Source organism: Rummeliibacillus pycnus (genome assembly GCF_050459865.1).
GTDB classification, from domain to species: Bacteria; Bacillota; Bacilli; order Bacillales_A; family Planococcaceae; genus Rummeliibacillus; species Rummeliibacillus pycnus_B.
Map to the genome: position 1 here is coordinate 1 of NZ_JBCMNM010000013.1, position 50009 is coordinate 50009.

The following is a 50009-nucleotide window of genomic DNA, read 5'->3' on the forward strand; positions in this document are numbered from 1 at the left end:
CCCACTTTGTTCACCTACTTTTCTTGTCTTTAAAGAGAATCTATTCAACAAATATAATATACCTTATTTTACTGAAGTAAACCTCTATTACACCCATTACGATTTAAAAACAATTGATTTCAATAAGACTGATCAATCAAAGAGGGGGAATTCTATCTATGTTTTTAACCACATTAAAGGCTTATCTATAGATTTTTCAAAATAATCTTCTATTCCTTTATTTCTATTTCGTTCTTTATCGTTCTTTTTCTTATTGCATATACGACTACCAACAAAAGAGGGAGAAAAAGTCCGATTGATAATGATAAGGAATTACCAGTTGTCTCGTCAAAATGTTTTTGGTAGCTGACATTAGGATAAATCACGAGAGAAAGGACAACGGCAATCATGCCTAAAGGTAATGTTAAAGGGCGGTAATCTTTCAAATTAAGAGTTTGTGCCATCCCTAAAACGGAAGCGTAAAAATAAAGGGTCGTCTTAAAATAGAGGGTGATAACCCAAAGTGAAGCCATTAATCCCTCAATACGCTGTATAAAATTCCCGATATTTATCCTTTTGGTCAATTCATAGCTTGGATAAATCTCTCCTGTAGTTTTCTCAGTACCTAATACCGTAATACTCAAAAATGTAATAACGACGATGACGATGCCGCCTATTAAGTTTCCAATTAAAAAAGATTTTTTAGCTTGTTTCATTTTATTAACAAAAGAAGGAAAAATCATTAAGAGAACAATGGCATTTACTGAAGATACAATAACATAAAAAATGGATGATTGAACGATCTTTTTAGTCCCCATCTCATATATAGGCTGTATGTTTTCAAACTTCATGTCAGGTGAAATAGACACCACTAAAATAAAAAAAATGACGAAGAACACGACAATTAGGATTTCTGCAGTACGAGCGAAGGTTTCCAATCCAAGACGGACTCCCATCACCACAATCCCCGCCATAAGAATATTAAGAGCTACCATTGGAGTATTTGGCATCATATGGATGTTTAAGAATAGCCCAAAATAATATAAAAGTTCTGAAGAATAAAGAAGAGAAATGAGTACAAACAAAATAGAAAAGGCTTTACCTACCCATTTTCCAAAAAGTTTTTCAAGGATTTGGACATAGGTGAGGTGAGGGAACCAAAGAGCTATAGTGATGAATAACCATATGATCAAAAACCCGATTCCCGTACCAATTATAGCGGCAATCCATGCGTCTTGCTTCGCACCGGTTGCGAGTGCTGATGGTACAGTTAGGATACTCGTACCAATCGTAAATAAAATAACTAAAACTAGAAATTGGTACGAATTTATTTTAACGTCTTTCATCATTTCATATCATACCTTCCCCTCTACACTGCTCTTTTATTTCAACAAAAGAGAAATAACGTCATCAAGCGGTTTAAAGATAAAAGTGAGTAAATCTAGTGGATTTGGAATAGGTTTTTCTAATGCAAGTGTAATACTTAGACCTAACCCGATTACAAGAAGAATTGAAAACACAAGTAACTCTTTTTTATATTTTTTTTCCAAGAGAGGTGGAACTTCAATCCACAGAATGGCTACTGCAATCAGGAGTATTCCTATACTTTTTATCATGATTATTTAACCTCTTTTAAGAAGGAATTACCTTCTGTTTCTGTATGCTCAAGTTTTACGTCCACTTTAACATTCGCCAGCATCTCAGGGAATACCTCATCCCACGACTCTTTAAGCTTTTTCCATTCTTTCGGATTAGATCGATGAATGGCTTCGCCAAATCCAAATATGTCTGAATTATATTGTTTTTGTGCCGTTTTAATGGCCAGATTAATGGTCTCTTTCATCTTTTTTTCAGTTTTCTTCTCTAGCTCAACAATTGTTTCTTGGTCATTAAGATTAATTTGACACTCTACTTCTCCAACATTTCCTTTTACTTTAATATTGATATCCACTTTAGGCTTACCTTTGTTTATTTTGCCTTTCATTTTAGAATGCAATTGTATAATCTCTATAGTGGCTTTCCCCTCTTTAGGACAAGATATAGCAATTACAGAATTTTTCACTTTGTTGACGATGCCATTATACCCTCTGCTTTCTCGTTCAGTTAACCAGCCCACTAGTTTATCTTTTTTAAACACCGCTAATTCATCATATTTAATTCGCGCAGGAGGAGAAATCGATTCCACATTCTGTTTGCTTGATCCCATTTCTTGTTCCCCTATTACTAGAATCCCTGTTAATACGGCTTCCTTTCCATCACTTGTAAGATCGGTTATCAATTCATCTAATGTAAAGCCTTGCGTTGCAGCCCAGTTAGCTTCTGACATTTTAAGCGTACTAAACATTTTATTGGCGGGTATATTTTCAATCGTTGTTGTGACATTCAGTACTTCTCCTGCGGTCATATCCTTAGCAATAACAACAAAGAAATCAGATCGAAGTTCCCAATCTCTTGACAGTAAATCTAAGGATTTGGCTATACCTTCTTTAGCTAAATCCTCACCAAGGACAAGCATTCGAAGATGTCCAGGATAAATTTTTCGAGGCGAGATTTTTGTAATTTTTCGAAAGGCTTCATATACCGTCTCTCCTTTCTCCTGAAACAGGGTGACTGGTGAACGCCCAGTACTTGTTTTCGTGGATATTTCCGAGGGTACAACCACTTGAGCAGTTATTTGGTATTCATCTTCTACTTTATCGATTCCTATTGCCAACGTAATGCCAAGTTCATTTAATTCCCTCCGGTCCCAACACCCCGTAAGAAAGAGGCTGAGAATCAGGAGAACAAACATGCACTTTTTCATCGTTTAAACCCCTTCATTCTCCTTATTTTTTGATGGTTTTGGTTTTGCAGAGGCTGAATCTTGTTGACTAACGGTATTTTGTTGATTGATTAAACGAGGTCGAGTAAACATTTTCCATATAGGCAAGCGAATAAACGTATCTTTTTGGTCGGAAAGATTAAAAGGAGCTAGTGAAGACATATAAGGCACGCCAAAAGAACGCAAGCTGCATAAATGCAGAATTAGAGCAATTAATCCAATCATTATTCCTATTAAACCAAAAGAAGCAGCTATTGCCATAAATCCAAAGCGTAGTATCCTGGCAGAGATAGCAAAGTCATAAGTAGGAGAAACGAAACTAGAAATAGCGGTTAGTGAAACCACGATAACCATCGCAGCTGAGATTATGCCTGCTTCAACCGCTGCTGTTCCAATTACAAATGCCCCTACAATAGACATGGCTGAACCGATGCTTCGTGGCATTCTTAATCCTGCTTCACGCAAGATTTCAAAAGTGACTTCCATTATTATTGCTTCAACAAATGCTGGGAATGGAACACCTTCTCGTTGGGCTGCTAGACTAATAAGAAGTGCAGGAGGTAGCATTACTTGATTAAAAGTTGTGATCGCAATAAATAATGCAGGTGCAAGCAATGCAATTGCGAATGCAAAAAATCGAAGGAAACGAATAAGACTCGCAATATCTGCACGTTGATAGTAGTCTTCTGACGTTTGAAAAAATTGAACGAATAAAGCTGGAACAATAAGGACAAAGGGTGTTCCATCTACAAAAATGGCTATGCGTCCTTCCAATAATGCTGCAGCTACTACATCCGAACGTTCCGTATTAAATATGGTTGGAAAAGGTGAATATCGTGCATCCTGAATCAATTCCTCTATATTTCCACTTTCAAGAATTCCATCAATATCTATTCTATCCAAACGCAAACGGACTTCTTTCACTATTTTGTCATTTGCAATTCCGTTGATATACATTATGGCAACATTCGTTTTCGTGCGTTTTCCAATAACTTTTGATTCCATCCAAAGATTTGTGTCTTTCAGTCTTCTACGAACTAAGGCGGTATTTACACGCAAATTTTCGGAGAATCCTTCGCGGGGTCCTCTTACTACCACCTGGGAGGTTGCTTCCGTTACTCCACGTTCAACCAAATGCCTATTGGAAATGATTAAACCTTGGGCATATCCATCGATCAAAATAATCGTATCCCCCGATAAAAGTCCAGTAAAAAGTACTTCAAAATTAGTTAGTTCTTCAATTTCTCCTACTGTCATGGCAGAATCTTTTAATACGCTAATAAGATTTTGATCAGTAGCAAGCTTTTTCTGTATTTCGGTCCCTTTGATATCTAGCATGAGCGTTTCCAAAATGAAATTTTGTAATGAGGTTGTATCGGTTAATCCATCTGTATAGATAATACCGGCTTTGATAGTTTCTTCTTTTCCAATTCGAATTTCTCGAATAATAATATCTGAGCTTTTTCCAAGGGAATCTTTTATTATTTGTATATTTTCTTGAAGATTTGTTTTTAATTCGTCTGTTGAACTTGTCTTCATCATTTGGCTAGTTGAAATAGAATTGGTATGTAATTTAGAATTACTTTTCTTTTTGAAAAAGCCCATAGGCTACCTCACTTACTGTTCGTTTTTTTGCGTACTTACATATAATTTTGTTTATTACTTTGCCAATTAGGAAAATATCGCTTGATTCGGTAACTTTTCTATTAAGTATGAGAATGAGATATAGATTCTCTTTTTCTTTAGCCTGAGGAAACTCCTTTTAATGATAAAATCTGAAATTACATATAATTTGTTCTAATTTAATTATTTATTAAATAGCAAAATGTTTTCGATATTACTTCTATCAAAGGGACAAAAAAAGTAAATGGGAAAATGTACTTCCCAAATCTACCAATGAATAAAAATACTACAGTAATTAATAAAGCTTTCGTCGACACTGTACACTTAAGTACAACACTTTGCACTCAATGAATAGTGTCAATAGTTTTGACCAAACTTTGGAAATTAATTCAAGACAATAAAACTTATTTAGTGTCAACGTGACTTTGAAACTAAATAGTCTACCTAATATCAATTATCAACCTACAAACTTCGTTGCTGGATATTTATCAAAAATGAAAAAACTCCATTTTGAAAAAGGATTGATCAAAATGGAGTTAATCTTTCTAACTATGTATGAGATTTTTATATTTTATTCAATTAAATGAGACGTTAGTTAAGTGAAAGCCCTCACAATTTCTACTTTCTTACCCAATTTCTTTAAACGTGTTTTTCCACAATCTGTCCCTAAAATAGAAATAGCTATTTCTTATTCAATGATAGTGTTCCCTGAGATGTTTTCTAAATCCGCTAAATAGCTCTCTAATGAAAATAAGCGCCGTTCCTTGTTACAGAAAAGCGCCCGATTGTTGAATATTATTGCTTAATCTTAATCAAGAAAAGCCCTCGATAGCTTTATAATATTCAACACTTCAATATCACTCGTAAATAAACCCCTTTTCTTGCCTTTATAGAAGCCTTTGAATTTTGCAGCTGAAGTTTCTTGCAAATCGTTGTGGCCTTAATCAATTGACCGTCTAACCATATGGATGGATCAATCAAACGTTCTTTTTGCTTCATATGATAATCAAAATCTTGTTCATCTTCAATTAACGTAACTTTTTCTTGTAATTGATTCAATAAGTGTATAACTTCGTTATCGTTTGAGCGATATAATTGATTTATGATCTCTTCATCTGTACCCAAGAAATGAGTCGGTTCTAATATATTTTTATTTAATGCCATTTTTAATGTTTTAGATAGAATGGTGTAACCATAAATATTTAATGGGTCTAAGAAATAATCAATGACCTCTTTATAATATGTATCTACAAACCATTCTGTCCACTCTATACTGTCTATGTAAATTTTTTCGTCTATAATCACAAGATGAGATAAAAAAGTTTGTACTTCCTCAATCGAAATTATTCCATTATGAAACATATCTCTCAATGTATAGTCAATTCGATCCGCACATAGTTCTGGTAAAGGCTGTTCAAGTATTTTCCATTGTGATAAGTCGTCCATGATTTTTTTATAGTCCAAATTATAATTGGCTAAAATCGTTGGGATATCTGAACCTTCAATGACTTGACTAAAAATTTTCTCGTGATAATCTTCATCTTTTGCATCAAATACATAATCAATCACGTGAGAAAACGCTGTATGGGAAACATCGTGTAACAGCCCTGCTATTTGCTCTTCAATCGTACCACCTAGTTTTTTAACTAAAAGCATCACACCGACAGAATGCTCATATCTTGTTCCATTCCATTGTTTATTTACCAAATAGCTCGCTCCACCTTGATGAACTTTTTTTAATCGTTGTATAGCTTGACAATTAATCAGTTTCTCCAAAACAGGTTCAATACTAAATTCCCCATAAATTTCATCTATTACTTTCAATAATTTTCCTCCTTAATTCTTCACATTCTTCCCTACGATTTAAAGTTTCCTTTATAAACTCTATAATTACCAGACAGGTCTTAATCTGGATGATAGTTTCCCCTCATTTTCTTCAAAAATAAATTTTGATAAATCTTCTTTGAGCATTTGCAGGCGTTCAGCACCTATGTTTTCAATCCAACGTTGCTCAATCTCAGTTAGTATCTTCTCTTTTGCTTTCACTACTAACCAACCTCGTTCGGTCAAAACAATAATTTTCCCTCTCTTATCAGTGGGATGAGCTTTGCGCATTACATAGCCACTTTTCTCAAGATAATCCACCATTTTACTCACAGCTTGCTTTGTAATTCCTAAATATTCGGCCAGTTCTATACCTGTTGCTCCATTGGGAGTGATGCATTTAAACATAAAACCATGTGCAGGTCTAATATCTCCAAATCCCAATTCACTCAATCTGTCATGTAATTCATTGATTGATGTACTTAAGGATAATGATAAAAGCGATGTAAGATCCAACCCATTAAATAATTCATGATTCATATATAAAACCTCCTCAAATATAGTCAATTAGGTTGACTTTATTCGAAACACATTGTACTATACCCAATGTAGTCAATCAAGTTGACTATAATTCAATTATAAAAGAAATATGGTTCAGCAAAATAAAATTAAAAATCATAGAGGTGTTTCTCATGGCTAATATCGTTAAAATTAGAGCAAGTGTATTCATTCCAATGTCTTGGACTGCAATAGGTTGGACTGAACCCAAGAAAGATAATCAAACGGGTAACATAATTGAATTTGAAGGGGACTCACGTGAATTTACTCCTTATGCCGTCAACGCCATGCGTTCTAGAATTGAACAAGAAGTAGTTGTAGATTTTTACAAAAAAGAAATTTTCACATATGCGAATACGGGAATAACAACAGAAAAAATCACGACTCCAGATGGTTCTGTTAACAAGCGAACAGGAAAAGCTAGTACAGATCGTATTGTATGTACTGATATTGAATGGGGGTCTGGGGAAGTCAAGTTTCAAATGAGTGCTAGTGCTAGCAACCCATTAAATATAAATGCACCTACTGTTGACTATCTTTTAAATGTGCATGTCAAAAAAGATGGTACTGTTGGTATTGAAGGTACACATGACGGATTCCCTTGCTATGAATTTTATAAACAAACAGATTTTGGTCCGTTTGAACAAATTCATACACATGATTTCAGAGAAACTGGTGATACAGCTGAAGCTCTAGGTGGAGACATGGAATATAGTTTTAAAAAAATATTGTAAAGACAATAGGATTCCCTTTTTAGTGAATTAATAACAACATTAGAGTTGGTAACAGGAGAAATAAAAAATGACAACAGTTTTATTTGTAAAAGCAAACAATCGCCCCGCAAACCAAGCGGTGAGTGTGAAAATATATGAGGCTTTTTTAGCAAGCTTTAAAGAATCACATCCAAATGATACAGTGGTAGAACTTGATTTATACAAGGAAGAATTGCCATATGTAGGTGTAGATATGATTAACGGTACATTTAAGGCTAGTAGAGGACTTGATTTAACAGCAGAAGAAGCAAAAGCAGTGGCTGTTGCTGATAAATATTTAGAACAATTCCTTGCAGCAGATAAAGTTGTGTTTGGTTTCCCATTATGGAACTTAACAATTCCGGCAGTTCTACACACATATATTGATTATTTAAACCGCGCTGGCAAAACATTTAAATATACGCCAGAAGGTCCAACAGGTCTGATTGGAGATAAGAAAATTGCATTATTAAACGCAAGTGGCGGAGTATATTCTGAAGGTCCAACAGCTGAATTAGAAATGGCTGTTAAATATGTAGCAAGTATGATGAGCTTCTTCGGTGTAAAAAATATAGAGAAAATAGTGATTGAAGGTCACAATCAATTCCCAGATAAAGCAGAAGAAATTATTGCCTCAGGGCTTGAAGAAGCTGTTAAAGTAGCAAGTACGTTCTAATTAACAAAATACTTTTTACTCTATATAGCAGTACCAACACTTTTATAGTGGTGGTACTGCTTTTATTATTCACTAATCTCGCTACTTTTGAGGGAATTAGAACCAAATTGATGTAATATTTTTATTTTATTAAACGCTAGAAAGAAGATTACATTACAATGGAATGTTGATGAACAAATTATATAAACTTGATTTCCTTCTTCAACTGGACTTCAATCCTTTACGATTAACGATACCGTTCTTTTAAGGTATATTTAATGAGAAATGGGCATTAAATTAACCATCTGTTAAAATGAACTATAAAATATTATCCCATTTTGTTGAGGTGAAAGAATGGAGAAAATCCAGTTTTCCAACACAGGTTATAAAGTAACATATCGTTCCGAAGAAATAATTTTTTTACCGAGGGAATATCAATTATTTAAATTTTTATATCAAAATCCTTCACAAATTTTTTCAAGGGAGGAACTCTTGGATGCTGTTTGGCCAATGGAAGATCCAGTCGATAGAACTGTAGATGACCATATTTATAGAGTTAGAAAAAAAATTGATCCCCTTTCATCCGTGATTAAAATTGAAACAATCAGAGGCCAAGGATACCTTCTGTCAACGAAAGAAGTACATGAAAGTCCATTATTAAAGGACGACGAAGTATCCACCCAAGTTAAAAGCCTTTTTCACAAATATCATCTCTACGGACAGGGAGATGCTTTAAAGCTTTTAGAAGAAAATCAGAATGTGTTCGGCTTCCAAATCGATTTGCCTAACCTTCTTTATCTCCATTTCATGAAAGGAGATTTCAGTTGGTTCCTTGAGGCACAGGAAATCACCTTTTGGGAAAAATGCTTTTATTTATTACATATCTATTCGTTTATTGAACCAGATAAGATGAAATGCCTTAATTACTTTACGTGTGCTTTATCTGCCGAAGAAATATCTGAAGATCATCGATTAGAAATAAAATTGTTAAATCGCCTATCATTATTGATTTTCACAAAACAACTCGATGAAGCAGCTACCCTGCTTCATCAATCTAAAAAAGAGATATATGAAAAAAACATCGAAGGATTCATACCGTTGATCTTACTTTCAGAACTATGTCTTGCCTTACTTCAAAAGGACTTTCAGGAGATGGAGAAAAGGATGGAAGAAACGAAGAAAAACCTCGTAAATTATCCTTATCTGAGAGAAAATGCGAATTTTTCAATTGTTAAAGGTATTTATTGCCTTCTTAAAAATAATGAATCTAAAGCTGAAGATTATTTTGATGAAGGATTTCAGCTACTCCAGGAAGCTAAATTCATACCTGGGATGTTAATAAATATAAATATGATTCTGTTTTACTTAGATGAGTTTGGACTGACTGGTAGACTGCAAACTTACTATCAAGAATTAAAGATAAAGTATATTCAAGAGTACAAATTAAATGAATTACATAGCAAAATCGAACTGCAGTTAAAATACCACTTAAAATAATTGCTCAAAATTTTTTATTACTGTTTCCTCTGATATTCCTCTGATAATTACACGTTATGCTCGGTATTAGAGACACTAACGTGGAGGGATTATTGATGAACAAGGACATATCAATATGGCGCAATGGCAATTTTATTAAATTCTTTTCTGCTAATACTTTAGCCAACTTAGGAAACTGGTTTGATTTTGTTGGAGTGCTTATCTTATTCAGGTATACATGGAAGGCTGACCCGATGTTGATTGCTTTAATCCCTATCATGTATGCCATTCCTAGTATACTTTTAGGACAGTTTGCAGGTGTATTTGCAGACCGAAGAAATAAGCGAAAAATCCTTATCTATTCTGACTGGTTTCGTGCAGTGTTAACTTTGTTGCTTGTCTTTACGCCTACACCCTGGCTTGCTTTGCCAATCCTATTTTTACGAAACACTGCGGGAGTGATAAGTCTACCTGCACAGCAAGGCTTGATGAGAAAAATTGTTGAAGAAAAAACCATCATGAAAGCAATCACTATTAATGGAAGTCTGTTTCAGTTGGTAAAGGTGCTTGGCCCACTTATTGGAGGTTCAGTGGCAGGAATATTTTCTCCGAACATTTCCATTGCATTAAACGCCATAGCTTTTACCATTTCTGGAATACTCCTTACCCGAATCAAGGTACAAGAAATCGAAACAAGTGTAGAAATAGGAGCCACACAATTAGGATTTCTACGTTCTTGGAAGGAAGGTTGGCAGATTGTTTTAAAAAGCAAAATCCTTTTGGCAAGCATCATATTTGGGATATTCAGCACCCTAACAATACAAATGATCGACGCACAGATTGTAACTTTATTCAGTGAGGTGTTCCCTAACAAAACTGAGGTTACCGGCTGGGCAATTTCTGCAATTGGAATCGGATCGCTCCTTGTCGTCTTAATTCTAAACAGATTTAAAAAAATCTCTAAATTTGGTTGGTTTTTCGGTACCGGAAGTCTTCTAATTGGTGTAATGACTGTAGGTTTTGGATTCCTATTGAAATACAATTTCATAGCACTTGCAATCTGTCTTTCTATTATTGGTGGAATCGGAAATGGGTTAACTTTTACTGCCATAAATTACCTCATTCAAACTGAACCACCTAAAGAAGCTATAGGAAGGGTTACCGGTATAATAGATTCCTTAATGAGTATCCTTTTTATATCTGGTCCCCTTCTCGGTGGGCTATTAATAACACAATTAGGGGTACTGACCGCCTTTAAAATAATCGGTCTTGGACTATCCATTATTGGTATGACTGGTATATTCCTGCAAAGCCTCATCTGGAAGCAACCCAAACCGGCAAATGTACAAATTAAAGTTAAAGTGGGAAATGAATCGGGTTGAAGCGATGGAATGTTTTCAACAATATTGAAAATTTCTATCTTTTCAAACAAAAAACAGAAAATATCTTAATTATTTACCTCCCTAAAAAAAGCCTGTAAACCCTATTTGTGTTTGCAGGCTTTTTTTATTAGTGATTCAGAACTGTGATTGTATTTTACCAAAGGTGATGACGATCAATATTACGATTAACAACAACATTAAAGTTCATAAAAATAAACAGAATGAATAATTGACAAAAAATGAGAATAGTAGTAATCTAACGCAAAACATACGCTACCGTATTTTATTGGAGAGATGATATGCAATTATCGAGGGAAGATTGGATAAAAGCAGGATTACAGCAATTAGCTGATGAAGGGATACATAAAGTTCGCATTGAAGCACTTGCTCGATTGCTAAAAATAAGCAAAGGAAGCTTCTATCACTATTTTCGTGACCATCAAGAGCTTTTAGATTCTATGCTCGACTTTTGGGAATTACATGCAACAAAGCTGATTGTTCAAAGTATGGAGCAACAGGATGCCTCTTTAGAACAGCTATTACAGATTAGTTTTAATCGAGACAAAAAAATTGAGAATGGTATTTATACTTGGGCTAAATACGATCCTGTAGTGGCAGCACGTTTAGTAGATATGGAAGAACAGAGAATTTCTTGTGTTGCAAAATTGTATCAAAAAATGGGCATAGACGAAACTGAATCAATAGATCGAGCGAGACTTGCTTATTTAACGTATGTAGGATGGATGACAAGGTTTGAAGCAAATCCTAATTTTGATATTGATAAAATGGTTGAGCTTTTAACTTCTTACAGCGGGTGTCCAAACATCCGCTGAAATAGATGAACTTAGGCTAAAAGCGCCGCTTCCTGCAGCAACGCCTAAGTAACCAACATCCTGTTGGCCCAAAGCCTCCGGCGGATGTCACGGAATCGGAAAGGAGTTCTTTGTGCAAGCACAAAGCCGATTCCGGACGAATTATGCCGAGGCATAATTGATTATACGATAATAAATGTCCCTAATATGGTTATAAAACCTGAAGGGACAAAATTTTCACTATAACATACGGTAGTGTATGTTTTGTTTGAAGTTACGACATTGGGGGCGAATAAATGAAATTACTATTAATATTAGTAGCTGTAGGGCTTCTGTGGTTTATCAGTTTTTCGCATATTTATTGGGCTTTTGGAGGTCGATGGGGTTCTACCGCTGTTCTCCCAGTAAAAGATGGCGAACATAAGCCTGCTTTTACTCCGAGAATATGGGGAACATTATTCGTAGCCATTTTTATTCTACTTGCTAGTGTCATTATTGTTGTTCAAGTAGGTTATTTGCAGGGGTTCCAAGCAAATAGTTTATCTAAAATCGGAAGTATTGTCTGTGCTTTAGTTTTCATTATTAGGGCAATTGGTGATTTTAAGTTTGTTGGATTTTTTAAAAAAATTAAACATTCTCAGTTTGCTAGATACGACACTTGGCTCTATAGTCCACTATGTTTATTCTTTGGCTTTGTCTATATCATGTTGTTGTTTTAATAAGTGTAATGGTGTTATTTAAAATCAAACCTAAACAATAAATGTTTAGGTTTGATCTTTAGGAAAACTCTGTTTTGCAATAATTTCCCAAAAAACCAAAATAAAACTCTATCTTTTGTAAAAATAAACCTTTTTCAACTAAAAATCACTTGAGTTGAAAAAGGTTTTATTGTTCGCCAATTCCCATTGCTAATTGTAATAAAAAAGCACATATCAATATAAAGGCATTCCCTAATAATCCGATAATGAAAGGAATGTGTCGCTTAGACATTACCCAAGAGATTATAGCGAGTGAAATACCGATAATTGATAAAACGCTAAAAATGGTGATACCTAAATAAACATCAAAATTTGGTCCTCTTAGTGCATAGAAAGCAATAATACTTATTATCACAGGTACTAAGGATGTAAAACCTAAAATGTTCCCTACTCTTCTCTTATCCATATTTGTAAATCCCTCCCCTTCGATAAATTTAAGTAAATTTTACCATATACAGTAAAATATATACAATAGGCCGAAATTTCAAATTAAACTCCGTTTTAATGATTAACAGCAAAATTAGAAGTATTTTATATAAATTATTCCTGAAATAGCCATTCCATTCATAGGAACGATATTGTTTGGCTTCACCATTTTTCTTTACGATTTCCATGTCTAGTACTTCATCGTTGTAGATGTATTCAAGGGTATAAAAAGAATCCATTTTGAAAAAAAGATTGATCAAAATGGATTCTTATATTGGAGTATTAAGATTGCTCTTTATAAAAATGATTGGGCTTTTTCTGCCTTTATTGTTAAACAATCGCGCCCGATTGTGGAATAGTGAAAACGCGATAATCTGCAAAAAATCACCTCTAAATTTTTTGTTAACCCTCTCATTAGTTCAATAAGAACTGTTTATTTAGACAACAGACATAATAACAATTTTCTTGTTTGTTCAAAGTTTTTATATTCCTGTGAGAAATCGTTATAGATTTCAATTTTGTCTTCAAAAAACTTATATTGTTTAAAGTAACCAAAGAAAGTTTTCTGCAACATCTCAATTTGATCTTGAGGGATTTTATTTATCTTGCCTGTTAATACATAACTTAGAGTTCCAGCTATATTTACACAGTAAGTATTAAAATCAGCAGTTAGACTGTCCTCATCATCTGATAAATTATTGAACTCTTTTCGGAAATCTTTTTGTATTTTATCCGTATCTGTATATGGAAATGGTTTATGTAATTCGTTCTTAATTTCAGTTAATTGTTTTAAAATATTGTCCATATTTTCACCCATTTAAGTATGTCATTTAACTATTTTTTCACTAATTCTCGTTCAACTAAAATGCCCTTGTTTAAGAGTAAAGTCTTCACAATATCCAGTTTACATTAAAATTATTACTCCACAATCTGGCCCTTAAATGAAAAATGAGCGCTTATCCTTTTGCAAGGATAGCGCCCGATTGTGGAAGATCAAATGCTGTTGAAGTCTAGCACTGGTTAGTATAAGTACAATACTTCACAGTCTTTTTTAGTTTTCACCAGCATGTTGGGCAATTTCAACCTCTAGAGCCACCTCATGGTTGCCTTCAGAGGAGAATGTTGGGAGAAAAATTAAACAACAATATATGATTTCTCAGGTAGTTTTTTCTTTTGTTTGGATATTGAACAAATCTAACAGGAACATTAATAACGGAATCCCCAACAACAGACCCCATGTTCCCAAGAAAAACTCAGAGAAAATCAAGGTTAAAAAAGTCAGAAAGATAGGCAATTTTGTTGCGTGTGCAGTCAATCTTGGATTGAGTACATAGCTTTCCATGGCGTGAAGCCCCAATACCATAGCCACAATCCAAAGGACTTTAGGTATTCCGCCCATCGTAAACGCAATAATAGCTAGTGGAATGAAAGAGATTATCGCTCCTAATACAGGAATGAGACCGAAGATGAACATCATAAGTCCAAGACCAACTACTTGATGGAACCCAAGTATTGCAAGGAAAATCATAGATAAAACAGCATTAATCAACGAAATTAATATTTGAAGTTGCAGTATCTTACCAAAGGTATTGGCAAAATTGGTTCCTAAGTATTTGTAGTACGAATAAAGAAAACTGATTCTGCTCTTCTCTAGCTTCTTGCAAAAATCCCTGATTTCTTTTTTTCCGATTAATAAGAAAAAGCTTAAAATAAACGCCATTATCAACTGGATACTAAATTCACTGACATGCGGGATAGCTTGGAATATCGTGGTAACAGCTCCTTTTGTGTAGGACTCTAAATGTAGCCCTTTCAAGAACCCTTCTACATTTGGATTGATTTGATTCGTATATGTTTCTAGATTAAATGAAATGAGTTTATGACCGATTCCTGTTAATTCCTTTGCCGAACGGGTGATATAGGTGGCTAATCCGAAAACAATAGCAAATAGAATCACGGCATACATTCCAATTGTGACTATCTTCTCTTTTATCGGAATCATTTTCGATAGGGATTTATAGAGAACTTGTTGTAGGCTGTTCAAGAGATAAGAAAAAATAAAAGTCAATAACAACAAATTTAACAATCCTCTGATACTCCACAATATAACGACCAACAACACCAATGCGAATACCTTTTTTACTACTTCTTCTTTAAAAAAAGCTTTCAAGTGATCCATTTTTCCCCTCAATTCTAAAGGATTTAATTCTTTTTCTCTTTCTCTTTTTTGAATGGCTCTGAAAGAAAGAAAACGATAAAAAAAGAGGGGTGTATCGCTCCTCAAATATCTATCCATTATATACATTTTACCACTCTTATTATTTAAATAACTAGTTTCTGTTAACGTTAAAAGCATAAAAAGGGCTGCCACAGCGACCACCGATGTTAAACTAATTAAACTAAAGCGCCCGTTTGTTTAAGTACATTCTTTCACAATATCTTCTACACTTTAAAAATATATGAGCACTTTAGTAAGTATTCTTTAGATTTTAGTCTATTTTACTCGTTGAAACATAGGATGACTTTCTTTAAATTGAACTAAATCCCATAAGTTTCCGTATAAATCTTTAAATACAGCAACAATACCATATGATTGTTCTTTTGGTTCTCTAACGAATTCAATTCCTTTTGCGATCATTTCATTATAGTCTCTCCAAAAGTCATCTGTCCCAAGGAATAGAAAAACTCTTCCTTCTGCTTGATTTCCAATAAAAGATAATTGTTCTGGTTTTGAAGCCCTTGCAAGTAATATTGTAGTTCCAGATGAGCCGGGTGGAGATACTACTACCCAGCGTTTATCTTGTTCAGGTTGATATGTGTCTTCAATTAACGTAAAATGGAGTTTTTTTGTGTAGAACTCAATGGCTTCATCATAATCTTGAACAACCAAAGCAATATGTACAACAGATTGAATCATTTTATTAACCCTTCTTTCTTGGTAAAACATAAAGCCTTACACTACAATTTAATATAATGGTAAGCTTTTCAGAGTTTTTTAGATAAATTATACCATTAAAGCTGACTTATCTAACTTTTCATTTATTCAATTTTCTTATTTCACTAAAATACCCCGTTAGCTTAAGTAGATTTCTTCACAAACTTCACGGAACACTCAAAATGTTATTCAACAATCTGGCCCTTTAATTGAAGAAAGACGCTTTCCTTATTTCAGAAAAGCGCCCTTTAATTGAATAACAATCAGGATTTATTGGCTGTTTTAATTGCAGATGCATTCGTCCATATTTTTGAATTATCATATCTTTGACAACGTTATAGTAAAGTCTGTATTACCACTTGACCAATTTAATAACTGTAAAACTTCACCCTCTTTAACGGTAAGGGTATACTCTTTTGAATTTTTTATATCCAAACTGTTTCTAACTTGTGATAGATTACTATTACTGACACTAGCAAATACATAAAAATTAGCATCATTATTGCTTATAACATTAATTTTATAGGATCCTGGTTGAATTTCATCCCCAACTTTATATACCACTGACTTATTGCTAATCGTATATACTCCATTTTCTAATAATTCTGTAATAAACTTTGCTGGCGTAAGCTTTGCTATGCCGCTCCCCTTAACAGAAATTAGATTGTTGCTATAAAATTGTGCTCCTAAATATTGGTCACCTTTCTTTAGATGCACACTTCCAATCTCCACAGTACCTTCTAATGCAGTGATGTCATAATAACCTGGACTAAATGTTTTATTATCGACTTTATACTGTTTCCAAGATGAAGATTTTAACAGTATTTCTTTTGCTGGGTTTTCTTGCACATTACGATTGGTATCAAATAGTTCTATTGGTTCGACTGCTTTAATTACCGCATAGTTTGAATAAAGTGCATATGCCCCGATAACAAATCCAACTAAAGAGAATATGATTATTAAGGAGCCAAAGTTGAGTATTCGTTTTTTCTTTATCCTCTTTATTAATTGGCGTTCCATTTCTTCGGGTAGCTCTGCCTCTATCTGACTTGATATGTTTAAATCCTGTGCCATCTCACTATGTAGTTGATTACAATTCTCGCATTCCATTAAATGAGTATTAACCAATTTATTGCTCTCTTTACTCGTTAGATTATCGACGTATAATGGCAACAAATCGTGTATTACTTCGCAATCTATTTTCATTGATTTCCCCCCATAATTAAAGCTGCTCTGAGTTTTTGTTTTCCTCTATGAAAAGTAACTCTAGCCCAATTCTCACTTTCCGAAAACACTTCACCAATTTCCTTAAAACTCAATTCGTTAAAACTACGTAGAATGACTACTTCCTTATATGGTTCTGTTAATTTACGAATGGCAGTGTGAAGTTCTAGTTGTTGTTCGAATAATTGTAAAATCGTTTCAGGGGTAGATCTAGTATCAAAATTATAATTTTCTTCGTCGAATAAATCGTGTTTTGGTAATTTCTTTCTTGCATTTTTGTAATAAACATTTTTTCCTATCTGATATAGCCAAGTCTTTATTTTTGAATGTCCCTTAAAACGATGGATTGAAATAAAAGCTTGGTAAAAAGTCTCTTGAACCAACTCCTCTGATAAATCACTATCGTGGGTTAAATAAAACATATATTTATACAGATCCTTTGAATAAAGGTTGTACAGTTTTTTAAAATCATCCAAGAATTCCCTCCCCCTCATATAGTTAGTACCAAATTTATTAGATTCGTTACAATTGGACAAAAAATAATTAGTCGATTTAAGCAACTACTTCTCGGTTAAAGCTGTCTAATCCTTCTTTACTATTATCCTCTTTGGTATTCCTCTATATAATTGCATTTAAATGCCAAAAAGCAGTGTGATTTCATTTTCCAAATCCACTGCTTTTTATACTTGTTATTTTGTTTAGGCGTCAATTAAAGAATCTATCTAATGTTATTCAAGAATATGGCCCTTTAATGTATTATACAATTATTAACCAAATTCTTAATATATGTTGTAATATCACTCTTCAGTCTTCAGGTATTCTCCATCTAGGAGTCAACTTTTTTACAAAAGAATTGTCAAAGTAAGAAGCCATTAATAAGGGGGTATCTATCTAATACCACCTCTACAAATTCTATCTCTTTTATAACAACCTCTTAATTAAGCTTTAGAAATATCAATAAATCCTTCTCCGAACACATCACGAACATCGTGTATAGCGACGAAAGCATTCGGATCAGTAGATTGTACAATCCGTTTCAACCTTATAACTTCTTGCTTACTAATAACAATATAAAGAATTTCCTTTGGCGTTTTTGTATAATAACCATGACCCGAGTATACTGTTACCCCTCGGTCCATTGATGTAGTCACCTGTTTGGCAATGTCATCTGGTTTATCAGAAATAATCGTAATGGCCTTCTTCGTATTCAAGCCTTCGATTACAAATTCCATCACTTTCGTTCCTACATATAGCATAATAATTGTCAACATCAGCTTTTCTGCACCAATGATAAAATAAGATGAAAAAGCAACTATTAAATCAAAAAATAATAGTCCATAGCTAATGCTCCAGCCTAAATACTTATTTGTTATCCTTGCTAAGATGGTAGTACCTGCTGTTGTTCCGCCAACCCGAATGATTAGTCCAATCCCGCACCCTACAAATACTCCTCCAAAAATGGCATTTACCATCAATTCATCAGAAGGAATATTCCAGCTTTCTGTCAGATGAAGAAAAAGCGAGTTAAAAACTACCGCAATAATCGTATAAATCGTTGTTACCCTATTCAAAAATTTATAACCAACTATTAACAAAAATGCATTCAGAATTAAGTTGACTAAACCTGGTGACCATTCAAATAAATAATAGGTAATAATCGTGATACCAGTTACTCCGCCTTCACCAAGCTCGTTCGGAATAACAAATAAATTAACACCTAGCGCAAAAAGAAATGCACCAAAAATGATAATAATAATGTCTCTGATTCTTTTTTTCATACAATACCTCACTGCTTATAAAAATATTTTCTTAGGTACAAACTCTCACCATTATAGCATTATTTGCGGAAGAATATATAGCATATACGGCACGTAATTGATAAAAGGATATTTCTACAATTAAGCTATTGACGTCTTAATTAAGATGCAAAAACGCATGACATTTTTACTTGTCATGCGTTTTTGGATAAGGTGTAATGTATTATTTCCGCCAAAAATTCGTATATTCTGCTTTATCCTGAATATTAAATTCTATCATTTTCTCAAGCAAGTCGTAATTTACCGGCCCATTCCACGGAATTCGAAACAAGCCTTTGGTAGCGCTATAGCCAGCTTGGACAATGTCATCAGCAAAGTGCGCAATGCCAAATTCTTCGGGTGAAACGCTCAAATGATGCTTCGCTGTGGAAAAACCAATGATAAATGTGCCATGATCTGTAAACATTGGCGTATTCCACTTGATTTGAGGTTCCAAATTGGGGAATTTATTAGAAATCCAAGATAAAATTTCCTCTGTACGATCACGGTGGTCAGGGTCATCAATACCTGTTAAATATTTCTCAAAAACTTCCATGTCTTCCTCCTCGATATTTCTATTAAAAGATTTTTTCTGTAAATGTTACTACTATTTATAAGAATAAATTATAAAGCTTTAAACTTTTTTTCCAAAAACCAAAAATAGATTGCTAATAATAACAGAATGATTGTGGTGAAACCTATATACTTCCAAGCATTAACTGCTCCTGAAAAATAGTATGCAATAGGTATAAAAGAAATTGTACTTATAAGCATTAAAAGCCACGATCGATTAAAAACACCAAATATCAATGCTATAATTGAAATCAAAAATGAAGTATACCAAAGTAATAGCACGCTAAAGTCCTCCCCTTCATTTTTTCTCTTTCATTTAATTCTACCTATCTCTTTTGAAAGCACATAATTATTTGACCTAACATGCCAATAAGTCACCACATCATCAGTTCTACGTCTCGCCCATCTCCTCTAACAATAGCGAGCAATACAAAATATCCCACATATAACGTTGTAATTTAATTTTAACATTACATGACTTACTTATGTTTACAAAAAACAAATCATTGTTGCCCTCTCTCATTGAACTCATAACGTCTATATTTGAGCATAAAGACAATTCCAAGAATAGGCCCAATCGCTAAAATTGTAAAAACCCACTCCCAACCAATTATCCTCTGAATTATAGGTATTAGATTGATAGAGATTATAGTAAATAGGAAACCAATACACATTTGAAAAGTAAGGGCTGTACCTACATAATCCACTTCGGCTATTTCTGATACTACTACAGAAAATTGGGCGGAATCAGATATGGCAGACATCCCCCAAATCACTGAAATTATTAGCGTTAACCAAATAGATTGCCCAAATGTAAAACCTATTAATATCGAACAAATTGCACTGATAAACATAGAAATAATTGTTAAATTGGCTCTTCCGATTTTATCTGAGATTAGTCCACCTACCACACAACCAATCCCCCCTGCAATTCCTATTGAAATAAATGAGGATAATGCAATGAACCATTGAGGAGTCTCTGATGAATGGATTAAGAAACTAGCTGTCAAAAAAGCAGGAAGCCATGTCCACATCCCGTACAATTCCCACATATGGCCAAAATAGCCGTAGTTCGCAAGCATTACTGGTTTATTCATAACTACTTTTTTTATTAATTTGAACGAGAAAGGTAAATTTTGTGATGTTACTGGAGCATCTTCTAAAATAAAAGTGACTATAATAGCCGATAATAGAGCCAATACTGAACTACAAATTATCACAGATTTCCAACTTAATGAAGAAAAGAACATAACAACAAAATGTGGTAATGAAGATCCTAATGTTAATGCTGCTATTAAGATTCCAATCGCTAACCCACGTTTTTTAGGAAACCATTGTGATAAGATTTTTACAGCTATTGGGTATACACCGGCGAGGGTTATTCCAGTTAAGATCCTAAGTAGAATACCGAAAAAGCCAGAATCGACTAGAATTAGTAATGCATTCAATAGTGCACCTAGAAATGCTGAAATTGCTAAAACCTTTCGGGGATTAAAACGGTCAGCAACCCCAAAATATGAACTAACTAATGCTCCTATTACAAATCCAATAGGAACAGAAGCAGAAAGCCAAGCTTCCGAATTATAGCTAAGGTTCCAAATTGAAATGAGTTCGGGTGCAATCACTGATGCACTATACCATAAACTTAAAGCACATAATTCTGATAATCCAATCCATAATAATGCCCTCCAAGAACCTTGAATCATAAGATAGCCCTCCAATTTATATAAAGCGCCCGAAATAGCAATGGTTACACTGCCGTTCTATACCTTTTAGTTTTTTCCAGTAATGTAAAATTCAATTTAATTAATTTTATCATCTCTATCCTAAAATTGTATTACTTTTTGTTTAATTGTATAAGGTTAAAATATTTTTAAGTTATTAACTGTATTTACAAAATAATATTCATTTTCCAACATTATTTTTGGCGAATATATGAAGAACTTTAAAACATGAGAAAATCAACTTTGAATTGCCTTTACAAATCTCCATAAAATCAAAACATTAAGAAAAGCTCCTAACTAAACATTCATTAAATAACAATGCCCCCTACCAATATTCGAATTTAAATTAACTATTGAAAAAAAGCCCTTCAGATTTATTTCTGAGGGGCTTCTGTTTCTTTTTCTATAAAATTTTTTTATTTTTTTTGAAGATGTTGATACCATTTAGAGGCTTCATCTACTTCTTCAGCCGTTAATCGATGCCCTTTATTTTCCCAATGAAGTTCTACACTTGCATTTGCAGCTTCTAGTAATGATTGTAGTTCAGTTGATTCTTCAGGTGCACAAATTGGATCGTTCGTACCAGCAGCGATAAATACAGATTTCCCTAATAAATCAGGAAGCTTGATTCCTCTTCTTGGAATCATTGGATGATGTAATATCGCACCTTTTAATGCATTTTGATAATGAAATAACAAACTAGCAGCTATATTAGCTCCATTTGAGTAACCAATTGCTATTATATTATTCCTATCAAAATTATATTGTTCAGCTGCTTCATCAAGAAAAACATTTAATTGTTTTGTTCGAAAAATAAGATCCTCTTCATCAAATACTCCTTCACTTATTCTTCGAAAAAATCGAGGCATTCCATTCTCTAAAACGTTACCCCTTACACTCAATACGTGAGCTGTGGAATCTATTCTCTCGGCAATAGGTAATAGATCTAATTCATTTCCACCGGTTCCATGAAGTAGTAAGAGTGTTGGTTTTTCTGAATCTTGACCTTTATTGAATATATGTTTCATAATCTATCCTCCAGTGAATGACTCTTACTAGTTAATCTAATTCTTTAACCTCAATTGGTATCAAGCTTTGTTCCAGTTGTTTTCTAAATGGTTCATACTGAACAGGTAACATTAACTTTTCACCCATTGTATCGAGTGATTCATCATGTGCGAATCCTGGGGGATCTGTTGCAATCTCAAATAGAATTTCACCAGGTTCTTTAAAATAAATAGCCTTGAAATAATTACGATCTTTTACTTCTGTTACATGCCGTCCATGCTCTGAGACATGAGTTTGCCATTCTAATTGATCGTTGTCATCTTTTGCTCTCCATGCGATATGATGGACTGTTCCAACACCCATTACACCTTTTACACCTGGAATCTTTTTCAAATCTATTATATTCCCTATATCTGCAGAAGATTGGAAACGGATAAATTCTCCTTCTTCGCCAATAACTTCAAGACCTAACACTTTTCCTAATAAATCTGCTGTTTTATTTGGTTGAGTGGAAAATAGAGTTGCCCCACCGAATCCTTTTATCGCCACATCTGGTGTAATGTCACCATATGCCCATTGATTATTCTCGCCTTCTCTTCTTTCTACAATTTCCAAATGGAGACCGTGAGGATCATCAAATGATAAATATCGTTCACCAAAGCGTTCATTTTTTGTAAAGGTAACATTAAACTTCGCTAATCTCTTTTCCCAAAAAGCCATGGATCCATTAGGAACAACATAAGTAGTAACCCCTACTTGGCCATCTCCTATAATTCCTTGAAGCGCATCAGCCCACGGGAAAAATGTAATGATAGTCCCAGGTTTTCCACTATCATTTCCAAAATAAAGATGATAAGTTTCAGGATCATCAAAATTTACCGTTTGTTTCACTAAACGCAGACCTAAAACTCCTGCGTAGAAGTCTAAATTTTCTTGAGGATGACCGACGATTGCCGTAATATGGTGAATTCCCATTGTTTTTTTCATTTCTATTCCTCCTATTAAAATTGTCTATATGAAAGTAACAAATTCATTAACGGGTTTACGATATCCGCGTGGTTTTCTACTTTCTATTTTTTCTTTCCCTATGGTAATCATTAATACAACTTCATATTGGTCGCCAATATCCAAAATGTCCCTTACCTCTTCAGGATTGAAACCAATCATTGGGCACGTATCCCAACCTTTCTCCTTAGCAGCCATCATAAACATCATGGCTGACAATGAAGCATTTCTTATGGCTTCCTCTTTTTGAAATTCTTCTCCTCTTGATTCATAAAAAGAAACAGTATCATTAACCATGAAATCATATTCCTGCTTATTTACAATTCCTAGCAAGTTTAGACCCTCATAAATTTCAGATGCCTGGCGATATGCCTTTTTATCACCTAGAACAATAATTACTGCAGATGATGAAGCTACTTTATATTGACCATTTGCAGCGTTTCTTATTTTTTCTTTTATAGTTGGATCGATAATTGTTACATATTTTGAATGCTGCAGGTTAAATGCTGAAGGTGCAAGTTTAACTAAATCAAAAATTTCATGTAGTTCTTCTAACTTTATAGGGTGGTCTGCTTGAAAGTTACTAGCAGAACGTCTTTCTTTTACCAGTTGAATAAAATCTGTCATATAATTCAATCTCCTCTATAACTATCTTTAATAAGGTGTTTTAGAAAAATAAAGCATCAAGACTATAAGCGCCAGGGCCAATCAAAGCTATACTGATAGCAATAGCAAGTATTGTAAGGTTATATTCGTAACCATTAGATGTTGCCCATAATCCATTTGCACCGTGTACCTTAATTATTGCCATTACCATTGTTCCCGCAATTAATATTCCTCCAATTGGTGTTAAAAGGCCTGTAGCAAATAAAAATCCTCCAACCAGTTCTCCTAGTCCTGCAAAAATAGCCATCGCTATTCCGGGTTTCATACCGATTGATTCAAACCATCCTCCAGTACCTTTTATTCCATAACCTCCAAACCATCCAAATAACTTTTGTGCGCCGTGACCAATGAATAACAACCCAATAACTAAACGGATGATTAATAATCCTATATTCATCATTTTTAATTCCCCCTATTTTATCTCGAATTCGAGATATTAGTTTAAAAAAAATTTACAAAGCCAAAAACCCGTTAAACAGCATTCCATCTAAAATCTCAGTTTAATTTATCTCGAATTCAAGATAATCTTAATACTTATAAATCAGATTGTCAATGCTTTTTAATCACAATTATACAAACTAGTCTACATCTTCGATTTGCCAAAGTAGAATTTTTCTCTCCCATTCAAAAAAAACCGACACAATTCATAGTGTCGGTTGATTATTGATGTAGCCCTTCTACTTCACTCTATTGTCTTTTCTTTGTTTTTTTATTATTTAACTTTTCTGTTGCAGTTAATGGCTCATTTGCAAATTCCTGATTAAATTCTCTTGATTGTTGACTACGAGTCGCTTGTTTATCACTGAAATCTTTATTCAATTGCTTATTTACTTTTTGGATTTTGTTTTTCATGTTTTCCACCTCCATACGAATAGGTTTTGCAAATTCTTATGAAGTATTCAACAAGAAAACATATGGGACTGAGTTTAATCTGCATTATGCATGATGTGTAATTAGCTTCGTGCTTTCCGCGGAAGTATTATTGAAGAAATTACATATAATCTTTGCTTAATTAATTTTCTTATTGTCTTTACTTAGAACCTGAATTTCATGAGGACCAGGAAAAGATTTGTTAATATCATTATATTGGAAAAATTCATTTATGAGTTTTTCAATACGTTTTCCAATTTTTTTAGCATTTTTATCTGTGCTGTTTATTGCGGTATTAATAAAAATCGGACTCTGATCATCTATTATAGTAGTTGATATAACCTTTAAATCTTTTATTTCTTTTAAACCTTGGTTTATAGAAGGCATCACTTTCATTTCCCAATCACGTTTTATATTTGATTTAAAAAGTATAGGAATATCTGACACATTTACTCCTTTTTCTTTAGCCAATTTTAAAAATTCTTTATGAAAATTGTTCACATCTATCGGATAAATAATTTCTTTATTGTTCCTAATCATAAAGAGCAATTGTACAATGTGTCCATCAGTAGCTGAAAATCCAATTTGTGTAATTACTTCTATTTTATATTTGTTTCCCATGATCTTCACTATATCATATACAATCTTTTCTTCATTTTCTTGTCGCTCTGTTTGATTAGTTTTAGACCAATCAGCTAGAACATTTGCTTTATAATCCGTATAGTTATTTGCTTTTAAAACTTCTTCAATTGTACTTTTTAGGTCGTCTTTTAAATAATTAAAATTTTTCTTAGAATAAGGTCTAATCACCAGATTTACTTCCTTTTTTGCACGAGAAATGGTTAGATCATAACCATCTGGATAGCCTTTTTTCTTAAATACCTTTTTTCTGATAGAAGATTCAATCGCATTTTCTAATTGGATTGTTTCATAATTGGAAATTAAATTATTCGAGGACTCTTTAGCTAATGCATAATTATCTGATATTACCATCTCTTTATTCGTTTTATTTGATGTGCATGCCACTACAAAAAACAACATACTGAATAAAACGAAAAACATTGATATTTTTTTCAAAAAATACAACCCCTTTGTATATTTTCTATTCTTTTTTGCTATATGTAATAAATTAAAAGAATTACCCAAATAAAATAGGCACTCTCTTTTTAATTTATATTTACATCAAAAATAAAAGTTTCTTTTCCTTTATCCCATGTTGTTTTAAGTTTATAAATATAATATCCATCATCTGATGGCATAGTTATTTTATTATCTTTAATTTCAACATTATCACTTGTACCATCTTCATTCAGTTTAATTGCAGTTATGGAAGAAGGATTTCTTTCAATTTCAAGTCTTAATGTATCCCCTTTTTTTACTTCTAATGTTTTGAATTGATCTGCTAATTCATTTATATCTGGAGAACTTTTTGTATTTACTTCAATTTTATTTCCTTTCCATGAGTAATCACTTCCAATCATTGTATAATCTTTATTATCAACAACAACTTTTCCTTCGGGTTGATCTTCTATTGAATGTGTATTGCATCCAGTCAAAATACTAGTAATTAATATGGTGGAAATTATTTTTTTATTCATTTCAACAACATTCTCCTTTTTATTAAACTGTTATTTCTTTTTCATATTATATCAACTTTTACAATATATGTATATTTTAGCATAAAATTATATGAGGTTAAGAAAACGAAAATAGTCCCGTCTCACTACTTAGATTTTTATTCTGCTGCTTACTAATGGCCAGTTAAGGGAAAGATCCCCTTATAGTTTTCTTTTAGTTAAAATATCTTTAAATTAAAGAAGGGCCGTACTCAAAAATCATGGATTCATCACTTTTGAGGTGGCCCTTCTACTTCCTTCTATTGTCTCTTCTTTGTTTTTAATTAATTAACTTATCTGTTGCTGTTAATTGTTCATTTGCAAATTCCTGATTGAATTGTCTTTAATAATCAATAAAAGATTGAAACATTTTCTATTAATTTTTATTTCTTTTCTTTTATAGAACTCTCTTAATTAACTCCAATGAATTATTCTTTGAAGAGTTTACTTTAGAAGATACCTCATAAGCCATCATTTCAACAGTATGGTAAGGTACTAGTAAAGATTTAAGAATTTCAGTATTTTGAATGGATGTATTCAGCCAGATGGATCGCTGCTCTTTTGGTAAAATTACTGGCATTCGATCATGAATCTCTGACATCAATTCATTTGGTTCTGTAGTCAAGATAGTACATGTATGAATTGCTTCACCGGATGGTGCATTCCATGTATCCCATAATCCTGCTACTGCAAAAAGTGAATCATTTTTCATTTTAATTCGCATTGGTGTTTTTTCTTTTCCTTCACGTTTCCATTCATAAAACGAATCCATTGGTATGATACAACGTCTCTGGTAAAAGGATTTCTTAAAACTAGGCTTTTCATTCACCGTTTCAGATCTTGCATTTATCATCTTGGAAGCCATCTTATCATCTTTTGCCCACGATGGAATTAGCCCCCATTTTAAGTAACCCATGCGATTTTTCGTACCATCGTTAATTATTGAAACAATATTGTGCGTGTGCGTAGGTGCAATATTATAACTTTCCTCATAATATTCTTCAGCAAACATCTGCTGAATGTCAAACTCGCTGATTAAGTTCTCATATGCAGCAAACAACGAAAAACGCCCACACATTGTTATCCCTCCAAACTTTCAACATTTTATATAACTTTTTTATTAAAATTAAGGCTCTGTTTAACTTTATTGTTGGCTTTCCTCAAATAAATAAGCGTATTCGATATCGCGAATACGCTTATTCTTTAAAGTAATTGGGAATGTTTAATTGTTCTGGATCTTCTTCTTAGTTCAATAACCAATCATTATGATGCTACCATATATAGTTAGGATTAATAAGGCTAACACTCCAATAGAAGAAATAATTAGAGCAATTATTTTTAAAAGCCCCTTTTCACTAAATATTGCTGAGAGAAATGAGCCAATCAGTAATAATATTATTATAATTATGTCCCATGAGTCAGGTAAAGGATTCAATACTTGAGGAGTAATAAAACCTAACACGATAAACAGTACGAACAACACTAATGAAATCATGCTTAGATATCTTCTCATTACATCACTCTCACTTTCCTATTAAATAAAATTGCCCAATCTCACTAGAAATAACTTATTTTTATCTTATTATACAAATATTTCTAAATGCCTTCAACAGTGTAAATAAACAGACTAAAAATAACTAAAACAGAAAGAAAAAAAATTTAAATATATGAAAAGTGAAGTCTCAGAAAAACAAAATTAATTCAAAGGAGCTTTTAATGTTATAAGATTTAATTTAAACTAATATAAAAAAAAATATAAAAATAAGGGAATAAGATATGATCAAAAAAATCTCAGAATTGATTGTCGTGTTTGTACTTGGAATAATTTTCATTATACTAGGCTCACTATTATTTGATCCATCTCCGAATAATTCATATTTATTAGCTAACTCAATAGCTATCGTATATCTAAGTGCTATTATTTTTATAACTAGGGGAAATAAATGAACTAAACATACATCTTGATTGCGCACGATTGGTATTAGCTAGCCTTTACTTATACCATGGGTAATTACTCTTTTGCGAATAATAACAGAGATCAATAATTTTATACATCGCATTTTAATGTTCGTTTACAACTTAGTTGTAACCTATAAACTTACTAGCAACGTTTACAACTCATTCGTAACCTATACAACTTAATCATACTCTGTACAACTCAGTCGTACCTCACACAACTTCGAATTTAACAACTAATTAGCAATATAAATCGCAAGCAAAAACGCTCAGAGTAATTCTGAGCGTTTTTAAGTGTAATTCTTATAATCTTTTACCTTTATTTAATGTTATTTGATAATAGATTCTCAAAATTGTAAGTACCAATCCAATAATGAAAACAATCGCCAATAAGAACATCGCAGCTGGGTAAAGACCAAATGCATCTATCGTGGTCGAACTGTTATTTTGTAACGTTGGAACAATAAAAAACAACCACCCGATTAATAATGTTGGAACCAATTGAGGAATTAAGCGAAGGATAAATCTCCAAGTAGGATGTTGTTTACGTTTTTCCGACCATTTTTTACTCCGAAGAATCCCTCTAATTCCTAAAATCAAATAAATCAATGTGATAACGCCAAGTGATAAATCAATTATTTTAGATATTGGAGCTTTTAATACTGGTTCTTGGCCCTCGGTCATTTGGATAATACCCGAACTAATCTCATAAGCGTGTTCAAATGTAGGGGTAAAGCTATTTAGTAAAACTGCAACAGCATAACCACTACTTGGTATAATGTCTTGTTGTGTTTGATACGTTGATACCACTCCGCTATGTGAAATGCGTGCTGGCTTCACATTCGGTAAACTTAACTCCCAACCAAATCCGTATTTTTTGTTTCCAAGTTGTGGCGAATAAGATTCTTCCAATAATTTTTTTGATAATAATTGCTCTCCTGTTCCAGACTTTCCCTTGTTCGTATGCATAGAAAGCCATTTCCCCATATCTGATGCAGTTGATATGATACTTCCTGCCCCCATATTCATCGCTTCAAGCTCTGTCCAAGGCATTGCAGCTCCATATGCTGTTACATATCCTTTAGGTAGTCCTTTTACAAAATCTCCAGAGTTAACAGTAGTGAGTGAGTCATTCATTCCTAGTGGAGAGAATACCTTTTGTTTAAGATATTGAGAGAATTCTATTCCGCTTACTCTCTCCACTAAAAGTGCTAGAACCCAGTAATTCCCATTGCTATAATAGTATTTCTCTCCTGGGTTTGATTGCAGCTTCCAATCATTCAAACGTTCCACACCTGCTTTTAAGTTACTCGCTGGTGGAACAATAGTCGGGTTTAGAATACCTGATGTGTGACTCAATAGTTGACGTATTGTAACTTCTTTCCATCTTGAATCGTCAAGTTTTACCTCTGGTAAATATTTAATTACGGGGTCATCCAGTTGGACTTCCCCTTCATCAACAAGTTGTAAAACAGCAAATGCAGTGAATGATTTGGATACGGAACCGATTCTCATTAACGACTTTTCTGTTATAGGTTTCCCTTCGGAATCGTGACCATATCCTTTCTCATATACTAATTTACCGTCTTTTACAACTACAATGGACGCACCAGGTAGCCCATTACGTTCTATATAGTTAGTGACAAACTTATCAACATCTTCCGTTTTAAACGGTTGAGCAGCCTGGACACTTACAGAAAAGGGAAGATGAAACATAGGCGTTAAAAGGATTATTAATAGAAGAATAAAGCTTAATTTCTTCGTATTAAATAATGTTTTCAAATATTCTTCCTCCAATATATTTGTGTTTATTTTTAAATCCTTGAATTACAAACTAATCATACAAAATTTTTTAAGCAACATTATATGCAAATCTTATTTTTCCAATGTGACTTCATTAAATTTTATTTAACAACTTTTAAGATATGAAGAAATTGGTACCAGTAATATCATTGAACTTATACCTGGTTTTAAATGCTTTTAAATGAAGTTTGACAAGGTTCGTACGATCCAGTTTGGTTTTATCTTTTAATCATTTGGATATTTTATTCTTTATTGTTAAAATATATGTAATATAGTTAATGGTGGAGGGGAATTATATTTTTAAATTAATTGTACAAATGATATTTGCTTTAATATTATTTATTTTTTCTACAGCGATCTCTTTATATGAAGGATCTGGTATTACAGATGATTTCCCTTGGGAATGGAAATATTCTGCACCTTTTACACAACTATTTTCGGGAAATATAGAAAAATCTTCTGATATTTTGTATTTAGATTATTTTATTTATGCAGCTAAATTCCATCCTTTTTATCCTTTAATAATGATCTTAAGTATATTATATTTAATAATTTTAGCTGGAATGCTTCTTAATAAAATTACAAATAAGACAAATTATTTATTTTTCATTTTACCAATTTTGTGTTTAAGTACTTTCATATCTACTTGTACTTTAATCAATGCAACCACTTTTGGCGGAAAATTATTTTTCTATCTATTTTTAATTCTAACAATTTTATTCATATACCTTTCATACTATTACAAAAAATCTAGAAAAATTCATTAAAAGGATTTTGTTGGTTTTTTAATAGATTTTACATTTACTTTAGAATTTTATGGGAAGTTGCTGTGGTTGATTAAGGTAATTTTAAGTGGAAAGAAGACGACTTTGAAGCGCGAAAAATTAGTTCATCTGAGATAAATGATTTAGCAAATGAATTTAAAACATTAGATGCAAAAGAGGGAGAAAAATTAAAAATTCAAATTGAACAAAATCCTGCTGCAATAACTGTTAATCAAAAAATGAAGATGGTACAAGTGATACTATTGGAATACAAGATAATCAAATAATACTTCCATCAAAAAAGGATATTATATTTATGAAATTACAGCAAAATGGAATAAAGGTGAAATTGAGAGTAAGATCAATTATATTTTTGACATTAATATAAATTAAGGGTAGCAAAAGCTACGCTTAATTTAATATAACGCTCCACTTTATTGTCTTTTAACAACTAATGTTCCAATCACTAACACCATAAATAGTAGTAATAAATAAATACTTAATGCACCTAATTCAATTGTTTTTATACCAAATGCAAATAATACACAGACTAATAACATACTTCCAAATAATACAATGTACAATGATAATGCATAGAAGTTTTTAAGATTTATCCATGTTCTTTCATCTACCTCAGGTACATTATTACTCTTTCGGCTCTCACGAAATTTTATTGTTCCAAGTATAATCCCAACACCAATAATAGAACCCGTAATACCTGCTGCAACCATTCCAACTGGCAAATCAGGAATCAACAAACCACCCAAGTAAAAACCTATACTCATTGAACAAACCAGCGTAATAGCTATAATGATTGGTACCTTTTTCATACTATTCCTCCTCCAATTCGAATATTTCATCAATGTTTACATCAAAATATTTAATCAGCTTTAGTGCTAGTTCCAGGCTAGGGTTATATTTGTGATTCTCTACGGCGTTAATCGTTTGCCTTGTAATTTGTAAGTCTTCTGCCATTTTAATTTGACTAATCCCTTTAGCTAAACGTATTTCTTTAATTCTGTTTTTTACTTTCAAGTGCACCTCAGTTCCTCTCTAAAAAACGTAAAGATATCTTTACATACAGTATAAAATAAAAAATCGACAACGTAAAGATATCTTTACGTTGTCGATTTCAATTTTCCAGTGTTTTGGGTTACTCAATTGTTGCAGAATTTTTTCAGCGAATTAAATTTCTTTATCAGATTGATTCTTACACAACTAATCCCCTGTTACTTTAAGTACATTCTTTCACAAATAACCGAAAATAGATTATACTGGACTTACTATCATATTCAATAAGGAGGAATTCCCTATGACCGAGAATAATCAATCCGAAGCACCAAAAAAGAAAATCAGCCTGCGAGATGCAGTAAAGCAACAACTTGAAGCCAAAAAGAACCAATCCTCTGCTAATAAAGGAAAACCGAATGCCGACCTTTCAACAAAAAAAATGAAAAGCCAGCTAGCGAAAAAAACAAGTAATACCCGCAGAAAAATGGGTGTCTAATGAACGGACAAAATCGGAAAGACGTATTACCAAGTATGACTGTTGATATTGTTTTAAAAAAGGATCAAAAAACGGGAAAGCTTACCAGAGGCATCGTAAAAGATATTCTTACCAATTCGAGCTCTCATCCCCACGGTATTAAAGTCAGACTAATAGATGGTCAGATTGGCCGTGTACAGGTAATTCACTCTAATTAAAAGAAGCGAAAAAGCATTCAAGGGACAGTTCTTTGAATGTTTTTTTATTATTTTCTTCTTTTCAATTTATAACTTATTCATTCAGATAGGTAAGGGTTTGAGGTAATATCCGCCTTTTTACCCAATTCACAATATAGTTTAGCGCTTAACTATATAAAATCAAAAATTTGCTTCGATGATGTTTTAAAATATTGTTTGAAATAAAAAATGATATACTTGTAGAAGTTCAAAAAATTGTAGAGGAGAACGATAGATGAGAGCTATTATATTTTACAAAATTGCATCAGGAAAAACTCGAGAAGAATTGATGAAAGTTTATCCAAGACATAGAATGCATGTTGATAAATTTCTTGCACAGAATAAAATCATCAGCATGGGAGCATTGACGGAACAGACAATTGACGGTGTAGGCTCATTTGGTATTTTTGTTGATAAAGCAACAGCAGAAGATTTTGTTGCTGGCGACCCATTTTTCCTTGAAGGACTTGTAGGACATTATGAAATATCAGAGTTTAATGATGTTGTGAGCGAATAGTATAAAATATTTGAGTATATTAAAAAACCTGTCAAAATTCGACAGGTTTTTATATTGATATTCCTGAAGCAATTTTCCATGATTTAGATAGGCAATATCAATTTAAACGTTTAGAGTTATTAAAAAATATTGACCTTTGATTAAACTTTGTAGAAGAATTACAAAACCCACAATATATTTTATATCATGGTGGAATTTAATTATATGGGGTTATTATTAGATACAACAAAAAAACGCCTCATCCCTTTAATTTCAAAGGTTTTGGCGTTCTGTCAATAATAATTACCAGTGTAAAATTTTATTTTGCATTTACATCTGGTTGATGTATTCCAATTGTATTTCCTTCTGTATCAATATAGTAACCTTGCCACGCCATTCCTGGTAATGCGTATTTTGGCAATGCAACTTTGCCTCCGTGGCTCAGAATTTTCTGTTCCGTTAAATCATAATCCTCCACTCCCATTGTACAAACAAATCCATTTATACTTTGATTTGCTTCTGGAGGAGCACTTTGTCGTTGCATTAAAGCACCATTAATCCCCATTTCGGCCTCATCACCAGTGACTGCACCAAAGTAAGGCATACCTGCATAAGAGCTCCAATCTTCAAACTTCCAATCGAATACCTCTCCGTAAAACTTCTTTGCACGATCCATGTCATCTACATGAATTTCAAAATGGACTAATCTTCCCATGGTTACCTCCTATTTAATTAACAGATTTATTATTTTTATAAATTATTTAGTAGGATGGGTTTTCTCCCACTCAAAAATAACAAACAACTTTTCGATGAAAAATTGCTTGCATGTTCCTCATTATTATAGCAATTTCATGGTAAAATATTCAATTGATTGTAATAATTCATATTTTTTCTCAATACAAATCGAATTAGATTATTCTGACCTACATTTACTTTATACGTCATTATTTTTTCTTTTTTGTAATAAAACTATATGGATATAAGAATAAACCACCCTAAATTGAACACATTAATCATTGGGAGGTGAACATTCATGCCAAAACAAAATGGTTATAAAGCAAAAAATAAAAAGAATCATAACAGTAATTTTAAAAGCGTAAAAGATACGCGATCAACGAATAACCCTTATAATAACCCAGATAACTTCAGAGCAGAGTTTGCTGCTGAATGGCGAGAAAATGCTATCGAAAATATCAATAAACAATCAAAAGATAAAGTAGATAAATAAATTTTGTATAAAAGCCTTAATGACAGTATGCATTAAGGCTTTTATTACTTTTAACTGGAACTTATTAATATTTTTTTATCTATTTGTTTCTTATCTCTTCTAGAAGAGTAATCATTCTTTCGTTTTGTTCAATCATTGTTTTATTTTGTCTTATTAATCTTGTAAAGTCATATGAAAACACCATTAAAAGAACCAGTATAAATAAACCCATACTCCTCACCTTCCAACTATATACATTTATTCAATCATATCACTTATTATTCTATTAATGTACCTCTGTCAATCAAAAAATACGGTAGAAAAATACTTTTCGTTAAACCCTTTAAGTTCAATGAAATTCGTTTTCTTTGCCATTCATTATGTATTGTATAAAATAAATAAGAGTCATTAATAAAAGTGAAACTGTGATGAAATAACTTTCATCACAGCCACAGCTACTTTTTCGATCCACCTTTAAAACTGTTTTTCCAAGCTACTTCTGCAGCTTTATCTGCCATTTCCTTTTCTTTTATCATAATTTCTCGTTTACGACGTTGATTTTTTTCTTGGAGATGTTCGAGTTCTTCCTTACCTGCAAATTCCATACTGATTTCGGCTTCCCGCATATTCTTTTTTGTATTTTCAATCATACTCTGAATTCTTAACCCACTAGTTGATCTATCATTAGTATCTGGACTATGTTGACCGCGAAATTTATCTTTCATTCGTTGCCCTCCAAAATTTTATTTTTCCTTGCCGTATTAGTTTGTTTTTTATTGTTCACTTTATACAGTAACCAACAATGAAAAAGCTGCAACAAAATGTAAAGTACACTTTTATTACAGCCTTATCACCATTATTTCTATTTAAGCCCTTTTTTACGAGCTTCTGCTTCGTCCTTCATTTCTGCTATGAACGCATCAATTGCTTTATTTCGACGGTCATTTTTTTCTTTAATTTTTTGAGCTTCATCGGGACCTGCAAACTCCATGCTTATTTCTGCCTCTTTAATATTCTTTTTCGTATTTTGAGCCATTTCTTGCAAACGTTCGACATTGTCCGATCTGTCATCAGGTTTTGGTATATTTTGATTTGACATTACATAGCCTCCAAAGTCATGTATTTTTAAATCACTCTAATAGTTTGTTTTACTTTGTTTGCTTTATACGTCATTATTCATATCTTTTTTAACAAAATCAATTTTATATAGCAAAAAGACTTGGTTCTAATGATTGAACCAAGCCTTTTTTATTTGAGATAAATCAATATAGATTTTAATACTTAAATTTAGAAATTAATTGCTTTAAGTTTTCTGCCATAGATGAAAGAGATTGTGCTGATGAAGAAATTTCTTCCATCGAAGCCAATTGCTCCTGTGTGGATGCTGCTACTTCTTCAGAAGTTGCTGCATTTGCTTCTGCAATGCCAGATAGTTCGTGTGCAGTAGCACTAATCTCTTGTATAGAAGCAGACATTTGTTGTGCAATTGCAGATACGTCTTCCATTTGTGGAGTCATTTCTTTTGTACTTTGAAGTATTTGATTGAATTTCTCGATCGCTTCAGTAGATACTTTAACTCCAGTCTGAACATCATCTGTAACTCGTGCCATGATTTGAACAGAACTTTTTGTATCTTTTTGGATTTTTTCTACGATTTCATGAATTTCTATTGCAGATTGTTGAGATTGTTCAGCTAATTTTCTAACTTCATCCGCAACAACCGCAAATCCTTTACCATGTTCGCCAGCTCTTGCTGCTTCAATTGCCGCATTTAAAGCAAGAAGATTTGTTTGATCTGCTATTCCGGTAATTACATCTAAAATTGAATTGACTTCTTTAGATCGTACATTTAAAGATTCAATCATAGCATTCGACTCTAGTACGGATTCATGGATTGAATTCATTTGGTTAACTGTATTCGTAACAGCTTTACCGCCTTCTTCTGCTTGCATTGTTGTGTGATATGCAAGCTCTGTAACTTTCATAGAATTCTCTGCTATTTGCGTTACTCCTTGAGAAACTTGTTGTAACGACTCAGAATTTTTGTTTATGCCATCCGTTTGTTTCTCTGCACTACTTGATACTTCTTGAATTGCAGTGGAAACTTGTTCTGTTGCAGCACTTGTCTGCTCTGCACTTGCCGTTAATTCTTCTGCTGAAGCAGCGACCTGTTCGGCATTCTGATCTACTTCTTTTACTAAACCGATAAGACTTATTCGCATTTCTTGAAATGCTTTAGCTAATTGTCCAATTTCATCATTAGATTGTACGTTAATTTCCTTCGTTAAATCTCCTTTACTAATGGTATTGGCATTTTCCTTTAGCTTTCTTAGAGGACTTAAAATGGATTTTATGATAAAGAAAATAACTATAGCTCCGATAATCAAAGCGATTAAGATAACAAAAAACGTTTTTAGAAAAATAGGTGCAGCTGCATCATTAATTTCTGAAGTTGGTACACTTCCTGCTATTTTCCAGCCCGTTAGTTTATTTGTGGTAAATTCCATTACCTTTTCTTTACCCTTAAATACGTAAACAAAATTTCCTTGTTCTTTTTGATACATCTGATCATTAAAAGAATCTTTTGCTTCACTTCCTACTTTCATAGTAGGATGAGCTATGTATTTTCTATTTTGATCCAACAGAAACGCATATCCTGTATTACCTAACTTCACTTTATTTATTAGTTCTTGTATATGACTTACATAGATATCGACAGCTACAACGCCTGATCCGTCTTTAATGGTTTGGGAGATAGTGACACACCATTCTTTTGAACCGGCATCTTGATATGGCTCTGAAATTGCTATTTCTCCTTGTTTGTCCATCGCAGCTTTATACCAATCTTCTTCTGATGGATTATAGCCAGCAGGCATTGTTACGTCTGGTTTTTGAATTAAAGCACCCGTCTTACTTCCCACATAAATACTTAGAATTTCGGGATGTAATTGTGCATACTCATCGAATTGTTGGCCTAACTTAAGACTATTTTCTCCTTTGAACTGCTTTAAGGTAATATTTTTAGCAAAATACTCTACATCATGCATTTTAGGTTTTAGCGAGTTATCTATCGAAAGATTTAATACATTTGTTGTTTTTTCAAATCCGTTTAACATTTCATTTTTAACTGCATTTTTTGCAGTTGAATAAGATTGTAACCCGATAAATATGGAAGGAATAATTAATATACTCAAAAATGAAATGATTAATTTTGTTTTTAAATTTCCGATACTTCTTAAGAATTTCCCCACTAAACATCCTCTTCTCTAATTCGTCTCTTTTGATTTAGAAATTTACAAAAATCGAATTTAATAATCTACGAGCATATTCATACTACAAACAGTCCATTTTTACTTCATAACAAATATAAAAGTCTATAGATTCATAACCTCCTTGATACTATTTACCTAAAATATCACTTAGTACTTTTATATCATACATAAAAGTTTTCTGAAATTCAACAAAATTTTACAAAATCCATCAAATTTTGCACATAAAAAATAATATAAACTTGTTAAGCAGAGTCACAGTGATTTGGTTAAGTAATTTACTCCTTTAGAGTCTTCAAATCGAAATCTTTTTCTTATTCGATACGTTAATTATCGAAAATATTAATATCTTATCAAAACAAATAGTTGAGTCATCTTTCTAACAACAGAGCCTTATGAACATCAAAACTATTTATAATTTACTTAATTGTTTTATAATTATATCTAGGAGATACCCAGGAGGATTTAAAAGTGAACAATAAGAAAATAAGCGAACGAGCTAGTATACTTTTAAGTAAAGAGGAAGGATATGACGTTGATTATAAGAGGAATCTAAAAGGGTTAAGTGTTGATGATTTAGTTGCTTTTGCAAATTCCTCTAAAGGCGGTGCTATTTTATTGGGTGTTGACGAATCTATTAATGAAGATGGTCAACAAATTGGTAAAATAGTTGGTTGTACTATAGGTGACAAAGAAAAACTCTCGATTTTAAATAAAGCAAGTGATTGTCAGCCTTCAGTAGATGTTGAAGTTTATGTTGAAAATGAAGGAGATACTCCATTTTATAGAATCGAAATACCGAGTGGCGAGCATAAACCCTATTCAACTTTTAAAGGTACTTACTTAATTCGTGGAGATGGAAGAAACCTTCCTCTTAATCGTAGTAGATTACTAAATATTTTTTTACAAGAACAAAGTGAAATCTTTTTTAATAGGTTCAAAAAGGCAACTGAGGAATTAGAAGGACATATTGTTAATTTGGACAAACGAATTGAAGAAACGAATGCAAAAGTTGATCTGTTTGAGCATAATATCATTGATTTACAAGAAGGTTTAAGTGTTGATATTCACGAAATAACTAGTGATGTGAATAACCTTACGCATAAAACAGCCTCTGAATTAAACAACATATTCGAGGGAATCAAAAATACAGAAGATTTAACTGAAAAAACATTAAATACCTCATTGATTACTATAGAAAACATGGAAAATAGAATTAGTAACATAGAAAAAGATGTTCAAGCAAATAAATTTATGACAAAAGCGATTTTAGAACACTTAGGTATAGAACTTCCTACAAAAGATTAATGACAACAACTAATAAAAATTTCCAGGCTGTGATAAATGTATAATAAACACATCACAGCCTCAACCACTGCAACATAATCTGCTACTTCCTTTTCCCCTAATATAATCCCTTAAATATTTCTAGTTTCTTCCTAATCTTCTAATTCATACTTATATCTGCTTCACTAAATTTTTCTTGTATTTTCAATCATACTTTGAATTCTTGCAGCACTTTTCAATCTGTCATTAGATTTTAACCTTTGTTGTTTTGTTTACTTTATACGTCACTATTCGTATCTTTTTTACTTAAAATTAAATAGTTATTAGAATAAACCATCCGAAATTGAACACATTAATCTTTGGGAGGTGAATATCCATGACAAAAAAAACTGGTAATGATCGACATAATAATAATTTTCCAAATGCAAAAGGTAAAACCAATGTGGACAACCCAAACAATAATAATAACAATAACTCAAAAACTGAGTTTGCTGCTGAATGGGATGCTAAAGCAGAAAAAAATCAAGCAAGTCATAACAACAATCAGTCTTGTTAAGTTCTATGCCTTAATGCTATCGTGCATTAAGGCTTTTCCATTTTTAAGTTATATCGATTGTTCATATTTCCTCGGAATAACTTCTCCTCAGAACTGAGGGCATTCAATACATATGATTTAGATCTTCACTCTAATGTATCTCCTTCTAATTCATACAACATATAATATCGTTGAGGACCAATTAAAAAAGGAGTGAAATTTAATGGTATACTACCCACCTCAAGGGCCATCGGGACAACAAACACTATCCCCTCCTCCAACATTTATTCCATCAAAACCTTCTGTATCCTATATGATTGATTGTGTATATCAAAACACTTATGTTTGGCTCATTAATGGAGAAAGTTTCTGGTTTTATCCTACACGTGTTGAGTATGGTGAAGTTTCTGGATATAGATGGAATGGTGCATTCTGGTATTATTATGGAATTGATCCAAGATTTATTGATGCCGTTGCCTGTAATCCAATCCCTACACTTTACTAATTGAAAAAATCCTTGTGAAATTAAATCATCACAAGGACTTCTTCATGCTATGAAAAAATGGATTAAAAACCCTTTAATACAGCCTTATTTTTAATTATTTATAACCATTCTCACGATCTTGAGCTTCGTCATTTCTTTCCTCAACCATGGCATTAATCGATTGCTCGCGACGTTTATTTTTTTCTTTAATTTTTTGCACTTCTTCTGGACTTGAAAATTCCTTACTAATTTCTGCCTTCTGGATATTTTCTTTCGTATTTTTGATCATTTGATCGATACGTTCTACATTATTTGACCGGTCATCTGGTTTTGGAGAATTTTGATTTTGGTTTGGCATTCTCGTACCTCCTAGTTCAATTTTAAAGCACAGTTCTAGTTTGTTTTTCTTCATGCACTTTATACGTAATTGAATATCGAATTCAAAAAGTCATAAAGAATAAACATCCCATTACTGAGCACATTAAACTCTAGGAGGTGAACATCCATGGGCAATAAAAACAGCAAAAAGACAATGAATGTAAGAACTCATAACCCTTACGATCTTTACAGAAGTGTAAGCAATGGCGACACCAATAGTAATAACAATAACCCTAAAAATAACCTTTATGAAGAATTTTCTGCTGAATGGGATTCAAAAGCAAAAAACAAAAATAATTCAACAAACCATGATAAGACGCAACACTCCAATAAGAATACAAACAAGTAATAGTTAGTTACAATATGTAATGTCTTTGAAAATTAGCCATTTTTTATGCAAATAAACATGCCTTAATGCTTACTAGCATTAAGGCTTTTTTGCGAACTGATGTATTAATTATTAGTGAAGATATTTTTCTCTGAAAGATTGACTTAATTCGCTCCATACATCAAATTTATTACCATCTAGATCGTAGAAAACAAAATTTCTTCCAGTATGTCCTCTGTTTTCAATCTCCCCTACTTTTATTTCTTTTTCTGTAAAACCTTTATGAATAGCAATTAAAGCATTTAGACCATCTACTTCAAACGTTAATGAAAACCGTTCTTCACCGTAAATATCATAAAAATTGGCACTTTGATCTTTTTTAGATTTCACAAGAAATATGCTTTGATTTGCAAAATTAAGAATAGCTTTATCTTCGTCTTTATAACTTAACTCTGCCCCCAATTTATTTACATACCATTCAGAAGAAAGTTTCACATCCGTTACCGGAATATAAGTAGTTCCTACCCTTAATAATTTTTCACTCATTTCACTGAATCCTTTCAATATTATTAACACTCCCTTTTCACTTACATAATGAAAAGTATTCGCTTTTTTATCGCAGTATCCTATCTATTTGTTTAAGAACTCAATTATTAATTGTTATGTATGGTCATTTGGACAAAGTTCAATACTTTTGTCTTAATCATAAAATATACAAGCTGAAATTTATGTTTTGGAAAAAAATATATTTTATTAATCAAATTTAAAGACTTTTCAACAATTATTTAAAAAGGTGGAGATATTAATTGTTATATACTGTCCATTTTTATGAAAAGAAAACGGTCGTGTTAAGTCAATTATTAAGAAACATTCCCCTAATCGATGATCCAATAAAAATAAAAGGCCGTAAAGGAAAAGTTGTTGATGTAGAATTCGTTGATCAAAATATAATCAATGTCTATGTAATTTTTGAAATAGTGAAGAAAAAACAGCCTTTAGCATTTGATCCTAAAAAAAGAAGAAGATAAATTAGTAGACACTTTCAATTTTGTACTACGTATTTTTGAATGCATTCTTACTTGAGTGAAATGCGGCGACTTCTACGGGAAAACTAGCCATACGAGAAGCCGCAATTTGCATCGTAGGCTAGAACTGATGAAAATCATTATTATAGTAAAAAAATCCAAATGAATAAATAGAGTCTAAAGCTTAGTATCTTCTCGTATAGGCAAAACTGTGGAATATTTTACTTCCCTAAGAGCTAAACTCGTTTGAATATGTGTTACTCCTAGCATATTTAACTTTCTAATGAAGCTCTCTAATTCTTTGCGACCTTTATTTGCTACCTTTAGCAGATAATCATATTCACCTGTTATACAATGACATTCTAATATTTCTGGCATAGAAGCCAGTTCTTTCTCCAACGTTGCTAGCTGCTCAGCTTGATGGATATTCGTACTGATGAAAATAAAGGTTAGTAACTCAAATCCAAGTTTCTCTTGGTTTAAAATAGCCACTTGTTGATTAATATAGACTTCATTTTCTAGACGTTTAATTCGAGCGTGTATAGCTGGTGGTGATAAATTGACTCGCTTTGCAATTTCAGCATTACTTACCTGTGCGTCTCTTTGCAAGATATCTAATATTTGAATATCCAGATCATCCAATACTTTACTAACTACAGATTCCATTGATCCCTGCCTCCTTACAAATCTTTAGAAATTCTACAAAATGATTTACGAAACAAAATAAAATTCATTGAATATCATTATACACTTACTATTATTTCAAATTCATAATATCGAGCAAAATTTAATTCAAAACAATCAAGAAAAGCATTAAAATTGTTAACAAGACAGAAACAACTTATCATAAGATTTATTTAGTGAGGGGAAATTTAAATGGACGGAAAAATAACATTTAGAGACGCAAAAATAGAAGACTTACCAAAGATTGTTGAAATCTATAATTCGACCATTGAAAGTCGAATGGTAACTGCAGATACTGAACCCGTGTCCATTGAGGATCGTCTACCTTGGTTTAACGAACATACTCCTTCGAAACGACCATTATGGGTTGTAGAATATGAAGGTGTAATATGCGGATGGATTAGTTTCCAATCATTCTATGGAAGACCTGCATATGACTCAACTGCTGAATTAAGTATTTATTTCAGTGAAGATTCTAGAGGGAAAGGCCTTGGTAAAATCACTTTACAACATGCTATAGATGCTTGTCCTAAACTAAAAATCAAAAATTTATTAGGTTTCATATTTGCACATAACGAGCCTAGCATACGACTATTTAAAAAATATCAATTTGAAAAATGGGGCCACTTGCCTGAAGTAGCTGAATTGGATGGTGTAAAGAGAGATTTAGTTATTCTTGGGAAAAAGATTGATTAATCTATTTTCCAGCATGTATATATAAAAAAGAGGTGTAAATTCTCACCTCTTTTTTATAATTATTTTGGGTTTCGCAAAACAGGTATCCAGCTCATAATATCATTTCTATCCAAAATTTCTATCTAAAAAAAGCAGTAGATAACTACCCGCCCAAAGAAAATATGTAAGTTTAATGATTATAAACATCGAAAATTCAAATGAAGAAAGTTTTCTTTCACGCTTGGTCTTTTTCAAGTGTCAATAATAAAAGAATGAACATAGAAGTAACAATAACATAGATAATTCGTTTATGTTTTCTAATATGTTTTTAATAATCATCACCTCAAATTGGTTGTATAATACTCCTTGGTCATCCCTATTGGTTGCATTTTTATTTAAAATTCTTCGACTCTTAATATCCACTAATGAATCAAAGAATTAAATAACTCATCATAAATCCAAATTTACAAAAAAGAGATTGGAAATATCCAATCTCAAGTTTCGACTATAAACTTCTCTTTTTTTGTAGTAGCATCCCAACTTTTCAAAAATTGAGTCGTTCGGATTCTTCCGATTTCAATTAAATGCTCTTTCGTTTCATCATCTAGATCAAATTTTGTCGCACTATAATTTTCAACAGGAATGAAAATTATATTCTTTTCATGTATGCGTGAAATATAACGCTCATCATGCGCGTTTTTCATCGTACTAAAAAGGGCTTCAAATAAATTGAGTCCATTATTAATTTTATGCGGCTCCATATTCTCTCTTGGATTACTTAACTTTAATCCGAGAACAGGGCGTTCCTTCTTACCACTTTCATCTTCGAATAGCCATATTGGGAAATTACTTAATACACCGCCATCGACTACAATTGATTCTCCTTGTGCAACCCTCAATTTCACTGGCTGAAAGAAGAAAGGAACTCCGCAGCTCATTCGAAGAGCTTTAGCAACTGAAAATGTCCCTGGACTTACCCCATACTTACTTAAATCATCTGGAAGAACCATCATTGTACCATTTGTTAAATCAGATGCAATTAGCCTCAAAGATCCTGTAGGTAAATCATCAAATGTATAGACATTTCTATCCGAAAGTTTTTCATAAAACCATTTTTCAAGTGCTTTCCCTTGATATAGCCCCATTCTAAAATACAGATTAATCCATTTCATAAATGGAAATGGTAATACAGTTTTTGGTGAATCAAGAAATGTAGAAACATCAAGTTCATCTAACATCGTCTCAATTTCATCAACTGTATAACCCGCAGCGAGAAAAGCAGCCAATATGGCTCCTGCACTCGTACCAGCCACACGTTCAAAATGAATATCATTTTCCTCCAACACTTGAAGTGCACCGACAAATGCAAATCCTTTAATTCCTCCACCTGAAAACACACCGTCGACGAGCAAAGTATCCCCTCCTCATCTATCTTCTTTATACTGTAAGAAATATAAGGTCAAATTAGAACTTATGCAGGAATTTTTTTGAATATGACCCTTTAAATACATTTATTTAGCAAATACAATGTTAAAACAAAAAAAGTACTGTATTAATAATTCTTTTTTAGAAGGGAAAATCCTTCTTACATATTAATTTTGTGAAAAGCCTTGCATAATATAAATTACATGTTAAGCTGAATATGGAAACTAAATAACACTAGGGGTGTCCAATAACGGACTGAGACTGAACAATTGTTCTAAACCCTTTGAACCTGATCTAGTTCAAACTAGCGGAGGGAAGTGAGTCGTGTTTAATGAAATTCGTTATGCAACCCCACTCTACCTCGAGTGGTTTTTTTTATTTGTTTTCGAAAAAAGTGCAGTAATATAAAGGTCAAGTAATTTATATACTTGAATTAAAACTTAATACAAACATCTACTAGGGGCGCCTATTGGCTGAGATTGTACCCTTTGAACCTGATCTAGATCATTCTAGCGTAGGAAAGTAGTTTCTCAACACCTAATCGCAAATTTGTGTGGTGTTGTTCACAAAACTGCTTTCTATTCTTAGAGAGCAGTTTTTTTATTTACTTTAATCAATTTCATAATGCAAAATCCAAAAAACTATACGAACATTTAATGATATCCAATTTTGTTATTGTGGAGCGAAAGACGGCGACTCCTACGGGAAAAGCTTGAGCTGAAAGCCCCGCAGGAACGTAGTGACGAGGAGATTGAAGCCAAGCCCGTGGAAAGCGCCGTCTGTAGCGGAACATCCATATCTGAATAGTGAATATTTAAAGTGTTGAATTGTTAATAATTAAAAACCAAAAATGAATTTATGAAATTGATTCAATTTAGAAAGGAAATGAAAATGGCACTTATTTTAAAAAATGCATCCTATAGCTTTACTGATGAAAATAAGAACAAAACGAAAGTCATCTCCCACTTGGATATGGAAGTTCAACAAGGTGAATTTGTTTCAATCATCGGGAAAAGCGGTACAGGAAAAAGTACAATTTTAAGACTTATAACCGGACTTCTTCATCAAGATGAAGGTGAAATTAAGATTAATCAAAAAGACATTTCCCTTGGCGATGTCGGCTATATGCCTCAGAAAGACCTACTACTTCCTTGGCGAACCATTCTTGAAAATATTATGCTTGCTTCCGAAATTCAAAAAGACTTACATATCTCAAAAGAAGAAGCAAGAATTTGGTTGCAGCGAGTAGGATTAGTTGGCTATGAAAATGCACTTCCTAAGCAATTGTCGGGGGGGATGAGACAACGTGTTGCTTTTTTACGAGCACTTTTAACAGGAAAAGATGTACTACTACTCGATGAACCGTTTGGTGCTCTTGATGCTTTAACAAAAAAAGAAATGCAATCATGGCTATTATCTATCTGGCAAAATTTAAACAAAACAATTATTTTTATTACCCATGATTTAGAAGAAGCTATCTATTTAAGTGATCGTATTTTATTGTTACATCAAAATCAAGATTTAGAAGAAATTCCAATAGAATTACCAAGGCCTCGCCAACCTGAGATGATTCATTCTCAAAAGATAGTAACATTACGACAAGAATTGGAGAAGAAAATTTCAAATGAAACAGATTAAATACTTTCTGCAAAACTATAGCTTATTTTTGATTGTTTCAATTATTTTTCTTGGTATTGTCGAATGGCTTGTTCGAACTGGTATCATACCAAGCTTTATCATACCAGCACCTACTAATGTCGTTCGGATGATAATAGATAATTGGCGTCCTTTAATCTTGGAACATTTGAGTGCCACTATGCTTGAATTCCTTATCGGCTTTGTCATTGCCGTTATCGGAGGTGTTATTTTAGCCGTCAGCATGTTCTTTTCAAAAACAATCGAGAAAATTATTTATCCTGCAGTCGTCATTTCCCAAATGGTGCCAATTATTGCCTTATCCCCTATTTTTGTTCTGTGGTTTGGCTATACCATTTGGAGTAAGGTTGCCGTAACGATCCTAATTTGTTTCTTCCCAATTGTGGTTGGTACTTATGATGGATTAAAGTCATGTGATAAAGAATATATCGAATTATTACGTTCAATGGGTGCATCACGTTTTCAAATTTTTCAAAAGCTACATATTCCAATGGCTCTCCCCTCTTTTTTCTCAGGATTTAAAATGGCGATTGTTTTCGCACTCGTTGGGGCAACCATTGGTGAATGGCTCGGAGCTAGTGAAGGCTTAGGATACTATAGTCGTAGAATGTCTGGAAATTTAAATGCTGAAGGTGTTTTTGCAGCAATCACCGTTTTAACCATCGTAGGTATTCTATTGTTTGCACTGGCTACTTGGCTGGAAAAGAAAGTAACGCTTAAATGGAATAATGCAAAATAAAGTGAAACTTCCATCATTGGGATTTTACTGCCCGTAAATGCGGGATAAATTTATTTAGGAGATGTTATTTAATGAAGAAATGGTTAAGTATTTTATTGCTAGTCTCACTAGCCGTACTAATTACAGGTTGTAATGGGAAAGAACAAACTACTGATGAAAGTGGCAAAAAACTAGATAATTTAAGTATCATGCTAGATTGGTATCCTAACGCAGTACATTCAGCAATTTACGTAGCACAAGAAAAAGGGTATTTCAAAGATGAAGGGTTAAATGTAAAAATCCAAATGCCCGCTGATACAAATGATCCTTTAAAACTTGCTGCTACTGGAAAAGTGGATTTAGCGATTAGTTATCAAAAACAAGCCATTCTATCAAAATCAGAAGGGATTCCAATCGTTTCAGTTGCAGCACTCGTTAGACATTCATTAGACACTCTAATGGTCAAAAAATCATCTGGCATTAAGTCGCCTAAGGATTTAGAAGGAAAAAGTGTAGGTTATTCATCAAGTGAAATAAGCGAAGCGACAGTAAAAGAAATGGTTGAGGCTGATGGTGGCGATTTTAGTAAAGTTAAAATGACGGATGTAGGCTGGGATTTAATTCCTGCCATTGCTACAGATCGTGTAGATGCTATTACAGGTGGGTATATCAATCACGAATATGTTCTGTTAAACAAAGAAGGCTACGATATGCATGCAATCAAAAATAGTGATTATGGTGTACCGGACAATTACGAATTAGTACTTGTTACAGGTCAAAAAACGTTAGATCAAAAAAGAGATGCAATCGAAAGATTTTGGAAAGCAGTCACAAAAGGTCAAGAAACAGTTAAGCAAAATCCAAAAGAAGGACTTCAAATTTTACTAGATCATGAAAACGATAGTTTCCCATTAAAAAAAGATGTAGAAACTAAAAGTCTTGAAATACTACTACCATTAATGGATGAAAAAGGAGTACCATTCGGCTATCAAGAAAAGGCTAGCTGGGAAAAGGCTTCTAATTGGCTTTATAAAAATGGTGTTATTAAGAAACAAGTTAAACCAGATGAAGTGATGGACAATATTGTCTCTAAATAGGTAAAGGGGTGTTAAAATGAAGGACTTGAATAAAACAAAAAAACTAACGTACACCGCAATAATTGCAGCTATAACAACAGTTTCGAGTAGTGTTATTTATATTCCACTAGGCTTTGTTAAAATATTCCCTATCCAACATTTTGCCAATGTGTTATCAGCTGTTCTATTGGGACCTTGGTACGCTCTTTTGCAGGCATTTACTTCTTCCACATTAAGAATAATGATGGGAACAGGTACTGTGTTTGCGTATCCTGGTAGTATGATTGGTGCATTACTTGCATCCATTCTATATGCAAAATCAAAAAGAATAGAGCTTGCAGGCTTAGGAGAAGTCTTTGGTACTGGAGTCTTAGGTGCCATGGCCACTTATCCAATTGCTGTTTTGTTTTTAGGTCAAGAAGCAACATTATTTGGCTTAGTCCCTGCTTTTGCCATTAGTTCATTTACAGGTGCACTTATGGGATATGGTTTATTGAAAGTATTAAGTAGAAATCATGCACTTAGCAATATTTTCAACTAACTATATAAGTCGTAAGCCCGAACTATAAAAAAATAAGCGCACTATTCCGGTACGCATCACAAATAATTAAAGTATACAGCAAAGCGCCCACGGAAAAACACGTGGGCGCTATTTGACGCTTACTTTTAAAATGTTACGTACACAACAACAGTAAATGCATATAAAAGGGTAATCTAAATCCATCCTTACTGTTATTAAAATTTGTTGGTCATTCCATATATCATTCCAGATATATACGGAATCAACCAAATGAACCATACTAATATACTTAACTTATGGAATTTTGCCATCATTTTTGAGTCTTTTTTTACCAATACAATAGAAGCCCAAATTGCATGGAATAACATTAATAAGATTGCTAATAAACCTGTTATGCCATGAAAACTAAATAGAGATCCTTCTGTGGCCATTTTTTCCATCATGGTAGTTCCAAGTGTATCGCATATTAAGCCTATCCAAAAAATAATCACATGCCATAACTTTAAAGTTTTTTGAAATTTTTCTGCCCATACTCCTACTGAATAAAAAATTAGTGCTGCTGTAATAAATATAGTAGCAAAGATTAGCATTTCAATCACCCGATTCATAGCATTATTTAAATGTCTTTTTCCCTTAAAAGTAATACTTTATACTCTTAAAAAATGTATACACCTATTGCTCAGACTTATTATAAAATAGCAATATGAACAACAGATGAACAACATCATAGAATGATATTCTCATCTACGCCATTACAGAAGGAGATATGAGAACGTTGCCGTTTTAATCGTGCATGTGCTAGTGTGGGGATCTTGCGTTGAAGCGGATACAGAGGAATTTTTAAATTCGGGATGTAATGTGACGGGGATAATCGTTAATTTTTGGTGTAGCATAAGAAAAGTACCTCCTTTGATTGATACCTTTATAGTACCGGGAGGTGCTGCATGTTTATATGCGTTATTTGAATACAGGCTTACAATAAGTCTTTCTGAATTGTTCTATATTGCAAATCTATTCATAAAATGAACGTAAACAAGGTGATTCTACCTTTTAAAATTTTAGAAAAAGGAGATTTGAGATTATGTTTACTGTTCATTTTTTTGAGAATAAAGAAATTGTTTTAAGTCAGTTACTTAGAAAGATTCCATCGGTCAACGAAGAGTTAAAAATTAAAGGACGTAAAGGAAAAATAGTCAATGTGGTTCAAATGAATGATAACAAATTTAATATCCAAATGGTCTTTGAAAAAAAGAAAACTCCTATAGTATCAATTAATGTTGATAAGAAAAGAAAATAGTTTTCACTTCCAAAGTGCCAAAAAGAATTTCCTCAAGATTTCATACTGTAGACAAACTTTAGTAATCTCAAGTTTGCCTACAGTTTTTTTCTATTTTCACAAAAAACTAAAAAAAGAAATTAACCAATAATTTAACTCATTAACCTTTTCATCTCAGATTTGAGAAAAAGTGTTTAAATACAAATATCTATGTATTAATCTGTTTTCTGCATGATGTGGAA

Annotated in this window: 59 protein-coding genes, 1 pseudogene and 2 riboswitches; of the genes and pseudogenes, 23 read left to right on the forward strand and 37 right to left on the reverse strand. The window is 32.8% G+C overall.

Annotation, left to right across the window (positions count from 1 at the left end):
- Positions 1–205 (forward strand): hypothetical protein (locus tag ABE048_RS02795; protein ID WP_430308994.1); only part of this gene is annotated, 205 nt, incomplete at its 5' end.
- A gap of 4 nt (positions 206–209) precedes the next feature.
- On the opposite strand, the gene ABE048_RS02800 is transcribed toward ABE048_RS02795, so the two are convergent.
- The 6 genes from ABE048_RS02800 to ABE048_RS02825 all read right to left on the reverse strand — a co-directional run bounded on the left by ABE048_RS02800 (position 210) and on the right by ABE048_RS02825 (position 6787).
- Positions 210–1328, reverse strand: coding sequence for a GerAB/ArcD/ProY family transporter (locus ABE048_RS02800; RefSeq protein ID WP_430308995.1), 1119 nt, complete (start codon positions 1326–1328; stop codon positions 210–212).
- A gap of 33 nt (positions 1329–1361) precedes the next feature.
- Positions 1362–1595, reverse strand: a complete 234-nt coding sequence (locus ABE048_RS02805) for a hypothetical protein (protein ID WP_430308996.1) — start codon at positions 1593–1595, stop codon at positions 1362–1364.
- 2 nt (positions 1596–1597) lie between these two features.
- Positions 1598–2782, reverse strand: coding sequence for a Ger(x)C family spore germination protein (locus ABE048_RS02810; protein ID WP_430308997.1), 1185 nt, complete (start codon positions 2780–2782; stop codon positions 1598–1600).
- Positions 2783–2785: 3 nt separating this feature from the next.
- Complete coding sequence (locus tag ABE048_RS02815) at positions 2786–4405, reverse strand: spore germination protein (protein ID WP_430308998.1); 1620 nt, start codon at positions 4403–4405, stop codon at positions 2786–2788.
- An 861-nt stretch (positions 4406–5266) separates the two neighbouring features.
- The gene (locus tag ABE048_RS02820; protein ID WP_430308999.1) at positions 5267–6247 is read right to left on the reverse strand and encodes an HD domain-containing protein; all 981 of its coding nucleotides are present in this window, start codon (positions 6245–6247) and stop codon (positions 5267–5269) included.
- 66 nt (positions 6248–6313) lie between these two features.
- Positions 6314–6787: a MarR family winged helix-turn-helix transcriptional regulator gene (locus ABE048_RS02825; protein ID WP_430309000.1), complete on the reverse strand. Its 474-nt coding sequence runs from the start codon at positions 6785–6787 to the stop codon at positions 6314–6316.
- Positions 6788–6939: 152 nt separating this feature from the next.
- On the opposite strand from ABE048_RS02825, the gene ABE048_RS02830 reads away from it, so the two are divergent.
- The 6 genes from ABE048_RS02830 (at position 6940) to ABE048_RS02855 (ending at position 12601) form a co-directional block, all read left to right on the forward strand.
- On the forward strand, positions 6940–7539 hold the full coding sequence (locus ABE048_RS02830) for a DUF3238 domain-containing protein (protein WP_430309001.1): 600 nt from the start codon (positions 6940–6942) through the stop codon (positions 7537–7539).
- A 67-nt stretch (positions 7540–7606) separates the two neighbouring features.
- Positions 7607–8233 carry an FMN-dependent NADH-azoreductase gene (locus ABE048_RS02835; protein ID WP_430309002.1) on the forward strand — a complete coding sequence of 209 codons (627 nt, stop codon included), beginning with the start codon at positions 7607–7609 and terminating at the stop codon, positions 8231–8233.
- A gap of 333 nt (positions 8234–8566) precedes the next feature.
- Complete coding sequence (locus ABE048_RS02840) at positions 8567–9709, forward strand: winged helix-turn-helix domain-containing protein (RefSeq protein ID WP_430309003.1); 1143 nt, start codon at positions 8567–8569, stop codon at positions 9707–9709.
- Between the two features lie 95 nt (positions 9710–9804).
- On the forward strand, positions 9805–11070 hold the full coding sequence (locus ABE048_RS02845; RefSeq protein ID WP_430309004.1) for an MFS transporter: 1266 nt from the start codon (positions 9805–9807) through the stop codon (positions 11068–11070).
- 299 nt (positions 11071–11369) lie between these two features.
- Entirely contained in the window at positions 11370–11903 is a 534-nt protein-coding gene (locus tag ABE048_RS02850) for a TetR/AcrR family transcriptional regulator (protein ID WP_430309005.1), read from the forward strand.
- Positions 11904–12178: 275 nt separating this feature from the next.
- On the forward strand, positions 12179–12601 hold the full coding sequence (locus tag ABE048_RS02855; protein WP_430309006.1) for a DUF3995 domain-containing protein: 423 nt from the start codon (positions 12179–12181) through the stop codon (positions 12599–12601).
- Between the two features lie 166 nt (positions 12602–12767).
- On the opposite strand, the gene ABE048_RS02860 is transcribed toward ABE048_RS02855, so the two are convergent.
- The 19 genes from ABE048_RS02860 to ABE048_RS02950 form a co-directional block, all read right to left on the reverse strand.
- Entirely contained in the window at positions 12768–13046 is a 279-nt protein-coding gene (locus tag ABE048_RS02860) for a hypothetical protein (RefSeq protein ID WP_430309008.1), read from the reverse strand.
- A gap of 453 nt (positions 13047–13499) precedes the next feature.
- Positions 13500–13871 carry a YxiJ family protein gene (locus ABE048_RS02865; protein ID WP_430309010.1) on the reverse strand — a complete coding sequence of 124 codons (372 nt, stop codon included), beginning with the start codon at positions 13869–13871 and terminating at the stop codon, positions 13500–13502.
- Between the two features lie 351 nt (positions 13872–14222).
- Positions 14223–15437 carry an AI-2E family transporter gene (locus ABE048_RS02870; protein WP_430309011.1) on the reverse strand — a complete coding sequence of 405 codons (1215 nt, stop codon included), beginning with the start codon at positions 15435–15437 and terminating at the stop codon, positions 14223–14225.
- Between the two features lie 123 nt (positions 15438–15560).
- Positions 15561–15983 (reverse strand): VOC family protein, encoded by a 423-nt coding sequence (locus ABE048_RS02875; RefSeq protein ID WP_430309013.1) that lies wholly within the window; start codon positions 15981–15983, stop codon positions 15561–15563.
- Positions 15984–16319: 336 nt separating this feature from the next.
- Positions 16320–17207 (reverse strand): zf-HC2 domain-containing protein, encoded by an 888-nt coding sequence (locus ABE048_RS02880; protein ID WP_430309014.1) that lies wholly within the window; start codon positions 17205–17207, stop codon positions 16320–16322.
- Complete coding sequence (locus ABE048_RS02885; protein ID WP_430309015.1) at positions 17204–17701, reverse strand: RNA polymerase sigma factor; 498 nt, start codon at positions 17699–17701, stop codon at positions 17204–17206. The genes ABE048_RS02880 and ABE048_RS02885 overlap by 4 nt, the downstream gene beginning before the upstream one ends.
- Positions 17702–18163: 462 nt before the next feature.
- Entirely contained in the window at positions 18164–19003 is an 840-nt protein-coding gene (locus tag ABE048_RS02890; protein WP_430309017.1) for a YitT family protein, read from the reverse strand.
- A 202-nt stretch (positions 19004–19205) separates the two neighbouring features.
- Positions 19206–19577, reverse strand: a complete 372-nt coding sequence (locus ABE048_RS02895; protein WP_430309018.1) for an iron chaperone — start codon at positions 19575–19577, stop codon at positions 19206–19208.
- A gap of 68 nt (positions 19578–19645) precedes the next feature.
- A complete protein-coding gene (locus tag ABE048_RS02900) occupies positions 19646–19876 on the reverse strand; it encodes a hypothetical protein (protein ID WP_430309020.1) in 231 nt (76 codons plus the stop codon).
- Between the two features lie 221 nt (positions 19877–20097).
- Positions 20098–21300, reverse strand: a complete 1203-nt coding sequence (locus ABE048_RS02905; protein ID WP_430309021.1) for an MFS transporter — start codon at positions 21298–21300, stop codon at positions 20098–20100.
- Between the two features lie 434 nt (positions 21301–21734).
- Positions 21735–22346 (reverse strand): alpha/beta hydrolase, encoded by a 612-nt coding sequence (locus ABE048_RS02910; RefSeq protein WP_430309022.1) that lies wholly within the window; start codon positions 22344–22346, stop codon positions 21735–21737.
- Between the two features lie 31 nt (positions 22347–22377).
- Positions 22378–23313: a ring-cleaving dioxygenase gene (locus ABE048_RS02915; RefSeq protein WP_430309024.1), complete on the reverse strand. Its 936-nt coding sequence runs from the start codon at positions 23311–23313 to the stop codon at positions 22378–22380.
- Between the two features lie 24 nt (positions 23314–23337).
- Positions 23338–23958: a nitroreductase family protein gene (locus tag ABE048_RS02920; protein WP_430309025.1), complete on the reverse strand. Its 621-nt coding sequence runs from the start codon at positions 23956–23958 to the stop codon at positions 23338–23340.
- A gap of 40 nt (positions 23959–23998) precedes the next feature.
- On the reverse strand, positions 23999–24397 hold the full coding sequence (locus ABE048_RS02925) for a DoxX family protein (protein WP_430309026.1): 399 nt from the start codon (positions 24395–24397) through the stop codon (positions 23999–24001).
- Between the two features lie 287 nt (positions 24398–24684).
- Positions 24685–24849: a small acid-soluble spore protein O gene (gene sspO / locus ABE048_RS02930; protein ID WP_430309027.1), complete on the reverse strand. Its 165-nt coding sequence runs from the start codon at positions 24847–24849 to the stop codon at positions 24685–24687.
- A 156-nt stretch (positions 24850–25005) separates the two neighbouring features.
- Complete coding sequence (locus ABE048_RS02935; protein ID WP_430309028.1) at positions 25006–25944, reverse strand: hypothetical protein; 939 nt, start codon at positions 25942–25944, stop codon at positions 25006–25008.
- An 89-nt stretch (positions 25945–26033) separates the two neighbouring features.
- Complete coding sequence (locus ABE048_RS02940; protein WP_430309029.1) at positions 26034–26465, reverse strand: hypothetical protein; 432 nt, start codon at positions 26463–26465, stop codon at positions 26034–26036.
- Between the two features lie 415 nt (positions 26466–26880).
- Entirely contained in the window at positions 26881–27561 is a 681-nt protein-coding gene (locus tag ABE048_RS02945) for an SOS response-associated peptidase (protein WP_430309030.1), read from the reverse strand.
- A gap of 1181 nt (positions 27562–28742) precedes the next feature.
- On the reverse strand, positions 28743–30221 hold the full coding sequence (locus ABE048_RS02950; protein ID WP_430309031.1) for a serine hydrolase: 1479 nt from the start codon (positions 30219–30221) through the stop codon (positions 28743–28745).
- A 338-nt stretch (positions 30222–30559) separates the two neighbouring features.
- On the opposite strand from ABE048_RS02950, the gene ABE048_RS02955 reads away from it, so the two are divergent.
- Complete coding sequence (locus ABE048_RS02955) at positions 30560–31009, forward strand: DUF4306 domain-containing protein (protein WP_430309059.1); 450 nt, start codon at positions 30560–30562, stop codon at positions 31007–31009.
- A 431-nt stretch (positions 31010–31440) separates the two neighbouring features.
- Here the strand turns inward: ABE048_RS02955 and ABE048_RS02960 are convergent, their stop codons facing one another.
- Together ABE048_RS02960 and ABE048_RS02965 are read right to left on the reverse strand one after the other, a co-directional pair.
- Positions 31441–31836 carry a hypothetical protein gene (locus ABE048_RS02960; RefSeq protein WP_430309032.1) on the reverse strand — a complete coding sequence of 132 codons (396 nt, stop codon included), beginning with the start codon at positions 31834–31836 and terminating at the stop codon, positions 31441–31443.
- Position 31837: 1 nt separating this feature from the next.
- Positions 31838–32041, reverse strand: coding sequence for a helix-turn-helix transcriptional regulator (locus tag ABE048_RS02965; RefSeq protein ID WP_430309060.1), 204 nt, complete (start codon positions 32039–32041; stop codon positions 31838–31840).
- A gap of 277 nt (positions 32042–32318) precedes the next feature.
- Here ABE048_RS02965 and ABE048_RS02970 point away from each other — a divergent pair, with 277 nt between their 5' ends.
- From ABE048_RS02970 to ABE048_RS02980, 3 genes are all read left to right on the forward strand, one after another.
- A complete protein-coding gene (locus ABE048_RS02970) occupies positions 32319–32513 on the forward strand; it encodes a hypothetical protein (protein ID WP_430309033.1) in 195 nt (64 codons plus the stop codon).
- Positions 32513–32710 carry a YwbE family protein gene (locus ABE048_RS02975; protein WP_430309034.1) on the forward strand — a complete coding sequence of 66 codons (198 nt, stop codon included), beginning with the start codon at positions 32513–32515 and terminating at the stop codon, positions 32708–32710. The genes ABE048_RS02970 and ABE048_RS02975 overlap by 1 nt, the downstream gene beginning before the upstream one ends.
- A 253-nt stretch (positions 32711–32963) precedes the next feature.
- Positions 32964–33245, forward strand: a complete 282-nt coding sequence (locus ABE048_RS02980) for a YciI family protein (protein WP_430309036.1) — start codon at positions 32964–32966, stop codon at positions 33243–33245.
- Positions 33246–33543: 298 nt separating this feature from the next.
- Here the strand turns inward: ABE048_RS02980 and ABE048_RS02985 are convergent, their stop codons facing one another.
- On the reverse strand, positions 33544–33939 hold the full coding sequence (locus ABE048_RS02985) for a VOC family protein (RefSeq protein WP_430309037.1): 396 nt from the start codon (positions 33937–33939) through the stop codon (positions 33544–33546).
- Between the two features lie 318 nt (positions 33940–34257).
- On the opposite strand from ABE048_RS02985, the gene ABE048_RS02990 reads away from it, so the two are divergent.
- The gene (locus ABE048_RS02990; protein WP_397539122.1) at positions 34258–34452 is read left to right on the forward strand and encodes a hypothetical protein; all 195 of its coding nucleotides are present in this window, start codon (positions 34258–34260) and stop codon (positions 34450–34452) included.
- Positions 34453–34886: 434 nt separating this feature from the next.
- Here ABE048_RS02990 and ABE048_RS02995 read toward each other — a convergent pair whose 3' ends face one another.
- The 3 genes from ABE048_RS02995 to ABE048_RS03005 form a co-directional block, all read right to left on the reverse strand.
- The gene (locus ABE048_RS02995; protein WP_430309039.1) at positions 34887–35156 is read right to left on the reverse strand and encodes a small acid-soluble spore protein Tlp; all 270 of its coding nucleotides are present in this window, start codon (positions 35154–35156) and stop codon (positions 34887–34889) included.
- Between the two features lie 137 nt (positions 35157–35293).
- On the reverse strand, positions 35294–35530 hold the full coding sequence (gene tlp / locus ABE048_RS03000; protein WP_430309040.1) for a small acid-soluble spore protein Tlp: 237 nt from the start codon (positions 35528–35530) through the stop codon (positions 35294–35296).
- Positions 35531–35705: 175 nt separating this feature from the next.
- Entirely contained in the window at positions 35706–37682 is a 1977-nt protein-coding gene (locus ABE048_RS03005; RefSeq protein ID WP_430309041.1) for a methyl-accepting chemotaxis protein, read from the reverse strand.
- Between the two features lie 489 nt (positions 37683–38171).
- Here ABE048_RS03005 and ABE048_RS03010 point away from each other — a divergent pair, with 489 nt between their 5' ends.
- The 3 genes from ABE048_RS03010 to ABE048_RS03020 all read left to right on the forward strand — a co-directional run bounded on the left by ABE048_RS03010 (position 38172) and on the right by ABE048_RS03020 (position 40027).
- Entirely contained in the window at positions 38172–39008 is an 837-nt protein-coding gene (locus ABE048_RS03010) for an AlbA family DNA-binding domain-containing protein (RefSeq protein ID WP_430309042.1), read from the forward strand.
- 355 nt (positions 39009–39363) lie between these two features.
- Positions 39364–39543 (forward strand): hypothetical protein, encoded by a 180-nt coding sequence (locus ABE048_RS03015; protein WP_430309043.1) that lies wholly within the window; start codon positions 39364–39366, stop codon positions 39541–39543.
- A gap of 202 nt (positions 39544–39745) precedes the next feature.
- Entirely contained in the window at positions 39746–40027 is a 282-nt protein-coding gene (locus ABE048_RS03020; RefSeq protein WP_430309044.1) for a transporter, read from the forward strand.
- 94 nt (positions 40028–40121) lie between these two features.
- Here the strand turns inward: ABE048_RS03020 and tlp (ABE048_RS03025) are convergent, their stop codons facing one another.
- Positions 40122–40364 (reverse strand): small acid-soluble spore protein Tlp, encoded by a 243-nt coding sequence (gene tlp, locus ABE048_RS03025; RefSeq protein WP_430309045.1) that lies wholly within the window; start codon positions 40362–40364, stop codon positions 40122–40124.
- A gap of 147 nt (positions 40365–40511) precedes the next feature.
- On the opposite strand from tlp (ABE048_RS03025), the gene ABE048_RS03030 reads away from it, so the two are divergent.
- Positions 40512–40733, forward strand: a complete 222-nt coding sequence (locus tag ABE048_RS03030; protein WP_430309046.1) for a hypothetical protein — start codon at positions 40512–40514, stop codon at positions 40731–40733.
- A 111-nt stretch (positions 40734–40844) separates the two neighbouring features.
- Here ABE048_RS03030 and ABE048_RS03035 read toward each other — a convergent pair whose 3' ends face one another.
- Positions 40845–41258 carry a VOC family protein gene (locus ABE048_RS03035; RefSeq protein WP_430309047.1) on the reverse strand — a complete coding sequence of 138 codons (414 nt, stop codon included), beginning with the start codon at positions 41256–41258 and terminating at the stop codon, positions 40845–40847.
- Positions 41259–41518: 260 nt separating this feature from the next.
- On the opposite strand from ABE048_RS03035, the gene ABE048_RS03040 reads away from it, so the two are divergent.
- The gene (locus ABE048_RS03040; RefSeq protein WP_430309048.1) at positions 41519–41740 is read left to right on the forward strand and encodes a hypothetical protein; all 222 of its coding nucleotides are present in this window, start codon (positions 41519–41521) and stop codon (positions 41738–41740) included.
- A 174-nt stretch (positions 41741–41914) separates the two neighbouring features.
- Here ABE048_RS03040 and ABE048_RS03045 read toward each other — a convergent pair whose 3' ends face one another.
- The gene (locus ABE048_RS03045) at positions 41915–42403 is read right to left on the reverse strand and encodes an Lrp/AsnC family transcriptional regulator (RefSeq protein ID WP_430309049.1); all 489 of its coding nucleotides are present in this window, start codon (positions 42401–42403) and stop codon (positions 41915–41917) included.
- Between the two features lie 210 nt (positions 42404–42613).
- Between ABE048_RS03045 and ABE048_RS03050 the strand changes: the two genes are divergently transcribed.
- The gene (locus tag ABE048_RS03050; protein ID WP_430309050.1) at positions 42614–43117 is read left to right on the forward strand and encodes an N-acetyltransferase family protein; all 504 of its coding nucleotides are present in this window, start codon (positions 42614–42616) and stop codon (positions 43115–43117) included.
- Positions 43118–43222: 105 nt separating this feature from the next.
- Here ABE048_RS03050 and ABE048_RS03055 read toward each other — a convergent pair.
- Positions 43223–43435 (reverse strand): annotated as a pseudogene (locus tag ABE048_RS03055) (hypothetical protein).
- Positions 43436–43590: 155 nt separating this feature from the next.
- Positions 43591–44508 carry a patatin-like phospholipase family protein gene (locus tag ABE048_RS03060; protein ID WP_430309051.1) on the reverse strand — a complete coding sequence of 306 codons (918 nt, stop codon included), beginning with the start codon at positions 44506–44508 and terminating at the stop codon, positions 43591–43593.
- A gap of 239 nt (positions 44509–44747) precedes the next feature.
- Positions 44748–44854, forward strand: a riboswitch (TPP riboswitch).
- A 115-nt stretch (positions 44855–44969) separates the two neighbouring features.
- Positions 44970–45059, forward strand: a riboswitch (TPP riboswitch).
- A gap of 353 nt (positions 45060–45412) precedes the next feature.
- Here ABE048_RS03060 and ABE048_RS03065 point away from each other — a divergent pair.
- The 4 genes from ABE048_RS03065 (at position 45413) to thiW (ending at position 48512) form a co-directional block, all read left to right on the forward strand.
- A complete protein-coding gene (locus tag ABE048_RS03065) occupies positions 45413–46159 on the forward strand; it encodes an ABC transporter ATP-binding protein (RefSeq protein WP_430309052.1) in 747 nt (248 codons plus the stop codon).
- Positions 46146–46916, forward strand: coding sequence for an ABC transporter permease (locus ABE048_RS03070; protein ID WP_430309054.1), 771 nt, complete (start codon positions 46146–46148; stop codon positions 46914–46916). Before ABE048_RS03065 ends, ABE048_RS03070 begins: the two co-directional genes overlap by 14 nt.
- A 71-nt stretch (positions 46917–46987) precedes the next feature.
- Positions 46988–47992, forward strand: a complete 1005-nt coding sequence (locus tag ABE048_RS03075) for an ABC transporter substrate-binding protein (RefSeq protein WP_430309055.1) — start codon at positions 46988–46990, stop codon at positions 47990–47992.
- A 25-nt stretch (positions 47993–48017) separates the two neighbouring features.
- A complete protein-coding gene (gene thiW, locus ABE048_RS03080) occupies positions 48018–48512 on the forward strand; it encodes an energy coupling factor transporter S component ThiW (protein WP_430309061.1) in 495 nt (164 codons plus the stop codon).
- 194 nt (positions 48513–48706) lie between these two features.
- Here the strand turns inward: thiW and ABE048_RS03085 are convergent, their stop codons facing one another.
- The gene (locus ABE048_RS03085) at positions 48707–49081 is read right to left on the reverse strand and encodes an HsmA family protein (protein ID WP_430309056.1); all 375 of its coding nucleotides are present in this window, start codon (positions 49079–49081) and stop codon (positions 48707–48709) included.
- 491 nt (positions 49082–49572) lie between these two features.
- On the opposite strand from ABE048_RS03085, the gene ABE048_RS03090 reads away from it, so the two are divergent.
- Complete coding sequence (locus ABE048_RS03090; protein ID WP_430309057.1) at positions 49573–49788, forward strand: hypothetical protein; 216 nt, start codon at positions 49573–49575, stop codon at positions 49786–49788.
- The last annotated feature ends 221 nt before the right edge of the window (positions 49789–50009 follow it).

Excerpts from the sequence above, each read along its gene's own strand:
- ABE048_RS02800 (WP_430308995.1), bottom strand. The coding sequence starts at position 1,328 with ATGATGAAAGACGTTAAAATAAATTCGTACCAATTTCTAGTTTTAGTT.
- ABE048_RS02805 (WP_430308996.1), bottom strand. The coding sequence starts at position 1,595 with ATGATAAAAAGTATAGGAATACTCCTGATTGCAGTAGCCATTCTGTGG.
- ABE048_RS02810 (WP_430308997.1), bottom strand. The coding sequence starts at position 2,782 with ATGAAAAAGTGCATGTTTGTTCTCCTGATTCTCAGCCTCTTTCTTACG.
- ABE048_RS02815 (WP_430308998.1), bottom strand. The coding sequence starts at position 4,405 with ATGGGCTTTTTCAAAAAGAAAAGTAATTCTAAATTACATACCAATTCT.
- ABE048_RS02825 (WP_430309000.1), bottom strand. The coding sequence starts at position 6,787 with ATGAATCATGAATTATTTAATGGGTTGGATCTTACATCGCTTTTATCA.
- ABE048_RS02830 (WP_430309001.1), top strand. The coding sequence starts at position 6,940 with ATGGCTAATATCGTTAAAATTAGAGCAAGTGTATTCATTCCAATGTCT.
- ABE048_RS02835 (WP_430309002.1), top strand. The coding sequence starts at position 7,607 with ATGACAACAGTTTTATTTGTAAAAGCAAACAATCGCCCCGCAAACCAA.
- ABE048_RS02840 (WP_430309003.1), top strand. The coding sequence starts at position 8,567 with ATGGAGAAAATCCAGTTTTCCAACACAGGTTATAAAGTAACATATCGT.
- ABE048_RS02845 (WP_430309004.1), top strand. The coding sequence starts at position 9,805 with ATGAACAAGGACATATCAATATGGCGCAATGGCAATTTTATTAAATTC.
- ABE048_RS02850 (WP_430309005.1), top strand. The coding sequence starts at position 11,370 with ATGCAATTATCGAGGGAAGATTGGATAAAAGCAGGATTACAGCAATTA.
- ABE048_RS02855 (WP_430309006.1), top strand. The coding sequence starts at position 12,179 with ATGAAATTACTATTAATATTAGTAGCTGTAGGGCTTCTGTGGTTTATC.
- ABE048_RS02860 (WP_430309008.1), bottom strand. The coding sequence starts at position 13,046 with ATGGATAAGAGAAGAGTAGGGAACATTTTAGGTTTTACATCCTTAGTA.
- ABE048_RS02865 (WP_430309010.1), bottom strand. The coding sequence starts at position 13,871 with ATGGACAATATTTTAAAACAATTAACTGAAATTAAGAACGAATTACAT.
- ABE048_RS02875 (WP_430309013.1), bottom strand. The coding sequence starts at position 15,983 with ATGATTCAATCTGTTGTACATATTGCTTTGGTTGTTCAAGATTATGAT.
- ABE048_RS02880 (WP_430309014.1), bottom strand. The coding sequence starts at position 17,207 with ATGAAAATAGATTGCGAAGTAATACACGATTTGTTGCCATTATACGTC.
- ABE048_RS02890 (WP_430309017.1), bottom strand. The coding sequence starts at position 19,003 with ATGAAAAAAAGAATCAGAGACATTATTATTATCATTTTTGGTGCATTT.
- ABE048_RS02895 (WP_430309018.1), bottom strand. The coding sequence starts at position 19,577 with ATGGAAGTTTTTGAGAAATATTTAACAGGTATTGATGACCCTGACCAC.
- ABE048_RS02905 (WP_430309021.1), bottom strand. The coding sequence starts at position 21,300 with ATGATTCAAGGTTCTTGGAGGGCATTATTATGGATTGGATTATCAGAA.
- ABE048_RS02910 (WP_430309022.1), bottom strand. The coding sequence starts at position 22,346 with ATGAAACATATATTCAATAAAGGTCAAGATTCAGAAAAACCAACACTC.
- ABE048_RS02915 (WP_430309024.1), bottom strand. The coding sequence starts at position 23,313 with ATGAAAAAAACAATGGGAATTCACCATATTACGGCAATCGTCGGTCAT.
- ABE048_RS02920 (WP_430309025.1), bottom strand. The coding sequence starts at position 23,958 with ATGACAGATTTTATTCAACTGGTAAAAGAAAGACGTTCTGCTAGTAAC.
- ABE048_RS02925 (WP_430309026.1), bottom strand. The coding sequence starts at position 24,397 with ATGATGAATATAGGATTATTAATCATCCGTTTAGTTATTGGGTTGTTA.
- sspO (WP_430309027.1), bottom strand. The coding sequence starts at position 24,849 with ATGAAAAACAAAATCCAAAAAGTAAATAAGCAATTGAATAAAGATTTC.
- ABE048_RS02940 (WP_430309029.1), bottom strand. The coding sequence starts at position 26,465 with ATGAATAAAAAAATAATTTCCACCATATTAATTACTAGTATTTTGACT.
- ABE048_RS02945 (WP_430309030.1), bottom strand. The coding sequence starts at position 27,561 with ATGTGTGGGCGTTTTTCGTTGTTTGCTGCATATGAGAACTTAATCAGC.
- ABE048_RS02955 (WP_430309059.1), top strand. The coding sequence starts at position 30,560 with ATGATATTTGCTTTAATATTATTTATTTTTTCTACAGCGATCTCTTTA.
- ABE048_RS02960 (WP_430309032.1), bottom strand. The coding sequence starts at position 31,836 with ATGAAAAAGGTACCAATCATTATAGCTATTACGCTGGTTTGTTCAATG.
- ABE048_RS02970 (WP_430309033.1), top strand. The coding sequence starts at position 32,319 with ATGACCGAGAATAATCAATCCGAAGCACCAAAAAAGAAAATCAGCCTG.
- ABE048_RS02975 (WP_430309034.1), top strand. The coding sequence starts at position 32,513 with ATGAACGGACAAAATCGGAAAGACGTATTACCAAGTATGACTGTTGAT.
- ABE048_RS02980 (WP_430309036.1), top strand. The coding sequence starts at position 32,964 with ATGAGAGCTATTATATTTTACAAAATTGCATCAGGAAAAACTCGAGAA.
- ABE048_RS02985 (WP_430309037.1), bottom strand. The coding sequence starts at position 33,939 with ATGGGAAGATTAGTCCATTTTGAAATTCATGTAGATGACATGGATCGT.
- ABE048_RS02990 (WP_397539122.1), top strand. The coding sequence starts at position 34,258 with ATGCCAAAACAAAATGGTTATAAAGCAAAAAATAAAAAGAATCATAAC.
- ABE048_RS02995 (WP_430309039.1), bottom strand. The coding sequence starts at position 35,156 with ATGAAAGATAAATTTCGCGGTCAACATAGTCCAGATACTAATGATAGA.
- tlp (WP_430309040.1), bottom strand. The coding sequence starts at position 35,530 with ATGTCAAATCAAAATATACCAAAACCTGATGACAGATCGGACAATGTC.
- ABE048_RS03015 (WP_430309043.1), top strand. The coding sequence starts at position 39,364 with ATGACAAAAAAAACTGGTAATGATCGACATAATAATAATTTTCCAAAT.
- ABE048_RS03020 (WP_430309044.1), top strand. The coding sequence starts at position 39,746 with ATGGTATACTACCCACCTCAAGGGCCATCGGGACAACAAACACTATCC.
- tlp (WP_430309045.1), bottom strand. The coding sequence starts at position 40,364 with ATGCCAAACCAAAATCAAAATTCTCCAAAACCAGATGACCGGTCAAAT.
- ABE048_RS03030 (WP_430309046.1), top strand. The coding sequence starts at position 40,512 with ATGGGCAATAAAAACAGCAAAAAGACAATGAATGTAAGAACTCATAAC.
- ABE048_RS03035 (WP_430309047.1), bottom strand. The coding sequence starts at position 41,258 with ATGAGTGAAAAATTATTAAGGGTAGGAACTACTTATATTCCGGTAACG.
- ABE048_RS03045 (WP_430309049.1), bottom strand. The coding sequence starts at position 42,403 with ATGGAATCTGTAGTTAGTAAAGTATTGGATGATCTGGATATTCAAATA.
- ABE048_RS03050 (WP_430309050.1), top strand. The coding sequence starts at position 42,614 with ATGGACGGAAAAATAACATTTAGAGACGCAAAAATAGAAGACTTACCA.
- ABE048_RS03065 (WP_430309052.1), top strand. The coding sequence starts at position 45,413 with ATGGCACTTATTTTAAAAAATGCATCCTATAGCTTTACTGATGAAAAT.
- ABE048_RS03070 (WP_430309054.1), top strand. The coding sequence starts at position 46,146 with ATGAAACAGATTAAATACTTTCTGCAAAACTATAGCTTATTTTTGATT.
- ABE048_RS03075 (WP_430309055.1), top strand. The coding sequence starts at position 46,988 with ATGAAGAAATGGTTAAGTATTTTATTGCTAGTCTCACTAGCCGTACTA.
- ABE048_RS03085 (WP_430309056.1), bottom strand. The coding sequence starts at position 49,081 with ATGCTAATCTTTGCTACTATATTTATTACAGCAGCACTAATTTTTTAT.
- ABE048_RS03090 (WP_430309057.1), top strand. The coding sequence starts at position 49,573 with ATGTTTACTGTTCATTTTTTTGAGAATAAAGAAATTGTTTTAAGTCAG.